Source organism: Massilia aurea, assembly GCF_040790145.1.
GTDB classification, from domain to species: domain Bacteria; phylum Pseudomonadota; class Gammaproteobacteria; order Burkholderiales; family Burkholderiaceae_D; genus Telluria; species Telluria aurea_C.
The window spans coordinates 113,054-154,681 of the sequence record NZ_JBFMMP010000013.1; the positions used below are offsets into that span (position 1 = coordinate 113,054).

At 64.1% G+C, this 41,628-nt stretch carries 27 protein-coding genes and 4 tRNA genes (1 of these 31 running past the window's edge); 10 read left to right on the top strand and 21 right to left on the bottom strand.

Annotated features, from left to right (window positions below):
* A protein-coding gene (locus tag AB2N08_RS17365; protein WP_367612150.1) for a GH36-type glycosyl hydrolase domain-containing protein crosses the window boundary here: on the bottom strand, nt 1-7,678 show its 5' portion. It extends 572 nt beyond the left edge of the window; the window shows 7,678 of its 8,250 coding nt (coding positions 1-7,678); the start codon lies at nt 7,676-7,678; its stop codon lies off the left edge, out of view.
* A gap of 205 nt (nt 7,679-7,883) precedes the next feature.
* Entirely contained in the window at nt 7,884-9,416 is a 1,533-nt protein-coding gene (locus AB2N08_RS17370; protein ID WP_367612151.1) for an aminotransferase class V-fold PLP-dependent enzyme, read from the bottom strand.
* A 149-nt stretch (nt 9,417-9,565) separates the two neighbouring features.
* Between AB2N08_RS17370 and AB2N08_RS17375 the strand changes: the two genes are divergently transcribed.
* From AB2N08_RS17375 to AB2N08_RS17385, 3 genes are all read left to right on the top strand, one after another.
* The gene (locus AB2N08_RS17375; protein ID WP_367612152.1) at nt 9,566-10,051 is read left to right on the top strand and encodes an Lrp/AsnC family transcriptional regulator; all 486 of its coding nucleotides are present in this window, start codon (nt 9,566-9,568) and stop codon (nt 10,049-10,051) included.
* An 84-nt stretch (nt 10,052-10,135) separates the two neighbouring features.
* A complete protein-coding gene (locus AB2N08_RS17380) occupies nt 10,136-11,272 on the top strand; it encodes a branched-chain amino acid ABC transporter substrate-binding protein (protein WP_367612153.1) in 1,137 nt (378 codons plus the stop codon).
* Nucleotides 11,273-11,297: 25 nt separating this feature from the next.
* Nucleotides 11,298-13,115: a DUF885 domain-containing protein gene (locus AB2N08_RS17385; RefSeq protein WP_367612154.1), complete on the top strand. Its 1,818-nt coding sequence runs from the start codon at nt 11,298-11,300 to the stop codon at nt 13,113-13,115.
* Between the two features lie 77 nt (nt 13,116-13,192).
* Here AB2N08_RS17385 and AB2N08_RS17390 read toward each other — a convergent pair whose 3' ends face one another.
* Genes AB2N08_RS17390 through AB2N08_RS17405 form a run of 4 tightly spaced genes read right to left on the bottom strand, consistent with a single transcriptional unit; the run spans nt 13,193 to nt 18,051 of the window.
* The gene (locus tag AB2N08_RS17390; protein WP_367612155.1) at nt 13,193-14,884 is read right to left on the bottom strand and encodes a M14 family zinc carboxypeptidase; all 1,692 of its coding nucleotides are present in this window, start codon (nt 14,882-14,884) and stop codon (nt 13,193-13,195) included.
* Between the two features lie 30 nt (nt 14,885-14,914).
* Entirely contained in the window at nt 14,915-16,447 is a 1,533-nt protein-coding gene (locus AB2N08_RS17395; protein ID WP_367612156.1) for a HAMP domain-containing sensor histidine kinase, read from the bottom strand.
* Nucleotides 16,444-17,397, bottom strand: a complete 954-nt coding sequence (locus tag AB2N08_RS17400) for a hypothetical protein (RefSeq protein WP_367612157.1) — start codon at nt 17,395-17,397, stop codon at nt 16,444-16,446. The genes AB2N08_RS17395 and AB2N08_RS17400 overlap by 4 nt, the downstream gene beginning before the upstream one ends.
* A gap of 3 nt (nt 17,398-17,400) precedes the next feature.
* Nucleotides 17,401-18,051 (bottom strand): response regulator, encoded by a 651-nt coding sequence (locus AB2N08_RS17405; protein ID WP_367612158.1) that lies wholly within the window; start codon nt 18,049-18,051, stop codon nt 17,401-17,403.
* Between the two features lie 326 nt (nt 18,052-18,377).
* Here AB2N08_RS17405 and AB2N08_RS17410 point away from each other — a divergent pair, with 326 nt between their 5' ends.
* The 4 genes from AB2N08_RS17410 (at nt 18,378) to AB2N08_RS17425 (ending at nt 24,145) form a co-directional block, all read left to right on the top strand.
* Nucleotides 18,378-19,040, top strand: coding sequence for an energy transducer TonB (locus AB2N08_RS17410; protein WP_367612159.1), 663 nt, complete (start codon nt 18,378-18,380; stop codon nt 19,038-19,040).
* An 85-nt stretch (nt 19,041-19,125) separates the two neighbouring features.
* Nucleotides 19,126-21,402, top strand: a complete 2,277-nt coding sequence (locus AB2N08_RS17415; protein WP_367612160.1) for a M28 family peptidase — start codon at nt 19,126-19,128, stop codon at nt 21,400-21,402.
* Between the two features lie 110 nt (nt 21,403-21,512).
* The gene (locus AB2N08_RS17420; protein WP_367612161.1) at nt 21,513-23,144 is read left to right on the top strand and encodes a M28 family peptidase; all 1,632 of its coding nucleotides are present in this window, start codon (nt 21,513-21,515) and stop codon (nt 23,142-23,144) included.
* 149 nt (nt 23,145-23,293) lie between these two features.
* Complete coding sequence (locus AB2N08_RS17425; protein ID WP_367612162.1) at nt 23,294-24,145, top strand: alpha/beta fold hydrolase; 852 nt, start codon at nt 23,294-23,296, stop codon at nt 24,143-24,145.
* 60 nt (nt 24,146-24,205) lie between these two features.
* Here the strand turns inward: AB2N08_RS17425 and sodC are convergent, their stop codons facing one another.
* Entirely contained in the window at nt 24,206-24,727 is a 522-nt protein-coding gene (sodC, locus tag AB2N08_RS17430; RefSeq protein ID WP_367612163.1) for a superoxide dismutase [Cu-Zn] SodC, read from the bottom strand.
* Between the two features lie 125 nt (nt 24,728-24,852).
* The gene (locus AB2N08_RS17435) at nt 24,853-25,437 is read right to left on the bottom strand and encodes a cysteine hydrolase family protein (RefSeq protein ID WP_367612164.1); all 585 of its coding nucleotides are present in this window, start codon (nt 25,435-25,437) and stop codon (nt 24,853-24,855) included.
* A 134-nt stretch (nt 25,438-25,571) separates the two neighbouring features.
* Here AB2N08_RS17435 and AB2N08_RS17440 point away from each other — a divergent pair, with 134 nt between their 5' ends.
* The 3 genes from AB2N08_RS17440 to AB2N08_RS17450 all read left to right on the top strand — a co-directional run bounded on the left by AB2N08_RS17440 (nt 25,572) and on the right by AB2N08_RS17450 (nt 26,934).
* Entirely contained in the window at nt 25,572-25,943 is a 372-nt protein-coding gene (locus AB2N08_RS17440) for a hypothetical protein (RefSeq protein ID WP_367612165.1), read from the top strand.
* A 163-nt stretch (nt 25,944-26,106) separates the two neighbouring features.
* On the top strand, nt 26,107-26,427 hold the full coding sequence (locus AB2N08_RS17445; RefSeq protein WP_367612166.1) for a hypothetical protein: 321 nt from the start codon (nt 26,107-26,109) through the stop codon (nt 26,425-26,427).
* A gap of 201 nt (nt 26,428-26,628) precedes the next feature.
* Nucleotides 26,629-26,934: a hypothetical protein gene (locus AB2N08_RS17450; RefSeq protein WP_367612167.1), complete on the top strand. Its 306-nt coding sequence runs from the start codon at nt 26,629-26,631 to the stop codon at nt 26,932-26,934.
* Nucleotides 26,935-27,011: 77 nt separating this feature from the next.
* On the opposite strand, the gene rpoC is transcribed toward AB2N08_RS17450, so the two are convergent.
* The 13 genes from rpoC to AB2N08_RS17515 all read right to left on the bottom strand — a co-directional run bounded on the left by rpoC (nt 27,012) and on the right by AB2N08_RS17515 (nt 41,225).
* Nucleotides 27,012-31,259: a DNA-directed RNA polymerase subunit beta' gene (rpoC, locus tag AB2N08_RS17455; RefSeq protein WP_367612168.1), complete on the bottom strand. Its 4,248-nt coding sequence runs from the start codon at nt 31,257-31,259 to the stop codon at nt 27,012-27,014.
* A gap of 226 nt (nt 31,260-31,485) precedes the next feature.
* Nucleotides 31,486-35,595 (bottom strand): DNA-directed RNA polymerase subunit beta, encoded by a 4,110-nt coding sequence (gene rpoB, locus AB2N08_RS17460; RefSeq protein ID WP_367612169.1) that lies wholly within the window; start codon nt 35,593-35,595, stop codon nt 31,486-31,488.
* 295 nt (nt 35,596-35,890) lie between these two features.
* Nucleotides 35,891-36,265: a 50S ribosomal protein L7/L12 gene (rplL, locus tag AB2N08_RS17465; protein ID WP_367612170.1), complete on the bottom strand. Its 375-nt coding sequence runs from the start codon at nt 36,263-36,265 to the stop codon at nt 35,891-35,893.
* Nucleotides 36,266-36,325: 60 nt separating this feature from the next.
* Nucleotides 36,326-36,862: a 50S ribosomal protein L10 gene (rplJ, locus tag AB2N08_RS17470; RefSeq protein ID WP_367612171.1), complete on the bottom strand. Its 537-nt coding sequence runs from the start codon at nt 36,860-36,862 to the stop codon at nt 36,326-36,328.
* Between the two features lie 275 nt (nt 36,863-37,137).
* Nucleotides 37,138-37,833: a 50S ribosomal protein L1 gene (gene rplA / locus AB2N08_RS17475; RefSeq protein WP_367612172.1), complete on the bottom strand. Its 696-nt coding sequence runs from the start codon at nt 37,831-37,833 to the stop codon at nt 37,138-37,140.
* Nucleotides 37,833-38,264, bottom strand: a complete 432-nt coding sequence (gene rplK, locus AB2N08_RS17480) for a 50S ribosomal protein L11 (protein WP_137172442.1) — start codon at nt 38,262-38,264, stop codon at nt 37,833-37,835. The genes rplA and rplK overlap by 1 nt, the downstream gene beginning before the upstream one ends.
* Before the next feature lie 112 nt (nt 38,265-38,376).
* The gene (gene nusG / locus AB2N08_RS17485) at nt 38,377-39,033 is read right to left on the bottom strand and encodes a transcription termination/antitermination protein NusG (RefSeq protein ID WP_367612173.1); all 657 of its coding nucleotides are present in this window, start codon (nt 39,031-39,033) and stop codon (nt 38,377-38,379) included.
* Nucleotides 39,034-39,035: 2 nt separating this feature from the next.
* Nucleotides 39,036-39,422 carry a preprotein translocase subunit SecE gene (gene secE, locus AB2N08_RS17490; RefSeq protein ID WP_367612174.1) on the bottom strand — a complete coding sequence of 129 codons (387 nt, stop codon included), beginning with the start codon at nt 39,420-39,422 and terminating at the stop codon, nt 39,036-39,038.
* A 36-nt stretch (nt 39,423-39,458) separates the two neighbouring features.
* Nucleotides 39,459-39,534: transfer RNA gene (locus AB2N08_RS17495), tRNA-Trp, on the bottom strand.
* Between the two features lie 101 nt (nt 39,535-39,635).
* A complete protein-coding gene (tuf, locus tag AB2N08_RS17500) occupies nt 39,636-40,829 on the bottom strand; it encodes an elongation factor Tu (protein ID WP_183554297.1) in 1,194 nt (397 codons plus the stop codon).
* Between the two features lie 86 nt (nt 40,830-40,915).
* A tRNA-Thr gene (locus AB2N08_RS17505) sits at nt 40,916-40,990 on the bottom strand.
* Between the two features lie 39 nt (nt 40,991-41,029).
* Nucleotides 41,030-41,103: transfer RNA gene (locus AB2N08_RS17510), tRNA-Gly, on the bottom strand.
* 37 nt (nt 41,104-41,140) lie between these two features.
* A tRNA-Tyr gene (locus AB2N08_RS17515) sits at nt 41,141-41,225 on the bottom strand.
* Nucleotides 41,226-41,628: the final 403 nt, after the last annotated feature.

Sequence of the window (41,628 nt, forward strand, 5' to 3'; positions counted from 1 at the left end):
CCACCAGGCGCTGGGCGGCGGCGCGCAGCGCGGCCGGGGCCCGTTCGGCGTCGGCCTGCACTGCCCAGCCCTGCGTCGACAGCTCGACGCGGCAAGCGGCGTTGGCGATCGAGCCGAGCGCATTGCTGCTATCGAGCCACGTCCAGCGGTACCATTCGCCGTCCCAGCCGTGTTCTTCGCACTGCGCTTTGAGCGCCAGCCCGGCGCCACGGCAAGTGGTGGCGAAACCGAAGTCGCCGCGCCGGTCGGCCACCTCGGCGAAGCGCTGCAGCACGGTCGCCATGAAGAAGCCCGTGCGCACGCTCTCGACACGGCCGGTACCATCATCGTCGTGCAGGCGCGCTGCCGCCAATGGCAGGCCGCGCTTGCCGAAGCGCAGGCAGCCGCGCAAGCCATGCACGCAGTGCTGGTACAGATCGTCCCCGGCGGCCAGGCGCGTCGCCTCGCCATGATCGGCGCCGAACGGCAGCACGTGCAACAGCGCCTGGTCGCCAGTCATGGCGAGGTAGTGCGTCAGCGCGTACGGCAGCCACAGGAAATCGTCGACCGCCGGCGATGGCATCGTGGACTGCGCCGTGGCGAACTCGCGCGCTGCGCGCAGCAATGCGTCGCGCAGTAATTCAGGCCGGGCATGCGTGCTTGCGAGCAGCGATTGCAGGCGCATGGCGGGACAGCGCTCGCCCCACACCGCGCTGATGGCCTGGTAAGGTAGCCAGGTGTTCACGCGCAGGTCGAGCGATGCATCGGGCGAGCGCAGTTCGACCGCGCCCAGCGTGGTATCCCACCAGTCGCGCAGGCGTTCCCACGCCGCGTCGGCTGCGCGCGCGCCGCCGTGCAGTTGCACTTCGCGGCTGGCGTCAAGCGTGCCGGGGCCGGCCACGCCCAGCACGAACACCAGTTCGCGCTCTTCGCCTGGCGCCAGCGTGACCGGCACCTGCAAGGCCGCGCACGGATCGAACCCGGCACCGCTGGCGCCGGACAGGCTGCTGCGATCCAGCGCCGCCGGCTGCGCGATGCCTTTCTCGCGGCCGATGAATTCAGCGCGGTCGCACGTCGTGGCGACATCTTCGGCGTCGACATGGAAGAACCCTACCTTGTCGCGGAAGGCGTCGCTGAACGCATTGCGCGCGAACAGCGCGCCGCTGGCCAGGTCGACGCCGGTGACAATTTGATGGCCCGCCGTCGCATCGACCGTGTCGAGCTGCCACGCCACGAAGCCCGTCACGCTCAGCCGACGCGGCGCATCGCTGTCGTTGCGCAGCCGCAGTACGCTGTACTTGAGTGACGTATCGGGCGCCACGAAACAGCGCAGTGCCGAATGGATGCCGGCCGTATCGTGTTCGAACACGGTGTAACCGACACCGTGGCGCGTCACGTAGGCTTCCGGCGATGGCGCCGGCCATGGCGCGGGCGACCAGAACGCACCACTGTCTTCGTCGCGCAGATAAAACGCTTCGCCGTCCTGCGGCGCGACGTCGTCGCTGCCGGCGGTCAGGCGCGTATCGCGCGCGCCGCACCACGTTATCGCATGACCGCGTTCCGACAGCACCGAGCCAAAGTCGGCGTTGGCCAGCAGATTGACCCACGGCGCCTGTGGTACCGGGACCAATGCGCCGCTGCGCACCTCGTACTCGCGGCCGTCCGGCGTGAAGCCGCCGATGCCATTGTCGAACAGGCGTTCGGGCGGCACCGTTGGCAACGCCTCCGTCGTCCACGGCGTGGCGGTCTGCGCAGCGACGAACGGCGGCGGCAAGGCGGCGCCGGGCCGCGCCGCGCGACGCAGCTGGTCGGCCAGGTCGCCGCGACCCGACAACAGCAGCACGCGCGCGCTCGAGCGCAGCAGGATGCGGTCTTCCTGCGCCACATCCTCGCGCAGGAATACATGCACGCCGCCGGGGGCATCGAAGCTGTCGGGGTCGACCAGCGCCACGGCCAGTCCCATCACCTGTTCGCGCACGGCGCGGCTGTCGCACAGCACCAGCAGGTCGACGCCAAAGCCGCGGCGGCGCCAGTAGGCATGCGCTTGCAGCACCTGGCGCGCCAGGCCCGTATCCGGGCCGTCGGTCAGCTGGAGAAGCAGCGCCGGGCGCATGCCGTCGATACCGCACGCCAGCAGATCGGCGCGGCCGCGCGCATTGCGGGCGATGACGGCCGGATCGGCGCGCAGGGCCGGCACCGGCTGGACCAGGCAGCCGGCCAGGCGGTTGTAGAGCTGCGCATCGGCTTCGCTCACGTCCGTGCGGCGCAGGAAGGCCTGGGCCTGCGTCCAGGCAGCGTCAATCGCGCGGTCGACCGCATGGCCGGCGCTGTAGCGGGCCGCCAGTTCGCGCGCCATCGCCCGGCTGGCGGCAACGCCCAGCACCAGGTCGACGGTGATCGCTTGTTGCGGCGCCAACGTAACAGTGCGACGCAGTGCCAGCAGCGGTTCGTCCGGTTCGGTGACGAGGCCCGGCAGCGCGCCGCCGGCACCGATCGCCTGCGGCGCGCGCAGCTCGTGACCACGGCCGATGAAGCGCGCGCGGTCCGTTTCCACCGTCACGGCGGGCGCGATGTCGCGCACGGCCATGCGGTGCATGACGACGGGCGCGTCGGCCGCCGTCACGCACAGCAGGCTGTCGATGGTGGCGTCGAATTCGATCATCACATGACTGCGGCCGCCCTGCTCCAGCGCCGGCCCGGCCAGCGCCACGCTGCTGGTCAGTTCCAGCGTGAGCGCCTGCTGGCCCTCATTGACGATGCGGATGCGGCGCAGCTCGACGTCATCGTCCGGCGCCACCACGATATCGGTGTGCATGGCCAGGCCATTGTCCAGACAGCGCATGCTGGCACGGCCTTCGGAGAATACGGTTTCGCGTTCTCCCTCGAGCAGACTGCTCGGCCAGACCTGGCCGGATGCGACGTCGCGCACATGACACGTCAAGCCGGATTCGCCGGCGCCGGTGCGGCTGATTTGTCTGCCATCCCAGCTGCTGGCGCCAGTGCCGTCGCTCGCGACGACCAGGTGATAACGGCCGTTCGACAACAGCTGGACTTCGGGCAGCGCCGGCGCCTCGAGTCCGATCACGCGGGCATACGGGTGCGCCGTCACGCCGTGGCCTGCGACTGCGGCGCCGGTGTAGCGCCGCTCGGCGGCAGCGCCGGACACCGGCACCGGCTCTTGCAGTAACGGCAGCGCGGCGCGGAACTCGGGGTCGCGGCAGAAGCGGCGCTGCATCGGTTCGCCCAGCAAATGGCGGGCCAGCGCCAGTAGCAGCATGGCCTGGTGGCGCGCGACATACGCCCGCACGACGATCTGGCGCTCGCCTTGCGGCAGGCGCGCCGGCGCGTAGTCGAGCGCTTCATACAAACCCAGTTCGCCGAGCATGCCTTGCGCAGCGAAAGCGCGCAGGTTGGTGCTGGCCAGGCCGGGCGTCACGCCCAGCGCCAACGCGGCGGCGTAGGGCGCGGCCACCAGATCGTCGTCAAACTGGCGCTGCAGCGCGGCGGCGGGCAAGCCGAACTGGCCGGAGCGGTAACGCGCCGCGGCGTCCACCGCATTGCAACGGGATTGCGAAAAGCCCCACAGCACACCCTTGCCCTTGGCATGCGCGGCTTGCGCGCGCACCAGTGCGCGGGCCGCGCCATCGAGCAGCGTGTCGCGCCAGCCCGGCATCCAGAGTTGCGGCGCCAGCAGATCGGCCATGGCGCCACGGCGCGACAGCAGCAATGTGGTGGCACCTGCACCGGCGCCGGCCATGCGCAGCGGCCGGCCGAGCGACCACCAGTGCTGCTGCGGCAGCTGGTCCTGGGCCACAGCGGCGAAGCTGGCCATGCGCGATTCGGCCGCCAGCAGGTCGCAGCTGTCGCTGTCCAGGCGCTGGTCGCGCACGTGGTAGCCGGCGGCCAGCTGGCCGGTAGCGGGATCGACCAGCGCGCCGAAGTCCATGCGCGCTGCCTCGCGCGCCGCGTCGGCCAGCGCGGCAAGCTGCTCGATGCGCTCTTGTGCGCAGGCGCGGCCCGCGTCCACCAGGGCAAGCAAGCCGACGCCGCCAGTTGCCGGCGCACCCAGCTGCGCCAGCTCACGCAGCGTCGGGATGCGGGTGAGGCTGGCATCGAGCACATATTCCTGGACGGCCCGCATCCATGGCGCCAGCGAATACAAGTCGTGCAGCTGCGCTTCGCAGCCAGCACGCAGGCGCTCGATCCAGGCGGCCAGCGTGGGGTCGGCATCGTCAGGCAAGCTGGCCGCCAGGCGCTCGGCATTGGCCACCGCCAGGCGCAGGCAATCGGCAAGACCCGGCAGCGTATCGAGCGCGCGGCAGCGTTCGGGCGCCATGGCGCCGTCCATCTCGTCGAGCGCGTGCAGGAAGGATGCCGGCGCGCCCTGCGCATGGTCGCGCACGACCAGCAGCGTGGCACGGATGCCATCCGGCGCCGCGGCGGCGATCGGCTGGTCGGGCAGTTCGTCCATGCCGACGGCGAAGGTGCGCAGCGCCAGCACCAGGCTGCCGCTGGCGGCGGTATCGACGTAGTGCGGCTCGAGCGGCGCCAGCGTGGCGCCGTCGTAGCGGCGCATCAGGTGCCCTTGCCAGCGCTCGAGCAGCGCCAGCGACGCGAATATACCTTCGCCGCGCTCGAGCAGGCCGCCCAGTGGCAGGAAACCGAAGTCGCGCGCGCTCAGTGTCGCCAGCAGGCCCAGGCCGATGCCGTCCGGCGAGACGCGCATATCGACGGCGGGTTCGGGATGTTCGAGCACGGCCTTGGGCGCCAGGCCGTGGCCGTTGGCGCTGTATTGTTCGAAGAAGCCCCAGGTGCGGCGCGCCAGCGCGCGCAGGAACAGGTCTTGCGCCGGTGAGAGGCGCACGCTGCGCCGGGTCACCTGGCCCGTCCACCAGGCCAGCACCGGTGACAGGAACCATACCAGCAGCAGCGGCGCCGTGGCGAACAGGGCATACGGATTGGCGAAGCTCACCAGCATGGCGGTGCCCATCGCCAGCAGCGGCGGGAACCACATGGCGCGCCCGTTGATTTCCAGCGAGCGCGCCGGAAGTGCTGCCGCTTGCGTATCGAGCAGACCGCGCTGCGTCACGTGGCGGCGCCACAGGCCGCGCACGAGCGCGTGGGCATCGACCAGCGCCGCATGCGGCAGGAACGCCGCCCACAAGGCGCAGCGCGTGAGCGTCACGCGGGCGCCGCGCGCCCAGCCGTCGAGGTGCTGGCGCCACGGTGCGTCGGGCGGCCGGTCACCCAGCGCGACCAGCATACCCACCAGCGCCGGCACGAACACGATCGCCAGCACGGCCGCCGTCCAGAACACGGGCGCGGCCAGCAGGCTCCAGCACAGGATCAGCAGCGCGAGCGAAGCCGACGCCACCAGGCTGGCGCGCAACCCGTCAAACAGATACCAGCGCACGTGAGAGTGCTTGATGCAATCCGGGCCGCGCCCGAGCCGGTGCGCCGATTGCCAGGCCGCGCGCACGGCGCGGTGCCGGCGCAGCATATGTTCACCGTAGGTGGCCGGGCGCAGCGCGTCCACGCGCACGTCGGCCATGCGGCCGGCGCGCAGGCGGTCCTGCTCGACGGGGCCCGGCAACGCGCGTCCCTCGTCGTGAAGCGTGTCGCCGCAGGCACGGCGCCAGGCATCCACGTCATGGATCGCCACCCAGCCGTGGCCTGCACCCTGCGCGACGCCGCCCAGGCGGGCCAAGCGCGGCGCGCGGTGGCTTGGGGGCGCGGCGCCACGCGCCGGCAGCAGCATGCCGTGGCCTTCGAGCACGCGCCCGCTGTCGTCCTGCACCGGCAAGTGCAGCGGATGCGCCATCGCGGCCACCAGGCTGCGCGCGGCATCGCGCGGCAGGCCGGCATTGGCATCCTGCGCAATCACGTAGCGCATCGCGGCGCCAGCGCCGGTGTTGCCGGCGGTGAGCAGAAAGCGCGAGCGCGCGCCGCACAGCCAGGCGTTCAGATCGGCGATCTGGCCGCGCTGGCGTTCCTGGCCGATCCAGGCTTGCTGGTCGATGCTCCAGGTACGTGGCCGCACCAGCAGCATGAATGGCGCCTGGTCGTACCGGCCATTCAAGCGCTCGATGGCGGCGCGGGCCTGCGCCAGCAACGCCTCATCCGCCGGCAGTGTTTCGCTGGCGGCATCGGGTAAATCAAGCAGCAGGCAAAAGCGCAGATTGGGGTCGCGGTTGCCGAGGTAGCGCACTTCGAGCGCTTCGTGCAGCGGCTCGATGGCGGCGGCATCGCCCGCTTGCGCGCAGACGGCGACGACGGTTCGGCATGTGTCGGGGATGCCGGCGCTGAAGTCCATGCGCGGCGTGGCGGCCGGCACGGCGCGCCAGCGCTCCATCATGCGCACCAGGGACAGCGCCAGTTCGCTGGCGCCCGGCAGCGCCAGCACGGCAATCAACGCCAGCAACCACGCGCCGGCATCGCCCTGGCGGGCGTGGACGACGATCGCGACGACAAACGACAACGTGAGCAGCGCGGTCGCGCCGATGCGCAGCGCGACCGGCGCCTTGTTGGCGAGGGCTGGCAGGTAATGACCGACGTGGCGCTTGCGCACGTCCAGGCCACCTTCGCCCGGTGCGCGGTGCGTGCCGGCCAGCGTCAGCGCGGCGTGCGCGACGTCGACCTCGTCGACCTTGCCGGCCAGCGCCTGGCGCGCGATCGCGTGCCGGTAGCTGTCGCGCGTGGCGCCGTCCATGTGCTCGTAACTGCCATCGGGATCGGTGCGCAGCAGCGCGTCGACCGCGCCATGGGTTTCGGCGAAGGCGCGCCAGTCGATGCCGCCAAGCAGACGCAGGCTGGCCAGGGTGTTTCCGGCCGAGATGGCATCCTCGGCCTGTTCGCTGTGTTCGCGCTGCGTTTGCTGCGCGATGCTGCTGTCGCCATCGGCCAGGCGCGCGTCGAGCCAGTCCAGTACCTGGGTCACGGCGCCGCCGCGGCCATGCAGGCGCCGCGCCAGTTCGGCGATGAAGTGGTCGTTCGCTTCCACGCTGCGCATCATGTCGGCCACGAGCAGGATGAGGTCACCGGGCCGCGTCTCGGCGGTGTCGAGCAGGCGCACGGCCCAGGCGGCGGCTTGTTCATGCGCGGCGCAGGCGCGCGCCGCACGCGCGGCCAGGCGCCGCAGGTTGTCGATCAAGGCCAGGCGCAGGAGCGCCGGCAGCGCGTCCAGTTCGGCGATGCGCAGCGGCGCGCCCTCTTGGTACGCGGCGACGAACAGCGCCAGTTCTTCGGCGTCGACGCGGCCATCGCCATGCGCGACCACGTCGAGCACCAGGCGCCAGGCGCGCACGGCGCCATCGGGCGCCAGTGTCGGCAAGGTGGCGGCGCCAGGCCGCAAGCCGGCACGCGCCAGGCGCACCTGGGCGTCGAGCAGGTGATGCTGGTCGAGCAGGCGCGCGCCGGCGGGCGGCAACGCGAAGCCAGCGCGCGCGGCATGATCGAGCGCGTCACACGCTGCGTCGATGGCGTCGGCATTCGTGGCCAGCAGCACGCGCAAGGCCTGGGCGCCGCCCTTGCCCGCCGTGGTGTTGGGGACTGCATGACGCGCCGCCAACTGGCGTGCGTGTTCCGCGCGCTGGAGCGCGCTGGTTGGTGCTGCGCGCCAGGGCGCATCGTCGCCGGTTGCGGGCGGCGCATCATGCGGCGCGCGCTCCCCGGCGGGCAGGTTGTGGTTCTTGACGTTCAACGGGGGCCTCGGGACTGAGCGTGCGCGGCAGACCGCTGGAGCACGGTGGCGTCCGGGGCGGATCAGGGCAGGAAACGCTGGGCGCGCACGGCTTACCCCATGCTAGGCAAAGAGCGACGTCGTTACTGTGCGCTGGCGAACACACCCCACCGACGCGCGAGATTGGCGTCGGTGAAATCGGCGTCGGTGAAACAAGCCCCGAGGATCAAGTGGCGAGCGCGAAACCGCCCACCAGCGACCAGGCGTCTGGATGGCCCATGGCGCGCAAGGCATGCGCGGCGCGGGCGCTGCGCATGCCGCTGCGGCAGACGAACAGCAGTGGCGCAGTCGCGCCCAGCCATGAGGGCGCGTGCCCGGCAAAGCAGGCCAGCGGCACATTCTGCACTGCGCGGCCGTGCAAACGTACGTCGCCTGCGACGCTGTGTTCACGCAGGTCGCGCACGTCGATCACGATCGCATCCGGGTGCGCGGCGAGCCAGTCACGGGCAGCATCGGCGGCCACCAGCACTGTCGTATCGGTTTGACAGTCATGCGCCGGCTCGGCGCCATCCGCCTGCATTGGCGTGGCCAGCACGGCGCCGCAGCGTGCGATGCGCTCGCAGGCCAGGTCGAGCGCCGCATCGCCCTGCAGCGCGCCAAACGACAGGCGCACCGCCGCAGCGCTGCGCCAGGCCGGCACGCCCATCGCGTCGAGCACATAGCTTGACGCGGCCTTCCCCGCCGAACACGCCGAGCCGGCACTGACCCGCATGCCGGCGGCGTCGAACAGGTCGAGCAGCGTGGCGCTGGACACGTCCGGTACCGAGAAGTTGATGGTCGTAGGAAGCGACTGCGCCAGCGGCGCGTTGAACACGATGCCGGGCAAGGCCGCTTCGAGCGCCGTCATCAGGCGCGCGCGGCACGCCACCAGCGCCGCCGCGTCACGGAACGTGTCGCCCCGTTCCAGCGCCGCGAATACCGCGCCCAGGGCCGCGATGCCGGCCATGTTTTCGGTACCCGAGCGCTGGCCGTCTTCCTGGCCGCCGCCGCACATCAGCGGCGTGTACGGCGCGCCCTGGCGCACGTACAGCATGCCGATGCCTTTCGGCGCATACAGCTTGTGTCCCGAGAATGGCGCGTAATCGATGCGGCTCGCGGCCAGGTCGAGCGGCAGCTTGCCCAGCGCCTGCACGCAATCGACCAGCCACAACGCGTCGCTGCCCGTCTCGTGCAGCACGGCTTCGATGCCGCGCAGGTCGGACACCACGCCGGTTTCATTATTCGCCGCCATCGTGCACACCATCGCCACGCGTGGCGCCAGCGCGCGCAGCACGTCGAGGCGATGACGGCCATCGCCATCGACCGGCAGCACGCGCAGCTCGAGGCCCGTGCCGAGCAGGCGGTTCCAGTGCGCCAGGCTTTCGGGCACGGCCTTGTGTTCGGTCGCGCCAATCAGGACCACGTCGCCGCAGGGCTCACCGCGCGCGCGCCGCTCGCGCACCGCGCACAGGGCGGACAGTACGGCGGTCTGGATGCCTTCGGTGGCGCCGCTGTTGAACATCAATCTACCGTTACCGGCGCCGACGATCCGGCCCGCGCTGGCGCGCACCCCTTCGCGCAGCGCCCGTGCGCGCAGGCCCGTCGCGTGGCTGCTGCTTGGATTGCCGAAGCCGTCCTGCATGGCGGCCATGGCGGCAGCGGCGGCGGCCGGCAGAACGGGTGACGTGGCATTGGTGTCGAGGTAGATTTCGGTCTGCATGGATAGGTGTCAAGAATATAAAAAAGGTGTCGCACAACATGTTATTGTCCAGTAATATGGTACGACCTAAAGACGGTCGATACGTCCTAAACTTTCTGGTTTTCAATCAAACAGTAGGGTAATTATTCTTAAAATCAGCAATGCGGAATATGAATTCACTCGACAAGTTTGATTGCGCCATCCTCGCTGCGCTGCAGGCGGATGCCACCCTCTCCATTTCAGGCCTGAGCGAAAAGGTCGGTTTATCCAGCACCCCCTGCTGGAAACGGGTCAAGCGCCTGGAAGAAGAAGGCTTCATCGAAAGCCGCGTCAGCATCGTCAACCGCGAAAAGGTCGGCTTGCCCGTCACCGTGTTCGTGAGCGTCAAGACCACCGAACACGATGAAAAATGGCTGGCGCGCTTTGCCGCCGCCGTGATCGCGCTGCCCGAGGTGCTGGAATTTCATCGCATGAGCGGCGACGTCGATTACCTGCTCAAGGTTGTTACCACCGATATCGCCGGCTACGACCGCTTCTACAAGAAGCTGATCAAGACCGCGCGTTTGACCGGCGTGTCGTCGGCCTTCTCGATGGAGCAGATCAAGTCCACCACCGCCCTGCCGCTCGAACTGATCTCGCACGGCACGCCGGCCTGAGTCTTTACAGGCGTTCTGCGCTTTCGCCGCGTGCGTAAATCGTGCGATGATGGCGCCCGTCCACATCAACGGGAGACTCAGTCAATGCCATCGAAACTCACCATGGCGCCGCTGGCGCTGGCGGCACTGTTTGCCACCATCGGCGCGCACGCGCACGCCGCCGAGCAGGTCGTCAAGATCGGCGTCAGCGGTCCACTGTCGGGCGCCAACGCGTTCGCCGGCAAGGACAATGAAAACGGTGTCCGCCTGGCCATCGAAGAACTCAACGCACAGAAGATCCAGGTCGGCGCCAACGTGCTGCGCTTCGTGCTGCAATCCGAAGACGACGCGGGCGACCCGAAACAGGGCGTGACCGTGGCCCAGAAATTCGCCGACGCCGGCGTCAAGTTCGTGCTGGGGCCTTACAACTCGGGCGTGGCGATTCCTGCCTCGCGCGTCTACAACGACAGCGGCATCCTGATGTCGACCGTGGGCACCAATCCCAAGATCACCGCCAGCGGCTACCCGACCGTGTTTCGCATCGTCGCCAGCGACACGCAGGTGGGCGCCTCGGTCGCCGGCTACGCGGCCAAGGAACTGAAAATCAAGAACATCGGCGTGATTGACGATCGCACTGCGTTTGGGCAGGGCATCGCGATGGAGTTCAAGCGCCAGGCGCAGCAGGCCGGCATCAAGGTCGCGGGCCACGAGTTCACCAATGACAAGGCAAGCGACTTCGCCGCCATCCTCACCTCGCTGCGCGCCAGGAAAGTCGACGCCATCTTCTATGGCGGCTACGCGCCGCAGGCCGCGCCGATGGTGCGCCAGATGAAGCAGCTCGGCCTGAACGTGCCGCTCCTGGGCGGCGACACGCTGTGCAGCCCCGAGATGGCGCGCCTTGGCGGCGCCGCCGTCGGCGAGAACGTGCGCTGCGCGCAGGCCGGCGCGATCGTCGCCAAACAGCCGGGCGGCGCGGCCTTTTTGGCCGGCTACAAGAAGCGCTTCGGGCGCGAACCGGACGTGTACGCACCATCGTTCTACGACCAGACCAAGTTCATCGCGCAGGCGATCCAGACGGCCAAGACAGTCGACGCGAAAGCGGTTGGCGTCGCGATGCACACGATCAGCTACCAGGGCGTGGTCGGCAACTACGGCTATGACGCCAAGGGCAACCTGAAGAAAACGGCCGTCACCGTGTACACGTTCAAGAACGGTGCCCTGACGCCGCTGGCAAGCTACTGATTCCCCCAAGAGGATTTCGATCAAGATGAACCCATTCTTCAAACTTGGCGCGCTGGCCACGGCCGCCCTGCTGATGTGCGCCAGTGCTGGCGCGGCGCCGGCTGCCCAGGCGGCGCCTGCGACGGCACCGGCTGCCGATGCCCAGGCCCAGGCCGGCAAGGCGATCAACAAACTGGTCGACGAGTATTACGACGCCTACGCGCGCTTCGAGCCGGTCTGGGCGACCGAGTCGGGCGACGGCCGCTTCGATGACCAGCTTGGCCTGGCGATCGCGCCGAAGAAACGCGCTGCCCAGTTCGCGCTGTATCGCGGTTTCCTGAAGCGCCTGGACGCGATCCCGCGCGAGCGCCTGAATCCGCGCGACCAGGCCAGCTATGACATCGTCAAGTTCGAGCTCGACACCGCGCTGCGCCTGGGCGCCTTCCCCGAGCACCTGCTGCCGGTGGACCAGATGTTCAACATGCCGGTCTTCATGGCCAACTACGCCGGCGGCCAGGGCGCGCAGCCGCTTGCCACGCCGCAGGATTACCGCAATTTCCTGAGCCGCCTGGACCAGATGGTCGCGTACATCGACCAGGCGATCGCCAATATGCGCGAAGGCGTCAAGCGCGGCGTCGTGCATCCGCGCGAGCCGATGATGTCGCTGCTGCCGCAACTGAAGGCGCTGGTCGCGGCCACGCCGGAAGCGAGCATCTTCTATAGCCCGATCAAGGCGCTGCCGGCCGGTTTTTCAAGCGCCGACAAGAGCACATTGACCGCGTCGTACCGCAAGGCCATCGCGGATAAACTCAATCCGGCACTGGCGCGACTGGCGACGTATGTCGAGAAGGACTACCTGCCGGCCACCCGCACGACGGCCGGCTGGGGCGCACTGCCGAACGGCGCCGAGTGGTACAAGGCGCGCGTGGCGGCGATGACCACCACGTCGTTGACGCCCGAGCAGATCCACGAGATCGGCCAGAAGGAAGTAGCGCGCATCCAGGGCGAGTACGGCAAGATCGGCCCCAGCATGGGTTACACGGGCCCCGCCGCTGGCTTGCCGCGCTGGGTGTCGGAGCAGCCGAAGTACAAGCCGTTCACGTCCGACAAACAGGTGATTGCCGTGTTCGAGAAGATCGACGCCGACGTGCGCACCAAGCTGCCGAAGCTGTTTTCGCTGATGCCGAAGGCGCCGCTAGAGGTGCGCCTGGAGCCGGAACTGACGCGCGAGACGGCGTCGGACCACTACTCGTCACCGGCGGCGGATGGTTCGCGCCCGGGCGTGTTCTGGTCGGTGGTGAACGACCCGACCAAATACGGCAGCACCGGCATGGTCACGCTGTACCTGCACGAAGGCCAGCCGGGCCACCACTTCCATATCGCGCTGAACCAGGAACTGGGGCTGCCGAACTTCCGCAAATTCGGCGGCAATACGGCGTTCACCGAAGGCTGGGCGCTGTACGCCGAGACGCTGGGCAAGGAGATGGGCCTGTTCGACAAGCCGGAAGATTATTTCGGCCACCTGAACGACGAGATGCTGCGCGCGGCGCGCCTGGTGGTGGACACCGGGATGCATACCAAGGGCTGGAGCCGGGATCAGGCGATCACCTACTTCCGCGAGACGCTGGGCTACTCGGAGCTGGAAGCGCGCGCGCAGATCGAGCGCTATATGGTGATGCCGGGCCAGGCGCTGGCGTACAAGATCGGTTCGCTCAAGATCATGGAACTGCGTCAGCGCGCGCAGGCGGCGATGGGTGACAAATTCAGCCTGCCGGCATTCCACAAGGTGGTGCTCGATGAAGGCACGCTGCCGCTGGCGGTGCTGGAGGCGAAGGTGGATCGCTGGATTGCGGCGTCGAAGTAACGCGCCCTCAAACATCGTCGTTCCCGCGGAGGCGGGAATGACGTTTTTATGGTGCGGGCCGTTGATCAGTCGCTCGCTTAGCGCTCGATCATGAACACCGGATACCGCCGCCACTCTGGCTCGCGGTACCGCGCGCAGTTGGCGAAGATGAAGTCCAGCACCGCTTCCTGGTTCGTCAGCAGCCCTGGATTCTCCAGCTTCCACCCTTCGAACTTCGCCGCCAGCGCCGGCTCTTGCACCAGCAGCTTCTCGGCCTCGTCCTCGAACACGTATTCCGAATACGCTTCTTTTTTCTCCAGCACGCTGTTGAAGAAGCCCCAGCGGAAGAAGCTGTCGTGCGCCAGCGGCTCGAGCGTTTCGACCGCGTAGCGCGCGTTGTCCTGGTCCAGCGGCACCAGGTAATCCCCGGCGCGCAGCTGCACGCTGCCGTGGCGCCGTTCGAGCACCACGTCGTCATGGAACATGTGGCCTTCATAGGCCGTCGGGCGCGACGTCACCCAATCGATCTGATAGTACGCCACGTGCTGCACGCGGTCGGCCTCGACGCGCTCCATGCGCACGCCATTCCACTGCAGCCGTTCGATCGCCTCGCGCCACTGCTGCGGCACCACGTACGCTTGCGGCGCCGGCACCGCCCGTTCCACCGGGAAGCTGTTGTAATAGGCGATGTCGCGCTCCCAGACGCTGCTGCGGTCGTAGTACAGGCGCGCATAGTCGCCCAGCACGCTCTTCTTGTACTTGGCCTCGTAGCCCTTGAAACGGAAGCTCGAAGGATTGGCTTCGTCCATCTTCCAGCGCACCGGCCACTCGCCGCGCGTGCGCCCTTCTTCCCTTGCCGCGCGGCGCAGTTGCTGGATGCGCGCGGCGTTCTGCACGGTGAACGCCAGCGCGACATCGACCAGCGCGCGCATCGATTCGTAGCGGTCCTTGAATGGCTTGAGCATGTGGGTCTCGGGCATGAAGCCGATCGTGTGGTGCAGCGCCGCGTAGCCGGTCGAGAAGCGCGCGGTTTCCAGGAATTCGGCGATGCCATGGTCCGGGCTGTCCTGCACCGGGTTCACGTACGGGCACGTTGGCCAGCCACGCGCTTCCATCCCGGCGTACATCGCCGGCAGCATGTCGGCACGCAGGAAATCGCCAAGGCCGCCACCGAGCTTGTCGGCCTGGGTGTGGATCAGCGTCATCGTGTAGCTGTAGTCGGCGCCGTTGGACGTGTGGGTGTCGACCATCACGTCCGGATCCCAGGCCGTGAACAATTCGTTGAACACGCGCGCGGTCAGGGTGTCGCACTTGACGAAGTCGCGGTTCAGATCCAGGTGGCGGCTGTTACCGCGAAAGCCGAACTGCTCTGGCCCGTCCTGGTTCACGCGCGACGTGTTGGCGCGATTGAAGGCGCCGTCGACGTTGTACAGCGGGACGAACAGGAACACGGTCGTGCCCAGCGCAGCCAAACGTTCAGGCTCGAGGCAAAAATCGCGCACCAGCGCCATGCAGCCATCGACGCCTTCCGGCTCGCCCGGGTGGATGCCGTTGTTGTTGAAGAAGACCGCGCGACCGGCGGCCTTGATCGCGGCGCGATCGAACACGCCGTCGCTGCTGACCACACCGGCGTGGATCGGCACGCCCGCATCCGACACGCCTACCTTCTCGAAGCGCAGCACCGCTGGATACTGGCGCGCGAGGTCTTCGTACCAGGCGATGCAGTCGGCCCAGGTGGTGGTCTGGTTCAGGTTTCCCTGTTCGTAGGGCGTGAGCAGTTCAGTGGCCATGGTGGTTTTCGCTTCTAAAAAAGGTCGTGCTTACAGAATGACGCTTGGGGTTGCGACCGGCGCGCTCGGCGCCGGCGGCGCCAGGGTCAATGGCAGGGCGATGGCGACGTCGGTGCCTTCGCCGGGACTCGAGCGCACCTCGATCGTGCCGTGCAGCGCGTAGGCGCGCTCGCGCATGCCGATGATGCCGATGCCTTCCGATGCACTGGCGGTGTCGAAGCCGGCGCCATCGTCGACCACGCGGATGCGCAGCATGCCCTTGCCTTCGTCGAGCAGCAGACTCACGTGCGCCGAGCGTGCGGCGGCGTGCTTCATGACGTTCGACAGCGCCTCTTGCACGATGCGGTAGGCCGAGATGGCCAACTCGTTCGACAGGCGCGCGAAGTCGCCTTCGCTGTGCAGGTCGAAGCGGCAGCCGGACGTGGTGTCGTAGTGGCGCACCATCTCTTCGACCGCGCCGTGCAGGCCGAGCATGTCGAGCACTTCAGGGCGCAATCGGCGCACCAGGCGTCGGCCGTTGGCGTACAGGTCGAGCGCGAGCTTGGTGATGGCTTCGGATTTGCGGCGGATTTCCACGACCTCGGGGCCGGGCGGGGCCTTGTTCGCCAGCAGGCCGATCGCCTGCGCCTCCAGGCGCGCCGCGATCAGCGACGCATTGAGTTCGTCGTGGATCTCCACCGCGATGCTCTTGCGTTCATCTTCGATGATCTCGTTGACCTTCTGGATCAGTTTGCGTTTGTCGGCATCGGCGCGCAGCGCTTCGTTGCGCGAGGCGAGCAGGTCGCGCGTGCGCTCGGCCACCTTGTTCTCGAGGTCGCGCTTGGATTCGCCCAGGGCCAGGGACATCTCGCCAATGGACGATTGCAGCTCGCCGATCTCGCCGCCGGTGGTCACCGGTGGATGGACGCGGAAGTTACCGCCCCGGATCTGGCGCAGCGTACCGATCGCTTCGCGCAGCGGCACGATCAGCGAGCGCGCCAGCACCCAGGCCAGGATGCCGCTGGCGGCCAGCGCCAGCGCGGCCATCGACAGCTCGATCTGGAAACGGTCGGTCTGCTTGGCCATCATGTTCGCTGGCGACATCGTCACGCGCACCCAGCCCACCACTTCGGTGGTGAGCGTGGGCGGGCGCGAATCGCTGGACGCCGACACGTGCGGCGTGCCGTTATCGGAGAACAGGTTGATCCACACGACCTGCTTGCGGATCGGGGCTTCGTAGTAATGCGACTGGGCGTCGTTGGCCGACTCGGACACCACGCGCACGGCGGCGCGGCCGCTGCCGTCGATGACGTCGACCCGGTAGATGCTGCGGTCGGACTGCACCAGGCCATTGATCGTCAGGCGCAGGTCGGACAGGTTGCCCGAGATGACGTTGTACTCGGATGTCTCGGACAACGCGCGCGCCAGGATGCGGCCACGCTCGGCCAGTTCTTCGGCCACCTGGGCGCGGTGCGCGTACCACGAGTACCAGACAAAGGACGTAAACAGCAGGATCACCGGCAGCATCGTGATGACGGCCATGCGCCGCCCGACACCCCAGCCGCGCCAGAAACGCAGGTTCATCGCGCCGCCGGCGCCGGCGCTGGGCGGGCGAAGTTGCGCGCGGCGTCGGTCAGGCGCAGGTCGAGCGAGCTGGCCACGCCTTCGTTGATGATGGTGCGGAAGTAGCGCGGGAACTGCGGCGCGGCGAGTTCGCCGGTGCGCACGAAATCGGCCGCCATCTCGGCCACCTGGGCGTTGATTTCTTCGACTTCGGAATACGTCGTGGCCAGCGCGCCCACCTTGACCATGTCGGCCGAGAAGCCGATCACGCCCTGCTTGCGGCGGTAGGTCGAGAGCAGGATGTTGCGCACGTTTTCGGCGTTGTAGATGTCGCTGTCGGGCAGCGCCAGCAGCGTCTCGGCGCGCGTCATGCTATTGAGCGTGTGATTCAGGTCGTCGCCCGGCGTGAACATCTGGATCTCGGCGGCGTCGTGCAGCACGGGCCGCAGGAAGGCGGTGTCGGGGCCGAGCAGCACACCCACGCGCACCGGACGGCCGTACAGCAGTTCGGCCAGGCGCATCTGGTCGTCCGGCGCCGGCTCGGCATACACCGCCGTGATGGCCGTGCGGCGGGGCTTGGGCAGGCGCGCCGTCAGGCCGCGCCAGACCTGGCTCGAGGTATAGGCCGAGATGACGACGCAGTCGCAGCGGCGCGACAGCGCATCGCGCAGCGCGGTCGGGCCGATGGCGATGTACAGCATGCGGCGCTTTTGCGCGAGCTCGTTGCGAAACGCGGCGAACGTCGGTGCCAGGCGCTTGTACAGGTCGTCCACGATGCGGTGCGTGACCGCGCTGTCGTCGCCGGTGATGATCTGGAAGCGGTAGCCCTGCACTTCTTCGCGCTCGCGTTCCGTTTGCGGGGCCTGGGCAGCGTGGGCGCCGGCCGCGGCCAGCACCAGCGTCAACGCGATCAGCGGGGCCAGTGAACGTGTGCGTGAAGCGCTCTGCATCCGGCGCAGGAGACTCGTCATCGCTTACGGCTCGATCAGGCCGTGCTTGACGGCCAGCAGGGTGATGCTGGCCTGGCGGTGCACGCCCAACTTCTCTTTGATCGACTGGCTGATATTGCTGATGGTCTTGGTCGACAAATCGAGCCGTTCGGCGATTTCGGCATTGGTCATGCCCTCGGCCATGAACTTGAAGATCTCCAGGCCACGCTCGTCGAGCTGCGACTGCGGCGTGACTTCGCCACGCACGGCCATGCTGGCCAGGCGCGAGGCGATGTGCGGCAGGAAGTACAGCTTGCCCTCGTGCGCGTGACGCACGGCGGTGGCCAGGTCGGCCGGGTCGCAATCCTTGGTGACGAAGGCATGGGCACCGAGGCGGTAGGTTTCCTTGATCAGGCTGTCCTGGTCAAACTGGCTCAGGAAGACAATCTTGGCTGCGGGGTCGGACTTGAGGATGGCCTGGGCCGCATCCATGCCGGTCAGCTCGGTGCCGAAGCGCATGTCGAGCACGGCAACGTCGGGCTGCTCGGCCGCGTACAGGGCGGTGGCCTCGCTCGGGGTCTTGGCCTGGCCCACCACCTGCATGCCCGCCGCTTCGAGCGACATGGCGAAACCGGTCATGACGATGGGGTGATCGTCGGCCAGCATGACGCGGATGGGTTTGTTCTGTTCTGCCAATTTGTTCTCCTGGCGCGGGGGCCTGTGTTGCGCGTGCATGGTTGATTGCTGCTTGCACGGCCGGGGCGATGGGCCTCGGAATAGAGGGGAATTATTTCATACAACGGGCGGGGAAGCGATGGGTAAAGGGCGCGGCTGACACGTGAGCGTGATGTACATGGGGCGGTTGGACGCGTAGGCGGCGGAGCCGCCTACGCCACGTTCTTTTAAATGGAAGAAAATTTACTTCATTATGGATTTGCAAATTGCTAGCACCTAGCATATATTGATTCCATCAGCAGTAGATGTGCACCCTTCAACGGTTTGAACACGAACAAGGAGGTTCCATGCATTTTTCTGATATCCACGATGGCGCCGGCGGCAAGGCCGGCAAGTTTGCCCTGGTCGCCGGTCTGCACGTACTGGTCGCGATGGGCGTCATCAGCGTGATGAACGCGAAGTCGATCTCGCTGCCCGCCATGCTTGACGACACCATGGTCTGGATGACGCCGGAGGTGCCGCCGCCGTCACCGCCGCCCGAACCGCCCAAGCCGCAAGTCAAGACTGCGCCGCCCGAGGTCGTGGTGCCGAAGGTCGAAGTCGAGGTGGCCGCGCAGCCGCCCGAACCCACCGTCCAGGCCAGCACCGAGCCGGCGCCGGAACCGACCCCGCCGATGCAGTCCGAAGCGCCACCGGCGCCGAGCGCCCAGCCGTCGGCCAACAGCGGCCAGATGCGCAGCGCCGTACTGGCCGACGCCAACGGCTGCGCCAAGCCTGACTACCCGGTGCGCGCCGCGCGCAACGGCGAAACGGGCACCGTGACGCTGGCCCTGCTGGTCGGCGCCGATGGCCGGGTACAGGATTCGCGCATCCAGTCGTCGAGCGGCTCGCGCGATCTCGATCGCGCCGCCGTCAATGCCCTGAGCATGTGCAAGTTCCAGCCCGCGATGAACGGCGGCGCCGCCGAAGCCGGGTGGGCGCAGCTGGCCTATGTCTGGACGCTCGAGTAGTCGATACCAGCCCTCTTTCGCCCGCCCCTCCTGATTCGGCGGGCTTTTTTTCGCCCCTATGTCCTGTGCATGGAGAGATCGACCTATGGATGCCGCACGCGCTTTTGCACCAGCCATCAACGTCACCGGATCCGTGCACGCCCTGGGCGGCGCAGCCGTACTGGCCCTGCTCGCCGTGCTGGCCTGGCTGGCGCTGGCGCCGCCCGCCGTGCCGGCGCCTGGCGCATCGATCGCCTCCACTGCCTGGGATGGGCGCGCGATCGAACACCAGCGGGTGCTGGCCGCCAGTCCCCGCTCGATCGCGGGCAGCGGCAATGCGCGTGCACGCGCCTACCTGGTGACGCAATTGCGGGCGATGGGACTGGCGCCCGTCGTGCAGCGCGCCACCGTGCGCAAGTCGGTCACCCGGTTCTTTGGCGGGATTCACCACACGATCGGCGTGGTGCATAACGTCGTCGTCACGATTCCCGGTGTCGCGCCCGATGCTGCGCGCCGCCCCGCCGTGCTGCTGGCCACCCACTACGATAGCGGCGCCGCGCCGCGTGACGCCCTGCCAGGTGCCGCCACCGCCAGCGCCCTGCTTGAAACCGCGCGCGCATTGCGCGCCGCCTCGCCGGCGAATGCGCTGGCCAATGCGCCCGCTAACGATATTGTCCTGCTGTTTGCCGACGGCGAGCGTGTCGGCGCGCTTGGGACACAAGCGTTTGTCGAACAGCACCCGCTGGCAGCGCGCATCGGCATGGCGCTCAAGTTCGATGGCGCCGTCGATGGCCCACTACGCATGCTGGAGGCCAGTGGCGCGGGCGCAGCAGGCCTGGCGGGCTGGATGCGGGCGGCGCCCGAACTGCGCGGCGCATCCGCAAACGCGACGCTGGCGTGGCTGCTGGGCGACGCGCCCCACATCGGCCCGCTCACCCGACTCGATGCGCCGGTGCTGCTGTTCGCGGCCGGCGAGCCACGCGCAACTGGCGCCGCGCCGCGTCAGCTGGGCGACGCCATGCTGCGCCTCGCGCACGCGTATGGCGCGGCGCCGCTGGCGCATGGCAGGCAGGCGGCGCACGTCTACTTTTTTGTGCCCATCGTCGGCCCCGTCCACCATGCGGCGTGGCTCGTGTGGGCGCTGGCGATCCTGTCCTGCCTGATGCTGGCCGGCGCCTGGCGCCGGCAGTTCGGCCAGGACGGCGTGCCCGAAGCAGCGCAGGGCGCATTCGGCGTGTGCTTCCTGCTGCTCGTGGTGCGCGTGGGTACCTGGAGCTGGGGGCATGAGTTGGCGGCCGCCGGCGTGGCGGGTGACCAGCGCCTGCCCTTGACCGTGGCGGTCGTCACGGCCGGCGTGTTCATGGGCGGCTTGTACCTGCTGCGCCGCAGTGTCGGCACGGCCGCGACGGTGCTCGGCGCGCTGGCCTGGCCGCTGCTGTTGCTGATCCCCGCCGCCGTGTTCCTGCCGTCGATCGCCCCGCTGCTGGCCTGGCCGCTGGTGGCGGCGCTCGGCGCCTTCACGCTGCTGCATACGCGCTGGGGCGCACGCCAGGGTGGTACGGTGCGCCTGCTGGTGCTGCTGGCCGGCCTGGCGCCGGCCGCGTGCCTGCTCCCGCCGGCGCTGCGCGACGCCTGGCGCTTGCTCGCACCTGGCCGCATGTATGCCCCGCCGATGCTGATGGCGCTGCCCGTGCTGTGCTATGCCAGCCCCTTGCTGATGCTGCGCATCGGGCCCGCCGTTGCCGGCGCGCTGGCGCTGATGCTTGCCGCCTGCCTGGCACTGCCGGGTGGCGTGGCGGTGCAGGAAGCACGGTCGGCAGAACCCGCGAGCATCGAGCAACTGGTCTATTACAAGGACATGAACACGTGGCGCGCCTATTGGCTGCTGCCGCAGCAGCGGCTGGACGACTGGCGGCGCAACCTGTTTCCGGGCCGTGCCAGGCCCACGGTGTTTGTCGAGGTCTTTGGCCTGCGCAGCGCGTCGCAGTGGTATGCCGTGGCGCCGCGCGACGATGCGATTGCGTTCCCCGAGTGCTTCATCCTGCGCAACCGCGTCGGGAAGGTGCGGCTGGCCAGATTCACGGTGCGCTCGGCAAACCGCGCGCCGCATATCGCGTTGTCCATGCACGGGGCCAGGGCGCTGCGCTCGCGCGTCGACGGCGTGACGCTCAGTGACAAGGAAAGCACGTGGTCGCTGTCGCTGTACGGGATGGAAGACCGCTTGCTGCAGTTCGAGATCGAGAGCGCGCCGAAGGAGATCTTCGCCATCACGGTACAAGAACACATGCCTGGCCTGCCCCGCCATCTCTTGCCAGCGGGCGCTCCGGGCGTGGCGCCGCAGCTGGGCCGGACGGTGTCGACCGATATCCTGCGGTTCTACTGACAAGTTGTCATAAAATGGCCGGCGCACGCCACGAGTGTGCCCTTCCCGATGAATGGCTTGATTAACTATGCAGCGTCAACTTCGCAGCATTCACTTCGCAGCAGGAATCCATGCACAAGATCGTCTCTACCCTCGTCCTCTCCGCCCTCGCCGGCAGCCTGGCGCTGGCCTACCCGGCCCACGCCCAGACCAAGTCCAAAGCCACCGTGCAGGAAGCGCCGCTGCGCGCGCACATGGCGTTCCTGTCGTCCGACGCGCTTGAAGGCCGCGGTACCGGCCAGCGCGGCGGCGAACTGACCGTCACGTATCTCGAGACGCAAGCCGCCGCCGTGGGCCTGAAACCAGGCAACGGCAAGAGCTTCCGTCAGGCAGTCAAGATCGCCGGCGTGCGCTCGCTGCCAGAGAAAAGCAATGTCGGTGTCCAGGCCAACGGCAAGGCGGTGCCGCTGCAGTTCGGCGCGGACTGGGTCTGGGGTCCGGGCGACGGCAAGGCCGATCACACGCTCGACGCTGAAATGGTTTTTGTGGGCTACGGCATCGTGGCGCCGGAAGAAAAGTGGGATGACTTCAAGGGCATGGACGTCAAGGGCAAAGTGCTGGTGATGATGGTGAACGATCCGGCGCCCACCGCCGCCGAACCGAATCGCTTCAACGGCGCGGGCCTGACCTACAACGGCCGCTGGACCTATAAATTTGAAGAAGCGGCGCGCCAGGGCGCAGCAGGCGTGCTGTTGATCCACACCGATGCATCGGCCTCGTATGGCTGGAGCGTAATCCAGAACAGCTGGGCCAGCGCCGAGCGCTTCCAGCTCACTGAAGGCAAAGTGGGCAGCGGCCTGCAGGGCTGGATGACCGACGACACGGCGCGCAAGGTGTTCGCGGCCGGCGGCCAGGACCTCGACAAGCTGCGCGCGGCTGCCGAAGACAAGAACTTCAAGCCGGTCGCGCTCAATGCCCGCGTCAAGGGCGAGGCGCGCGCGCAGGTGCGTTCGCTGGAAGAGTTCAACGTGGCCGGCGTCGTGCCAGGCACCGATCCGAAGCTGAAAGACGAAGTGGTGATCTACACGGCGCACTGGGATCACATGGGCAAGCAGGGCACCGAGGGCGACACCATCTTCAACGGCGCGGTCGACAACGCATCGGGCACTGGCGCGCTGCTGGCGATGGCCGCCGAAGCGGTGAAGCACCCGGCCAAGCGCAGCCAGATGTTCCTGTGGGTGGGCGCCGAAGAACAAGGCCTGCTGGGCAGCGCCGCCTACGTGACCGCGCCACTGTGGCCGATCGCGAAGACCGCCGCTAACCTGAACCTCGATAGCCTGAACTGGGTTGGCCTGGTCAAGGACGTCAGCGTGCCGGGCAGCGATCGCACCGAACTGGGCGCGATGGCGGCGACCGTTGCCAAGTCGATGGGCCTGGCCATTGCACCGGCCAAGCCGGACCTGGGCGGCGGCTACTTCCGCAGCGACCACTTCAGCTTCGCCAAGGCCGGCGTGCCCGCCTTCTCGGTTGGCGCCGGCAGCAGCTGGGTGAAAGACGTCGAGGCGAACAATGCCAAGGCCAAGCTGTATCGCGCGCGCTATCACCAGGTGGGCGACGAATACGATCCGAGCTGGGATCTGTCGGGCATGGTGCAGCAGGCGCAGTTCACGCTGAACCTGGGCCGCGCGGTGGCCGACGCGCCGAAGATGCCGGCGTGGAAAGCGGGCGACCCGTTCGGCAAAGCGCGCGTGACCGCCAAATAAAGCGGCAGCGAGCGAATAGCCTCAGACGCAAGCGACGTCGTCCCCGCGGAGGCGGGGACCCAAGTTATTGAAGCGGGCCGGCAGACGATGCGCCATCGTCTCCCGGCCCGTTGTAGCATCTGGATATCCACCACCGCAAAAGGCACCACATGCAGGAGAACGAACTGACGCTGGGCGACGGCCGGGTGCTGCACTACTACGACTGGCAGCCGGAGTTCGATGAACCCGAACTGACCGTGTTCTGGCACCACGGCACACCGAACATCGGCAAGCCGCCCGCCCCGCTGTTCGCCGCGGCAAGCGAGATGGGCATCCGCTGGATCGGCTACGACCGACCCGGCTACGGCGGCTCGAGCGCGAGGCGCGATCGCAATGTCGCCTCGAGCGCCGAGGATGTCGCGCGCATCGCCGACCAGCTCGGGATCGAGCACTTCGCGGTGATGGGGCACTCGGGCGGCGGGCCGCACGCGCTGGCCTGCGCGGCGCTGCTGCCCAAGCGGGTGATCGCGGCCGTCAGCATCGCCGGCCTGGCGCCGTTCGATGCGGCAGGACTCGAGTGGTTCAAGGGGATGACCGAATCAGGCGCGGCGTCGCTGCGTGCGGCCGCGCAGGGGCATGCGGCCAAGGCGCAGCACGAGGCGCAGAACCAGGCATTCGATCGCGAGATGTTTACGCCGGAGGATTGGGCGGAGCTGTCCGGGACATGGTCGTGGTTCGATAGCGTGGTGCGGCCGGCGCTGAGCGAGGGGCCGGGTGGCCTGATCGACGACGATCTGGCGTATGTCGCGCCATGGGGCTTCGACTGCGCGCGCATCGTGCAGCCGGTACTGCTGGTGCATGGGGCGCAGGACCGGGTGGTGCCGTGTGCGCACAGCGAATGGCTGGCGCGTAGCTGCCGCTCGGCGCGGCTGTGGCAGCGGCCGGATGACGGGCATATCTCGGTGTTGAACAGTGCGGCGTCGGCGTTGGCGTGGTTAAGGGAGCAGGCCAGCGATGGGTGAAACGATGCTGGCCGATCGTTTTCAAGCGATCGGCCAGCGGGCGCGTACTGAACTACCGGATTACTGGATCACGCCACAAGCCATGCGGCCGCCGCCGCCACCCAGTGGTGCCGGATGGTCGGCATGGTTATCGCCACCGACGTGGACCATCAGGGCCTTGCCCTTGAGGTCAGCCAGTTTCAGGCGCGGGGCCAGCACTGGATTGGTCGCCATGCCCTTGGCATCGACGGAGAGGCCTGGCAAGTCGCCCAGGTGGCCGTCGCCCCATGGGGTACCGTGTTTCTTGGTGTTGGCCGGGTCAAGGTGACCGCCCGCGGCGCCTGCAGGGACGGTCTTGCCGTCCGCCTGGTTCGGGGCGCAATTGCCGTTGGCGTGCACGTGGAAGCCATGCAAGCCCGGGGTGAGGTCCTTGAGCTCGGGAGTGAACACGACGCCGTATTTGGTTTCAGTGATCGCGACGTTGCCGATGCTGGCGCCTTCGCCTTTGTCGGTGGCCATTTTCAGGGTGACCGACATGTCAGCAGCGCTGGCGGAGGCGCACACGGCGCCGAACAGGATGGCACTCATCCATTGTTTGTTCATGGTTCACTCCTTGGCAAAATTTTCGGGATATTGAAAAGACAAGTTAGTGTAGACCATTCCATGCCGAGGGGGTGCGCGGCTGACCTGGTTCGGCAATGTGAGACCGGACACGCCAATAACTTCCGTCAGGCGCTTTTTGACGCCGTGTCATCGACCACTTTGAAGTGGTGCAGCACCTCGTCGCACGACATGACCGTGGCATATTCGCCATGCAGATTTGCCAACGCCATCAAATGAACTTCCTCGGCGCTGCGATGCGTGCCGCCGAAATCCATCTTGTCGAAGGCAAACGTCGCGTCCGACACCACGATGGTGGAAAAACCCAGATTGCCCGCCGTGCGCGCACTGGACTCGACCGAGTTATTCGTGCTGACGCCGACGATCACGAGGGTCGTGATGCCGCGCACATGCAACCAGCGCTCAAGCCCGGTTTGAATGAAGGCGTCCGGCACATTCTTTTCAACCACATGCTCGTGTGCCATCGGCGCGAAGCGCGGCTGGAAGTCGACGCCCGGCTGGCCCGGCGCGAACACGGACGCAGGTGAACGGCTGATGTGGCGGACGCTGATCACGGGGTGGCCTGCCCCCCGCCAAGCGGCATGCAGGCGGGCGATCGTGTCCTCCGCGGCTGGGTTATTGCGGGGTGGGAGGGTATCGAACTGCATGCCCTGTTGCATATCGATGATGATCAGGGCTGGGGGCTGCGGCATGTTCAACCTTCACTCGACGAAATAGCTAAATTAGAAGTCCAGACGGCTCAGTAAAATTGCTTGATTGATGGGCCTTGTCTGCGAAACGACGCATTTACAGATATGACGACCTTTATACAGCGCTTAGGCATTCGATGACTATCCAGCGACTATACCCACTCATCTTTCTATGTACGCTACCAGCTATCGCAGCCGATAGCGATCCCGCGCTGTACCAGCAAACGGCTGCGTCATACCGGCTCTATGGCGGCAGCCTCGGGGACCCAACCGCGCCCAAGCCAAACGACAGGAAAATAGCATTTACTATTGAAGGCGACGCTGCCAGGGGGATTTTTGACGCAATCGGGCCGGACAAGCGCGACCTTTGCACAGCGGGTAGCGGAATGCGTGTCCGTCATAAAGATGGCGAAAAGCTCACATGCACGCGAAGCAAAGCGAACAACTATGTGTGCAGCTTTGGATTCGATCTCATGACCGGCAAGAGCATCGGCGGCGGCATTTGCTAACGCGTCCTGATGTTGATTAGTCGAAGCTGAGTTGTCTAGGGGCTTTATTGAAATCACACTTCGATGAATGCGCGGTAGCCTTCCGGCTCTGCACCAGAGGGTGTCATATTCGTGTGGAGACCGTCTAACTTGACTGCGCCTAACTTGGGGCGACACCGAATGGTTGACCATCCCTTCTGCGGCCTACGCCTGCCGCGTCAATCATTTCAACAGGGACGCCATCATGGCAAAGTATTCAGAAGAAAGAGGACATCCACGCTCTCCGGCCTGTGCACGATCAAAAATCGCACTCCGATTCGATGGAAATACGTTGCACGCATCCGGAACCAAATCGTCACTTATTTTCCCGGCGGTATCAGGCAAGCCGGACAAAAAAGGCCGGTTCGATTACTCCACTGTTCGGCAACGCATTCCTTTCCAAGACCAATCCCAGCCGGCCAATATTGGATTCAGCCATCTGAGCTTTGGGAAAATAATTGGCTGAAAAGTGCCCTGCATTCTTCTCGAGGCGCATTGGGCAACTTCAGACTGACAATCCATCCATATCCTCTGACACATACACATGATAGAGGGGGGTTTTCATCCATGGAGGTAGCGCTGCCGGCAGCGCCGGCTGCATCGATTTGATCCACTATATGGGTATGTTTGTGAAGCGACTCAAGCAGGAACTGGAAGGACTGCCAGAATGCTATATCGCACTCACCGTCGACTACTGAAGCTGGCTTTGGGGCTTTTCTGGCAGATTGGAGTACTTGCCTCACTGCTTTGTCTCGTCGGCGCCCGCATCAAGCCCTGGCTCGGCACGCTCTGCTTCGTCCCAGCCGCGATCTGGTTTCTCAGCCTGTTCCTGGAAATCCATTCGCCTGACGTGAGCCCATATCTGCGCCTTGAACAAGGCATCGGATATTTCATTCACGCCTACGCAGCTTTCGGCATCACCGTATGCGGCCTTGTCGCAGGTTACATCTGGCATCGCAAAAAAACCACCTGACGATCACCTCGGCAAACCTGGCAGACGAAAAAAAACGGCACCCCTCAGGGTGCCGTTTTCACTAGCAGTTCAAGCGATTACTCGCCGTCGTTATGCTGCTCGACCGAAGCCGATGCAACCTGCTGGTCTTCCATCGCTTGCAGCTCGGCAGCCATATTGGCTTTCTCTTGCTGCAGCAGTGCCTGGCGCTCTTCCGCTTCCCACACTTCCTTCTCTTTGCGAGCGCGGTGGAATGCCAGACCCGTACCGCCCGGGATCAGGCGACCGACGATGACGTTCTCTTTCAGGCCGCGCAGACCGTCGCGCTTGCCCATGATCGCCGCTTCGGTCAGCACGCGGGTGGTTTCCTGGAACGATGCGGCCGAGATGAACGAATCGGTCGACAGCGATGCCTTGGTAATACCCAGCAGCACGTTTTCGTACGTTGCCGGCAGCTTGCCCACCGCGTTCATGCGGTCGTTCTGGTCCAGCAGCTCCGAACGCTCGACCTGCTCGCCGATGATGTAGTCGGTGTCGCCTGCTTCGACGATCTGAACACGACGCAGCATCTGGCGAACGATCACCTCGATGTGCTTGTCGTTGATCTTCACGCCTTGCAGACGGTACACGTCCTGCACTTCGTCGACGATGTAGCGGGCCAGCGATTCGATACCCAGCAGGCGCAGGATGTCTTGCGGATCGGCTGGGCCGTCGACAATCATCTCGCCCTTGTTCACGACTTGACCATCGTGGACCAGCACTTGCTTGTCCTTGGTGATCAGGAACTCGTGCTTGTTGCCGTCCATATCGGTGATCTCAAGGCGTTGCTTGCCCTTGGTCTCTTTACCGAACGCGACGGTACCGGTGACTTCCGCCAGCATGCCGGCGTCTTTCGGCGAACGTGCTTCGAACAGCTCGGCAACGCGTGGCAGACCACCGGTAATGTCTCGCGTTTTCTGCGATTCAGTCGGGATACGTGCCAGCACTTCACCGACGGACACTTGCTGACCGTCCTTGACCATGATCAGCGAGCCGACCTGGAAACCAATCGCCACGGCGTGTTCGGTGCCGGCGATCTTGACTTCCTGGTTCTCTTCGTTCAGCAGCTTGACCTGCGGACGCAGCACCTTGCCGGCAGAACCACGACGCTTCGGATCGATCGCAACCAGGGTCGACAGACCGGTCACATCGTCCACCTGGCGAGCGACGGTGACGCCTTCTTCCACGTTTTCGAAACGGATGGTACCAGCGTACTCGGTGATGATCGGACGGGTCAGCGGATCCCACGTTGCCAGGGCGACGCCGGCTTTGACAGCCTGGCCATCCTTGACGATCAGGGTCGCGCCGTACGGCACCTTGTGACGCTCGCGCTCACGGCCGTGATCGTCCGTGATCAGCACTTCGCCCGAACGGGTAATGACGATTTGCGCGCCCTTGCCGTTGGTGACGTAACGCATGGTTGCCGTGAAGCGAACCGTACCGTTCGACTTGGCTTCGACCGACGAGGCCACTGCCGCACGCGATGCCGCACCACCGATGTGGAACGTACGCATGGTCAGCTGGGTACCCGGCTCACCAATCGACTGTGCTGCCACGACGCCGACTGCTTCGCCGCTGTTGACCAGCATGCCGCGGCCCAGGTCGCGACCGTAGCACTTGGCGCACAGGCCGAAGCGCGTGTCGCAGTTCAGTGGCGTACGGACCTTGACTTCGTCGATGCCGACGCGTTCGATCTCTTCGACCATGTCTTCGTCCAGCAGCGTGCCGGCTTCGAACAGGGTTTCCTGGGTTTCAGGATTGACGACATCGGTACCGGTGACACGGCCGAGGATACGGTCGCGCAGGGCTTCGATGACTTCACCACCTTCGACCAGCGCCTTCATGTGCGTGCCGTTGTTGGTGCCGCAATCGTCCTCGATCACCACCAGATCTTGCGTGACGTCGACCAGACGGCGGGTCAGGTAACCCGAGTTTGCGGTCTTCAGCGCGGTATCGGCCAGACCTTTACGAGCGCCGTGGGTCGAAATGAAGTACTGAAGAACGTTCAGGCCTTCGCGGAAGTTCGCGGTAATCGGCGTTTCGATAATCGAACCGTCCGGTTTCGCCATCAGGCCACGCATACCGGCCAGCTGACGAATCTGGGCTGCCGAACCACGGGCGCCCGAGTCGGCCATCATGTAAATCGCGTTGAACGATTCTTGCGTGCCTTCGGTACCGTCGCGCTTGGTGACCGGCTCGATCTTGAGCTGGTCCATCATCGCCTTGCCGACTTCATCGGAGGTCTTGCCCCAGATGTCGACGACCTTGTTGTAGCGCTCGCCGGCCGTGACCAGACCCGAGCTGTACTGCTGCTCGATCTGTTTCACTTCGGCTTCGGCGGCGGCGATCATGCCCTTCTTGACGTCCGGGATCATCATGTCGTCGACGGCGATCGAGATACCGGCGCGCGTTGCCAGGCGGAAGCCCGACTGCATCAGCTTGTCGGCGAACACGACGGTCGCACGCAGACCGCACTTGCGGAACGACGTGTTGATCAGCTTCGAGATTTCTTTCTTCTTCAGCGAACGATTCAGCACCGAGAATGGCAAGCCTTTTGGCAGGATCTCGGACAGGATCGCACGGCCGACCGTGGTCTCGTAGCGGGTCAGGGTCTGGTCGAAGCCGCCTTCGGCGTTGCGTGGGAATTCCACGATACGCACGGTGATGCGGGTCGCCAGTTCGACTTCTTTATTGTCGTACGCGCGGATGACTTCCGACACGTCCGGGAACATCATGCCTTCGCCCTTGGCGTTGATCGCCTCGCGCGATGCGTAGTACAGACCCAGCACGATATCCTGGGACGGCACGATCGACGGTTCGCCGTTCGATGGGAACAGGATGTTGTTCGACGCCAGCATCAGCGTACGTGCTTCCATCTGCGCTTCGATCGACAGCGGGACGTGGACAGCCATCTGGTCACCGTCGAAGTCGGCGTTGAACGCCGCGCAAACGAGTGGGTGCAGCTGGATGGCCTTGCCTTCGATCAGGACTGGCTCGAACGCCTGGATACCGAGACGGTGCAGCGTTGGCGCACGGTTCAGCATGATCGGGTGTTCCTTGATGACTTCTTCCAGGATGTCCCAGACCACTGGCTCTTGCACTTCAACCAGTTTCTTCGCAGCCTTGATGGTCGTAGCCAGACCCATCAGTTCAAGCTTGTTGAAGATGAATGGTTTGAACAGCTCGAGAGCCATCAGTTTTGGCAGGCCGCACTGGTGCAGTTTCAGCTGCGGGCCGACCACGATGACCGAACGGCCCGAGTAGTCGACGCGCTTGCCCAGCAAGTTCTGACGGAAACGACCGCCCTTACCCTTGATCATCTCGGCCAGCGACTTCAGCGGACGCTTGTTGGCGCCGGTCATCGCTTTACCGCGACGGCCGTTGTCCAGCAGCGAATCGACCGCTTCTTGCAGCATGCGCTTTTCGTTACGCGTAATGATCTCTGGCGCGCGCAGTTCCATCAGGCGCTTCAGGCGGTTATTACGGTTGATGACGCGGCGATACAGGTCGTTCAGGTCGGACGTGGCGAAACGGCCACCGTCCAGCGGGACGAGCGGACGCAGTTCTGGCGGCAGCACCGGCAGAACTTCCATGATCATCCATTCAGGCTTGATGCCCGAACGCTGGAACGCCTCGAGCACTTTCAGGCGCTTGGCGTATTTCTTGATCTTGGCTTCGGACTTCGACTCTTTGAGTTCGACGCGCAGGGCGTCGGCATCGCGGTGGATGTCGATCGAGCGCAGCAGTTCACGGATACCTTCGGCGCCCATGAAGGCGGTGAAGTCGTCGCCGTACTCTTCGTACTTGGCGGCGTAGTCGTCTTCCGACATGATCTGGCTCTTCTTGAGCGGGGTCATGCCTGGATCGGTGACGACGTATGCTTCGAAGTACAGCACGCGTTCGATGTCCCGCAGCGTCATGTCCAGGACCATGCCCAGACGCGATGGCAGCGACTTCAGGAACCAGATGTGCGCCACTGGCGAGGCCAGCTCGATGTGGCCCATGCGCTCACGGCGCACCTTGGCCAGCGTCACTTCGACGCCGCACTTCTCGCAGATCACGCCGCGGTGCTTCAGGCGCTTGTATTTGCCGCACAGGCATTCGTAGTCCTTGATAGGACCAAAGATTTTTGCGCAGAACAGGCCGTCGCGCTCAGGCTTGAACGTGCGGTAGTTGATGGTTTCCGGCTTCTTGACTTCGCCGAACGACCACGAACGGATTTTTTCAGGCGACGCCAGGCCAATCTTGATGGCGTCGAAACTTTCGTTTTGCTGAACTTGCTTGAATAGATCGAGCAGTGCTTTCATGTATCACTCCAGGTGATTGAATTCTTTACTGACTTGCTTGCCGCCAGCTCCCTCACTGATTTTCGCCAGTGCTTGCATAACTCGCTACCCTTAAAACCGTCATTCCCGCGCAGGCGGGAATCCAAGTTTGCCGGCTGAATCACCGGGCTCAGGTTCCCGCCTGCGCGGGAACGACGGTCTCGAGGGCGCGAAGCCAGCCCGGAGGCTGACGGCCCTGCTGCCTGCTTTAGTTGCGCTCGAGATCGATATCGATACCCAGCGAACGGATTTCCTTCACCAGCACGTTGAACGACTCTGGCATGCCGGCTTCGATCACGTGGTCGCCTTTGACCAGATTCTCGTAGACCTTCGTACGGCCGTTCACGTCATCCGACTTCACAGTCAGCATCTCTTGCAGCACGTACGATGCGCCGTACGCTTCCAGTGCCCACACCTCCATCTCACCGAAGCGCTGGCCGCCGAACTGGGCTTTACCGCCCAGTGGCTGCTGCGTCACGAGCGAGTACGGACCGGTCGAACGCGCGTGCATCTTGTCGTCGACCAGGTGGTGCAGTTTCAGCATGTGCATGAAGCCGACGGTGACCTTGCGCTCGAATGCTTCGCCGGTGCGGCCGTCGAACATCGTGACCTGGTTCTTCGACGGGGTCATGCCCAGGTTGGCAGCGATGTCATCCGGGAACGCCAGATCCAGCATACGACGAATGTCTTCTTCGTGGGCGCCATCGAAGACCGGGGTCGCGAACGGCACGCCGTTCTTGAGGTTGCCCGCCAGGGTCAGGATTTCTTCATCGCTGAAGCTGTCCAGGTCTTCCTTGCGGCCGGTTTCGTTGTAAATCTTGCCCAGGAACGTGCGCAGGTCTTGTGCCTTTGCTTGCGCCTGCAGCATTTCGCCGATGCGCCAGCCCAGGCCCTTGGCCGCCCAACCGAGGTGGGTTTCCAGGATCTGACCGACGTTCATGCGCGATGGCACGCCCAGCGGGTTCAGCACGACGTCGGCTGGACGACCGTCCGCCATGAACGGCATGTCTTCCACCGGCACGATACGCGAGACCACACCCTTGTTACCGTGACGGCCTGCCATCTTGTCGCCCGACTGCAGGCGGCGCTTGACGGCCAGGTAGACCTTGACCATCTTCTGCACGCCTGGCTGCAGCTCGTCGCCCTGCGTGAGCTTCTTGCGCTTCTCTTCGAAGGCCAGGTCGAACTGGTGACGCTTCTCGTTGATCGATTCCTTGATCGCTTCGAGTGCGTTCGCGGTGTCGTCTTCTGCCGGGCGGATGTCGAACCAGTGGAACTTGTCCAGATCGGCCAGGTAGTCGGCGGTGATCGCGGCGCCCTTGGCCAGCTTTTTAGGGCCGCCATTGACGATCTTGCCGATCAGCATACGCTCCAGACGCTCGAAGGCATCGCCCTCGACAATACGCATCTGGTCGTTCAGGTCCAGGCGATAGCGCTTGAGTTCATCGTCGATGATCTGCTGGGCGCGCTTGTCGCGCTGGATGCCTTCGCGGGTGAACACCTGGACGTCGATCACGGTGCCGACCATGCCCGAAGGCACGCGCAGCGAGGTGTCTTTCACGTCCGACGCTTTTTCGCCGAAGATCGCGCGCAGCAGCTTTTCTTCTGGGGTCAGCTGGGTCTCGCCTTTTGGCGTGACCTTACCGACCAGCACGTCGCCGGCCTGCACTTCGGCGCCGATGTAGACGATGCCCGATTCATCCAGACGCGCCAGCTGATTTTCAGCCAGGTTCGAGATGTCGCGGGTGATTTCTTCCGCGCCCAGCTTGGTGTCACGCGCCACGACCGACAGCTCTTCGATGTGAATCGAGGTGTAGCGGTCATCCTTGACGACGTTTTCCGAGATCAGGATCGAATCTTCGAAGTTCAGACCGTTCCACGGCATGAACGCCACCAGCATGTTCTGACCCAGGGCCAGTTCGCCCAGGTCGGTCGATGCGCCGTCGGCAATCACGTCGCCACGGGCAACGCGGTCGCCAACCTGCACGATCGGACGCTGGTTGATGTTGGTGTTCTGGTTCGAACGGGTGTACTTGATCAGGTTGTAGATGTCGACGCCGACTTCACCAGCCTGTGCTTCATCGTCGTTCACGCGAATGACGACGCGGCCCGCATCGATGTAGTCGACCATACCGCCACGCAGTGCCTGCACGGTGGTGCCCGAGTCGACTGCCACGGTGCGTTCGATACCGGTACCGACCACGGCCTTTTCAGGACGCAGGCAAGGCACGGCCTGGCGCTGCATGTTGGCGCCCATCAGTGCACGGTTCGCATCATCGTGTTCCAGGAACGGAATCAGCGAAGCGGCGACCGAGACGATCTGGCCTGGGGCCACGTCCATGTACTGGATACGCTCTGGCGAGACCAGGATCGTTTCGCCGGCTTCACGGGCCGAGACCAGCTCGTCGACCAGTTGACCTTCTTCGTTGATCGCTGCATTCGCCTGGGCGATGATGTAGCGGCCTTCTTCGATGGCCGACAGGTAATCGATCTGCTCGGTGACCTTGGAGCCTTCGACCTTGCGGTACGGGGTTTCCAGGAAGCCGTATTCGTTCAGGCGGGCGTACAGTGCCAGCGAGTTGATCAGGCCGATGTTCGGGCCTTCAGGCGTTTCGATCGGGCACACGCGGCCGTAGTGGGTCGGGTGCACGTCGCGCACCTCGAAGCCAGCACGTTCGCGGGTCAGACCGCCAGGGCCCAGAGCGGAGACGCGACGCTTGTGGGTCACTTCCGACAGCGGGTTGGTCTGGTCCATGAACTGGGACAGCTGCGACGAACCGAAGAATTCGCGGATCGCGGCCGAAATCGGCTTGCTGTTGATCAGGTCATGCGGCATCAGGTTGTCGGCTTCGGCTTGACCCAGACGCTCTTTGACAGCGCGTTCCACGCGGACCAGGCCAGCGCGGAATTGATTCTCGGCCAGCTCGCCGACGCAACGGACGCGACGGTTACCCAGGTGATCGATGTCATCGACTTCGCCGCGGCCATTGCGCAGCTCGACGAGGATCTTGATCACGGCCAGGATGTCTTCGTTCGACATGGTCATGTCGCCGGTCAGTTCATCACGGCCAATACGGCGGTTGAACTTCATGCGGCCGACAGCCGACAGGTCGTAGCGTTCCGGCATGTAGAACAGGCCGTTGAACAGGGCTTCGACCGATTCTTCGGTTGGCGGTTCGCCAGGACGCATCATGCGGTAGATCGCCACGCGCGCCGCGGTGCGGTCAGCGGTGTCGTCAGTGCGCAGGGTTTGCGAGATGTAGCCGCCCTGGTCCAGATCGTTGGTGTACAGCGTCTGGATGTCGGTCACGTCTGCATCGCGCAGCTTGCCCAGCAGTTCTTCGGTCAGCTCGTCGTTGGCGACGGCGATGACTTCACCGGTGTCCTGGTCGACGATGTTCTTGGCCAGCACGCGGCCGAGCAGGTAGTCTTCAGGGACCGAGATGGTCTTGATGCCGGCAGCTTCGATGTCACGGACGTGCTTGGCGTTGATACGCTTGTCCTTGGTGACGATGGTCTTGCCCGACTTCGGATCGACGATGTCGAAACGCGCGACTTCGCCGCGCAGGCGCTCTGGCACGAACTCGAGTTCGCCGCCGTCGTTGCGCACGACGAAGTTGTCGAAGACGAAGAAGTTCGCCAGGATCTGTTCCGGCGTCATGCCGATGGCCTTGAGCAGAATCGTCACTGGCATCTTGCGGCGACGGTCGACGCGGAAGAACAGGATATCTTTCGGGTCGAACTCGAAGTCGAGCCACGAGCCGCGGTAAGGAATGATCCGTGCCGAGAACAGGAGCTTGCCCGACGAGTGCGTCTTGCCGCGGTCGTGCTCGAAGAACACGCCCGGCGAACGGTGCAGCTGGGACACGATCACGCGCTCGGTGCCGTTGATCACGAACGAACCGTTCGTGGTCATCAGTGGCAGCTCGCCCATGTAGACTTCTTGTTCCTTCATTTCCTTGACGACCGGCTTGGTCGGCGATTCCTTGTCCAGGATCACCAGACGCACCTTGGCGCGCAGCGGCGACGCGAAGGTCAGGCCACGCTGCTGGCACTCTTTCACGTCAAACGCAGGGTCACCCAGCACATACGACAGGAATTCGAGGCGCGCAAAACCATTGTGCGACACGATAGGGAAGATCGAAGAAAAAGCCGACTGCAGACCCTCGGCCTTGCGCCCCGACGGGACGGCATCAGCCTGGAGGAAGTTCTCGTAGGATTCCAGCTGGGTAGCCAGCAGGTAGGGAACGTTGTGAACGTTGGCGCGTTTCGCGAACGACTTGCGAATACGCTTCTTCTCAGTAAATGAGTAGTGCATGGACACTCCGTGAGTGACAGAAAGGATGAAGAATTCAGGATTTGCCAGTGGCACGCGCCACCACCACACACAATTCCTGAAGTCTCTTACTCTTTCGCGCCAGATGAAAAGGACAAGCAAACTGCTGTGTTACGATGTTTCGGAGCCGATCCCGCCAGCTCGATTTTGCCACCCTCTGCCGACGTCTGTCGCAGGGACGACAAAAGAGCCAAAGCCGCAATTCCCGCCTTCCGGCAAGTTTTGCAAGCTTTGACTCCCGCATCAGGCGCTGCGAACAGCGCCCTTTGCCTATGTATTACTTCAGCTCGGCCTTGGCGCCAGCTTCTTCCAGCTTCTTCTTGGCTGCTTCAGCTTCTGCTTTTGGCAGGGCTTCTTTCACAGTCTTAGGAGCGCCGTCGACGACGTCTTTGGCTTCTTTCAGGCCCAGACCGGTGATTTCACGGACTGCCTTGATGACGCCGACTTTGTTCGCGCCGATTTCGGTCAGAACAACGTTGAACTCGGTCTGCTCTTCAACAGCAGCGGCGCCAGCGCCACCACCAGCTGCCGGTGCTGCCATTGCAGCTGCCGACACGCCGAACTTCTCTTCGAATGCCTTGACCAGTTCGTTCAGGTCCATGACGGACATTTCGCTCACTGCGTTCAGGATATCGTCTTTGCTAATTGCCATTTGAAACTCCAGTTTTGATTTGTATGTAGTTCAGGTTGGTACTTGAAAAAAAGGGGAAGCTTACGCTTCTGCAGGTGCTTCTTCTGCGGCCGGAGCTGCTTCGGAAGTGCCTTCGCCTTTTTTCGCTGCCAGGGCAGCCAGACCACGTGCAAAGCCCGACACCGGAGCCAACATGACGCCCAACAGCTGCGAGATGAGAACTTCACGGGATGGGATGCTTGCCAACGAGGTAACGCCAGCTACGTCGAGCTGCTTACCTGCGTAGTTACCGGCTTTGATGACCAGTTTGTCGTTGGTTTTAGCGAAGTCATTGATGACTTTAGCTGCAGCAACGGCATCGTCCGAGATCGAATAGATCAGCGGACCGGTCATGGAATCAGCCAGCGAGGCAAACTGCGTGCCTTCGACAGAGCGACGAGCCAGCGTGTTCTTCAGAACACGCAGGTACACGCCCTGGGCACGTGCGGTTGCACGGAGCTTGGTCAAGTGACTAACCTGGATGCCACGGTACTCGGCGACGACGATGGTTTGCGCAGATGCTACTTTTGCGGAAACTTCTTCGACGACGGCCTTTTTGTCATTCAGATTAAGACCCACGGTCAATCTCCTTAAATGATGAGAACGAGATGTTCACATCGGTTCGAACACACGGCGTCCGAAGTTAAGAAGCCTTAAACTGAGCGGATGAATTCACGCAGCTGGACTACAAAACTTGTTCGGGTACACCATCTGCGTTGGGTAGTTCTTTTTAACCTCCTGCATAACCTTCAGCATTCGGCCCAACGGTCTTTGATTGTCTGTCGCAGCGGTTAATTGCTGCGACAGCCCAAAGATTCGCGCCACAAAATTGTGACGACTTAATTCTTGCAAACTTAGGCAGCGATCGAAGCGTGATCGACGCGCACGCCTGCACCCATCGTCGACGACAGGGCGACCTTGCGCAGGTACACACCTTTCGACGTGGTTGGCTTGGCTTTGTTCAGGGCGTCGATCAGGGCAACCAGGTTGCTCTTCAGATCTGCGTCGGTGAACGATGCACGGCCGATCGTTGCGTGAACGATACCTGCCTTGTCGGTACGGTACTGGACCTGACCGGCTTTGGCGTTCTTGACGGCGGTTGCGACGTCTGGGGTCACGGTGCCGACTTTCGGGTTAGGCATCAGGCCACGTGGGCCCAGGATCTGACCCAGGGTACCGACGATACGCATGGTGTCTGGCGAAGCGATGACGATATCGAAAGGCATGTCGCCGGCTTTGACGCGCTCGGCCAGGTCTTCCATACCGACGATGTCGGCGCCGGCTGCTTTAGCAGCTTCGGCCTTCTCGCCCGTTGCGAACACAGCAACGCGCACGGTCTTGCCGGTGCCAGCTGGCAGCACGACCGAACCGCGAACCACTTGGTCCGACTTCTTCGGGTCCACGCCCAGTTGCACCGAGACGTCGATCGACTCGTTGAACTTGGCAGTGGCGAATTCCTTGACCAGCGACAGAGCGTTGTCGAAGGCGTAGACTTTATTGCGGTCTACTTTAGCTTTGATAGCTTTAACGCGTTTGGACAGCTTAGCCATTACAGACCCTCCACCGTGATGCCCATCGAACGTGCCGAGCCAGCGATGATACGCACTGCTGCGTCCATGTCGGCGGCGGTCAGGTCCGGCTGCTTGGTTTTTGCGATTTCTTCAGCTTGAGCGCGGGTCAGCGATGCAACCTTGTCGGTGTGCGGCTTGGCCGAACCTTTGGTGATGCCGGCGGCTTTCTTGATCAGGTACGTTGCCGGTGGGGTCTTCATCACGAAGGTGAACGACTTGTCGGCGAACGCGGTGATCACGACCGGGATTGGCATGCCTGGCTCGACACCCTGGGTCTGGGCGTTGAACGCCTTGCAGAATTCCATGATGTTCAGACCGCGCTGACCCAGTGCTGGACCGATCGGTGGGGATGGGTTTGCTTTACCAGCTGGAACTTGCAGCTTGATAAAGCCAATGATTTTCTTTGCCATGAAAGGCTCCTATCTTTGACTTGAGTAGTAGCGCCCCACCGCGACTACTCGTCTCGGCGGGGCTCCTCTTACCGGATTCCGCCTGACTACTGCGACGCTCCGATGGTAGCGTTTAGACTTTCTCTACTTGCCCGAACTCCAGTTCCACCGGAGTCGCGCGGCCGAAGATGGTAACAGAAACTCGCACCTTCGACTTTTCGTAATTGACTTCTTCGACGTTGCCGTTGAAATCGGTGAACGGGCCTTCTTTGATACGGACCTGCTCGCCCACTTCGTACAACGTCTTCGGCCGAGGCTTCTCGACACCCTCTTGCACCTGCTGCATGATCTTGTCGATCTCGCGCGCCGGAATTGGGGTCGGCTTGTTCGATTTGCCGCCGATGAAACCAGTGACCTTGCTGGTGTTTTTCACCAGGTGCCAGGTCTCGTCGGTCATTTCCATCTCAACCAGCACGTAACCCGGGAAGAAGCGGCGCTCGGTAACGGCTTTGGTGCCGTTGCGCATCTCGACAACTTCCTCGGTTGGCACCAGGATCTGGCCAAACTGTTCTTGCATGCCGCCGCGTTCGATCCGCTCGGTCAGGGCGCGCATGACGCTCTTTTCCATACCCGAGTAGACGTGAACCACGTACCAGCGCTTGTTGCTGACCGGGACACTCACCGGTGCGGCTGCCTCAGCAGCTGCTTCTTGCTCAGGAGCGCCAGACGCCGGAACGCCGGCCGCCGGAATTTCTTCCGGCGCGGTATCTTCTTGCACGTTTTCGCTCATGTTTATTTCCAACCCAGGACAAAGTCGTACAACAGGAGCTCGAGAAGTTTGTCGGTGCCCCACAGGAAAATCGCCATCACGACCACGAAGGCAAACACGATGCCGGTGATCTGCAAGGCTTCACGGCGGGTCGGCCAAACGACCTTCTTGGTCTCGCGCACCGATTCCTTGGCAAAGCTCAGGAAATCACGACCAGTGGTGGAAGTCCACAAAAGCAGGACAGCAAAAACTAAACCAGCCAAAAGGGCGCCTGCGGCGACCAAGGCTGGTTTGTTCTGGCCTGTCAGGTAAAAGAACCCGACGACGCCTGCAATCGCTGCAACCACCGCCAGCGCGACCTTGAACTTGTCATTCGAGGTGCTGACAGTTTGCACGGATTGATTAGACATTCTTCTTTACTTTCGGTGCCTGGCACCAGAATTCGGTGGCAGGGGCGGAGGGAATCGAACCCGCGACCTTCGGTTTTGGAGACCGACGCTCTGCCAATTGAGCTACACCCCTACGAAAACTTCCAGCTGAATCCAGCATTATACAGCAAGCGTGCGCCCGCTGACAATGCTGTTCGAGGGAAACGGGATCGCTCCCGCTCCCCTCTGCTCTGCTTAGTTAGGCAGAATCTTTGCGACCACGCCGGCGCCGACGGTACGGCCACCTTCGCGGATTGCGAAGCGCAGACCTTCTTCCATCGCGATCGGGTTGATCAGCTTGACGGTGATCGACACGTTATCGCCTGGCATGACCATTTCTTTGTCTGCTGGCAGCTCGATCGAACCGGTCACGTCAGTCGTACGGAAGTAGAACTGTGGACGATAGTTGTTGAAGAACGGGGTGTGACGGCCGCCTTCATCTTTCGACAGAACGTAGATCTCGCCGGTGAAGTGGTTGTGCGGCTTGATCGAACCTGGCTTTGCCAGGACTTGACCACGCTGGACATCTTCACGCTTGGTGCCGCGCAGCAGCAGGCCGACGTTGTCGCCAGCTTGACCCTGGTCCAGCAGCTTGCGGAACATTTCCACGCCGGTGCAAGTGGTCTTGACGGTGTCGATGATGCCGACGATTTCGATTTCTTCGCCGACTTTGACAACGCCGCGCTCGACACGACCGGTCACAACGGTACCGCGACCCGAGATCGAGAACACGTCTTCCACTGGCATCAGGAACGCACCGTCAACAGCGCGCTCTGGCGTTGGGATGTAGGTGTCGAGGGCTTCGGCCAGACGGGTGATGCACTCTTCGCCCATTTCGCCTGGTTTGCCTTCGAGGGCCATACGTGCCGAACCCTTGATGATTGGGACGTCGTCGCCTGGGAACTCGTACTTCGACAGAAGCTCACGCACTTCCATTTCGACCAGTTCCAGCAGTTCTGCGTCGTCGACCAGGTCGCACTTGTTCAGGAACACGATGATGTACGGAACGCCAACTTGACGGGCCAGCAGGATGTGCTCGCGGGTCTGTGGCATTGGGCCGTCAGCGGCCGAGCACACCAGGATCGCGCCGTCCATCTGCGCAGCACCGGTAATCATGTTCTTGATGTAGTCGGCGTGGCCTGGGCAGTCAACGTGAGCGTAGTGACGGTTTTCGGTCTCGTACTCGACGTGCGCGGTGTTGATGGTGATGCCGCGTGCTTTTTCTTCTGGTGCCGCGTCGATCTGGTCGTAGGCCTTGGCTTCGCCGCCGAATTTCTTCGACAGGACGGTAGCGATTGCAGCCGTCAGGGTGGTTTTGCCGTGGTCAACGTGACCGATGGTGCCGACGTTAACGTGCGGCTTGGTCCGTTCGAATTTACCTTTTGCCATTTCAGACTCCTAAGATCTAACGATATTTTTGAGAATTACCAGGCACACCTGACGGACGAGTGCAACGCGACTGCCGTACAAAATTCTGGTGCCCTTGACGTGGATTGAACACGTGGCCTCTCCCTTACCAAGGGAGTGCTCTACCACTGAGCTACAAGGGCTGATTTGGTGCGATGTTCAATTTGCACACCGCGAAACACTGGAGCGGGTGAAGGGAATCGAACCCTCGTCGTAAGCTTGGAAGGCTTCTGCTCTACCATTGAGCTACACCCGCGAGGTACAACTTCAATTCGACTTCACGATCTTCTTTTTGGTGGTGGGGGCTGGATTCGAACCAGCGTACTCAGAGAGGGCAGATTTACAGTCTGCTGCCTTTAACCACTCGGCCACCCCACCGCGAAGAACCGCAGAGTATGAAGCAAGCTCAACGTACTGTCAATCAGGTATGGGTGGAAGGTTTTTCCACTTCGCCTGACAGCGTTGCTTCGGGGCGTGATTGTAACGGTCGGACTGTAAAGTCGCAAGGGTCATTTTGCGGACGGTATAAAAAACTTTGCAGGTGGAATTGAAAATGGCGGCGTCATTGCTCAAATTGGCTCGACGGTATTTCCAGCGCAATATCCCAACGTCGTTCCAGCGGAGGCTGGAACCCAAGTACGATGCTCAGCCGTTATCGCTTTTAAAGGCGTATCGGCATGCGGATAAACTGGGATTCCCGCCTGCGCGCACTGCTGTCCGGAATAATTTGCTTGACTTAGGAAGTAGGGGTTGCAGGCATTGGTTTACGAGGGTTAACCTC

Bases quoted from the DNA above. Each gene is read 5' to 3' on its own strand.
- AB2N08_RS17370 (WP_367612151.1), bottom strand. From the start codon at position 9,416: ATGCAGACCGAAATCTACCTCGACACCAATGCCACGTCACCCGTTCTG.
- AB2N08_RS17375 (WP_367612152.1), top strand. From the start codon at position 9,566: ATGAATTCACTCGACAAGTTTGATTGCGCCATCCTCGCTGCGCTGCAG.
- AB2N08_RS17380 (WP_367612153.1), top strand. From the start codon at position 10,136: ATGCCATCGAAACTCACCATGGCGCCGCTGGCGCTGGCGGCACTGTTT.
- AB2N08_RS17385 (WP_367612154.1), top strand. From the start codon at position 11,298: ATGAACCCATTCTTCAAACTTGGCGCGCTGGCCACGGCCGCCCTGCTG.
- AB2N08_RS17390 (WP_367612155.1), bottom strand. From the start codon at position 14,884: ATGGCCACTGAACTGCTCACGCCCTACGAACAGGGAAACCTGAACCAG.
- AB2N08_RS17395 (WP_367612156.1), bottom strand. From the start codon at position 16,447: ATGAACCTGCGTTTCTGGCGCGGCTGGGGTGTCGGGCGGCGCATGGCC.
- AB2N08_RS17400 (WP_367612157.1), bottom strand. From the start codon at position 17,397: ATGACGAGTCTCCTGCGCCGGATGCAGAGCGCTTCACGCACACGTTCA.
- AB2N08_RS17410 (WP_367612159.1), top strand. From the start codon at position 18,378: ATGCATTTTTCTGATATCCACGATGGCGCCGGCGGCAAGGCCGGCAAG.
- AB2N08_RS17415 (WP_367612160.1), top strand. From the start codon at position 19,126: ATGGATGCCGCACGCGCTTTTGCACCAGCCATCAACGTCACCGGATCC.
- AB2N08_RS17420 (WP_367612161.1), top strand. From the start codon at position 21,513: ATGCACAAGATCGTCTCTACCCTCGTCCTCTCCGCCCTCGCCGGCAGC.
- AB2N08_RS17425 (WP_367612162.1), top strand. From the start codon at position 23,294: ATGCAGGAGAACGAACTGACGCTGGGCGACGGCCGGGTGCTGCACTAC.
- sodC (WP_367612163.1), bottom strand. From the start codon at position 24,727: ATGAACAAACAATGGATGAGTGCCATCCTGTTCGGCGCCGTGTGCGCC.
- AB2N08_RS17435 (WP_367612164.1), bottom strand. From the start codon at position 25,437: ATGCCGCAGCCCCCAGCCCTGATCATCATCGATATGCAACAGGGCATG.
- AB2N08_RS17440 (WP_367612165.1), top strand. From the start codon at position 25,572: ATGACTATCCAGCGACTATACCCACTCATCTTTCTATGTACGCTACCA.
- AB2N08_RS17450 (WP_367612167.1), top strand. From the start codon at position 26,629: ATGCTATATCGCACTCACCGTCGACTACTGAAGCTGGCTTTGGGGCTT.
- rpoC (WP_367612168.1), bottom strand. From the start codon at position 31,259: ATGAAAGCACTGCTCGATCTATTCAAGCAAGTTCAGCAAAACGAAAGT.
- rpoB (WP_367612169.1), bottom strand. From the start codon at position 35,595: ATGCACTACTCATTTACTGAGAAGAAGCGTATTCGCAAGTCGTTCGCG.
- rplL (WP_367612170.1), bottom strand. From the start codon at position 36,265: ATGGCAATTAGCAAAGACGATATCCTGAACGCAGTGAGCGAAATGTCC.
- rplA (WP_367612172.1), bottom strand. From the start codon at position 37,833: ATGGCTAAGCTGTCCAAACGCGTTAAAGCTATCAAAGCTAAAGTAGAC.
- rplK (WP_137172442.1), bottom strand. From the start codon at position 38,264: ATGGCAAAGAAAATCATTGGCTTTATCAAGCTGCAAGTTCCAGCTGGT.
- nusG (WP_367612173.1), bottom strand. From the start codon at position 39,033: ATGAGCGAAAACGTGCAAGAAGATACCGCGCCGGAAGAAATTCCGGCG.
- secE (WP_367612174.1), bottom strand. From the start codon at position 39,422: ATGTCTAATCAATCCGTGCAAACTGTCAGCACCTCGAATGACAAGTTC.
- tuf (WP_183554297.1), bottom strand. From the start codon at position 40,829: ATGGCAAAAGGTAAATTCGAACGGACCAAGCCGCACGTTAACGTCGGC.